Raw genomic sequence first — 57,671 nt, forward strand, 5'->3', positions numbered from 1 at the left:
ATTCCAGCTGGCCTTTAACTGAAACCAGTTCCCGATTGAAAAGATCAAACTGAATATAAGCATTGAAATCAGGCCATACTTATAATGAGAAAAACCATCCGTAACAACGGTTTTCGCTGGTGATTTTAAAATTGAGAACGCAAAACCGCAATACCTGTTGATGGCTGCCCATACAGACGCAAGCTTGTCTTTAACAGTTGATTCACCGCGTTCCTTATGCAGTTTCTGCTTTTGTTTTTTCTTCTGCTTGCTTTGCCTGCTCGCCTTTCTGGACATTCTCGATAGCGGCTCTTCATCTGCATCTATTCTTTCACTCTGGTTAACTTCTTCTTCATACATTTCTTTTCTTTCTTCCGTCATGTCAGCAACTCCTATAAATAAAATACAGCGGAATACCATTCAGCAAGAAAATAAAACACTTATATAAGGTACCGAAGCCTTCCTGAACAGTCAAGTTATTTCCTTTTACATCATGCATGGCGGCACATCTACATGACGGTATATCCTATGAAATGGTTTTACCCTTTGCAACAAAAAAACCAGCTGCATCAGCAGCTGGTTTCATTCCTTATTTTAAGAAGATAAAGTACAGGATAAACACCACAAACAGTCCGTACATGATCGGATGAACCTCTTTTGCTTTTCCTTTGCACACCATTGTAATTGGATAGAAAATAAATCCAATCGCAATCCCGGTCGCGATGCTGTATGTTAACGGCATCATGATCATGGTAAGGAAAGCGGGAACGGCCACCTCGAACTTATCCCAAGCGATTTTGCCAAGCGGCGCCACCATCAATGCACCGACAATAATCAGTGCCGGAGCTGTTACATTTGAGGTAACGACTGATAGAAGCGGTGAGAAAAACGTAGCCAGTAAAAAGAGAATGCCTGTTACAATTGCCGCAAATCCTGAACGGGCACCCGCAGCGACACCTGAGCTTGATTCCACGTAAGAAGTTGTGGTTGACGTACCGAGCATGGCGCCGATCACAATGGAAGATGAATCAGCCAAAAGCGCACGGCCCGCACGCGGCAATTTATTTCCCTTCATTAAACCTGCTTGAGTTGCCACGGCAACAAGTGTACCCGCCGTATCAAAAAATCCGACAAACAAGAATGTTAAAATGACGATCAGCATTTGCACGGAGAAAATATCCGGCAGGTGAATCCATGCTTGTCCGAAAGTCGGCTCAAGGCTCGGCACACTGCCGATGATTTGAGTCGGAACCGGAACCAAACCGAAAATCATGCCGGCAACTGCTGTTAACAGCATCCCGATAAACACGCCCGCGTTCACGCGAAGCACCATTAAAATAACCGTTACAATCACACCAAAAATCGTTAACAGCACAGGACCGCTGTGAATGTTTCCAATGGTGACGAGTGTAGAAGGGTTAGAAGTAATAATTCCGGAACCTTGTAACCCAACGAATGTAATAAACAATCCGATCCCCGCGCCGACAGCCAATTTCAGCTCCGGCGGAATCGCGTTGATGATTTTTTCACGAAAACCTGTTAACGAAAGAGCAACAAAGATAAGACCTGAAATGAAAACACCAGACAAAGCGGCCTGCCATGAAATGCCCATGCCGAGGACGACAGAAAACGCAAAAAACGCGTTCAGCCCCATACCTGGCGCGATGGCGATCGGATACCTCGCGATCAATCCCATTAAAATACAGCCTGCTGCAGACGCCAGCGCTGTCGCTGTAAAGACCGCGCCTTGATCAATTCTCAGCGCCTCCGGAAAATCTTTCACGCTCTCCAAAGCAAGCGTAATCGGATTGACGAACAGAATATATGCCATCGATAAAAAAGTCGTTAATCCGCCAATGATTTCATTGCGATAGCTGGTGCCCAGCTCATCAAACTGAAAATACGTTTTCAAGCTATTTGACTCCCTTCACTCTTTGCTATTTATCCTGCCCTGAAATCGCCAAATAAAAAACGCCCCAATGCATTTTGGGACGCTTGACTACAGACGGATTCCAGTTTGAATAAATAAACGTGTTTTATTTATATCAAACGAAAGAAATGTTTACGTAGTCAAGCCATTTACGGTAGCTTGGTAGAGACTTGCGAGCCATATCCCCGCGATTATACGAATTCATCTTATTTGATTTCTGTGTCTATTGTACCAATTGCGACATGAAATGACAATATAAATAACGAACATTACTTATTAAAAAAATTGGTTTATTCGTCTATTGACTTAATTGGTATAAATGATAAAAAAACCGTATGCATGACTGCATACGGCTTTTCAGCTTATGATGACTTTTTTTCACCAGGCTGCTTCACCTGATGCACTGGTACAGTAAATGAGAATGGCTTTAGTTGAATAAGATCATTTATAACACCTTTATCGATATACAGACCATACTTATCAAACTCGAAATGTTTTAAAGACAGCTTATCAAGATAGGCATCATCCAGTTCAAAAGTGGATACCATTTCGGCAGTGTTCATATTTTTCACTTTAGCTGTATTTGCTTTCAAATAATAACCTTCTTCATAATAAGCCAACGGATCAGCCCATGATTTCATTTTTTTCATATCACCAAGGCCAATCATTTCACCTATATTCACTAAATCATTTTCATTCATGCTTGAGGTATCAATTCCAGTGAAGCGGTATTGCACCAATACTTTTCTTCCTTCTTGTTTCATGTTATTGACTTCAATCCCTATGTTTTGATGGTTTGTTTTTGAAACATGAAACGGCATCTCAGCATTTAGCGGGACGATTTCACTGCCCTCTGCCTCGGATTTAATATATGCTCTTAATGTTAGCTTTTTCGCTTTTGGATTGATTGGTGATTCTAACTGTGTTTGTCCTTTTACTCTTACCGTTCTCTCGTTTATTTTTTTGCGGTCTCCAAGCACGATGTTTGACATTGTCATCTCATATATGTTTCCTAAATCATCCTTGACTTCATCAATTGCCACCGTATCATTTTTTGCTATGCCTTGGTAATCTATTGTAAATTGAAGGACAGATCCGAGCTTTCCATTCTCCACTTGAATATTGGAAAATTGATAACGATTATGATAAGCGGATACCACTTTTGAGTTTTCTAAATAATTTGCTTTCTTTTTGATAATTGGCAGTTTGAACCTCCAATTTCCCTGTATTTCGTTGATATGAGTAATCACAAAGGGTACGGTTTCCCCATTTTTTATTTGAATGCCATTTGTATAAATCCTTAATTGTCCTGCATATTGTTTATTATTTATTTTTTTAAGCATTAAGGAATCATAGTTAATTGAAAAATTGTTGTTATAACTCCATTCGTCCACATCATACATGAGCTCTTTTTCATCAGACTGGAGGTTATCAACAGTAAAGTTATAGACAAGCTGTCCGGCATCGTAATAGGAGCTGTTTACAGAAACGGTGATTCCTCTGGATTCAGCCTTTTCATTCAAAGCTGTGACCAAATTGCTTTTAAACAATGATAGACCAACTTTATCTTGAAAATCCTTATAAATTTGTCCGACAATGGGGATGCTTCCCATCGCTTTGTTTACAGAGGGAAGAAAAAGACCAGATGATAAATACAATATACATACCACAGCAGCAATAGCCATTCCATTTGTAATGGTTCGTCCCCATTTAAAACGGCGTCTGCTGTTCCTGTCATTTTCAGCGCGAACAACAGCTTGATGTATTGCCTTTTTGAGTGCTTTCTTTGGCACTGCTATATCATCATACATCTGCTTCACTTGGTGTTTGTCCATTTGTTTTGAACCTCCTTTTCCAACTCCTGCTTCAATGCTTTTCTCGCTCTATGTAAATGGGTTTTGATCGTGCCTTCTGCCATTCCCGTTTGTTCAGCTATCATTGAAATCGAATAATCTTGAAAATAATAGAGCTGAATCGTGAGCTGAACATGTTCATCAAGTGAATCAATCGCATTTCGCAAATCCATGTGTTCCTCAATATTGGCTTGATCAGTTCCAGTATCATGATGTTTTTCAAATGGAACCATTTCTCCTTTCTTTTTATTCATGGCGAAAATGGAATGAATCAATATTCGAGTAAGCCACGTCAAAAAGTACTTTGGCTCTTTTAGTTTTCCTATATTCATAAAAGCTTTATAAGCCGTTTCCTGTACAGCATCAAGTGCATCTTCTTTGTTTCTTAAATAGAGATAGGCTGTTTTATATAACGTATCCTGATGTGTCAGCATAAGCTTTTCAAAGGCTCGCGTATTTCCTTTTCTCGCCTTTGTAATCAATCTTTCTTCCTTCACCTTATCCACCTCCTATCTTGTTAGATATAAAAACCACAGAAACGGTTTCAAAAAGGTACAAAGAAACGCCCCTTTTTTTGTAAAAGGGACGTTTTTCTACTCGCTATTTACTTATTCCCACTCAATAGAGCGGATAGGGCTTATAAAGGCTGTTGTTATCGCATTGCTTGCTAAGGTGTCCCCAATACCTTGGAGACAGTTTTGGTGACAATTGTTTCACCGCTTGATTACCTACAAATGCAAATTGCTCGGGTTCTAATAGTTTCGTTATTCTTGCCATCTTACTCACCATCAAGAACGATTCCTGAAGAGAACTCTAAGGTTTCTTGAACTGTGGAGGAATCAGTTGCTTCCTGCACTTGGGTAATTTCTGCAAGTTGAGCCATAGTTTTTTGACCATCACCCTTAGTATAAAATTTCAGCCCGCTAATTCGAACGTTCTTTGAATCATCTTCAAATTCCATTTCTGCTTGATGGTCGGTCATGTATAATAGCAAGTCTTGTTTCCATAACTCACTGACAAACCTGTCACCGCTCATTCCTTTTGGTTCAATGAATATTTGAAAATAAAACTCGTTATCCTCAAGAAATAAAATAAAGTCGGGTTGAAAGCCTTGTAAGTGCATTTCTACTGTTTCTCCTGCACGATTGATCCGTGAGCCATATTGGTGCAGTTTAACTTTTTCACTTTTGGCTGACTCACGATGCATATTTTCATCCATACGGAACAAGTAGACAGCCTTGTTATACTTTTGTTTCAACTCATCTACATGGGCTTTAATGCGCTCTATCAACTCGAACTCAAGCTTATTGACAATTGCTTTTTCATATACGTAAAATTCATCATTCATTTCATAAGCAGCAACCTTTTGTGTTGTTTCGTTCAATAGGTTTGCGGTGTCATACTCTGGAACACGCTTGTTGTAATTCGTTAGGTATTCTCTAATCGGATAGCCGATAAATCTATTGGTCCCCCGTTGCTTGACGTAACCTGACTTGAATTTCACTTCATATTCTTTCAATATATCGATGGTTACTTTCAAAATCTCATCTGGAGAAATATCTGACGCTTTGTATTCTTTAGGAACAGTCAAGTAGAGCTTCAAATTCCCTCCATTTAACCATTTTTCTCCATAGATAAATTCTTTCATAGAAGTCAGGAGGGGAAGATACTTTTTCAAATTATCAAACTTGTAAAACTCCAAGCGTTGGATGGCTTTCTTAATGAAACGAATATCAAATTTTTCAATACCGATAGTTTTTGTTTCAATATTTTCAACAGTAGCTTTATAAGAAACTTCCCGACTACCATAGTTCAAACTTCGGGAAATATCTGACTTATGGTTAATGCCATATTTTTCAATAGAGTCGAACCATTCGTCTGATACATCCTCGGCCTCGTTATAATAGATTTTCCCTGTTTTATAGGTATCTGTTTTCTTGAAGGAAGGTTTAACTTTAATTTCAATAGGCGGATTTTTCTTATCTTGTCCCGTTGGTAAATCCATTTGTTCCAAAGAGCCCACTAGCTGTTTCAAATATTGAGGTTCATTCATTGTATGGTAGTGGAGGGTTTCTAAAAATAATTGCTTATTTGAAGAATCATTGTCATATCTCCGCTGATAGCTTTTCTCACCTTCAATTTCAAATGGATAATACCTTGCACCTCGTCCAATCAATTGAGCTTCAACCATTGTAGCGTTCTTATTCGTGCCTGCTTCTTTTTCGATACGAACAATATCATATAGATTGAGCACATCCCACCCCTCTGTAAGTTTTGCCACAGCAAAAACTACACGATAGAGATTATTAGAGTTTTCGAGCGTGTTCAAGGCTTCATACTGACCTTTTTCAAGCATATTGCCACTGGCATCGTTGGCATTCAAAACATTTCGTGGGTCAAAGTCCTGTTTAATCTCACGAACAATCTTTGCTAAATCATTTTCATTTTGCAGGTAGAAATTATAAGCCAACTTTAGTGCAGAGCTTTCATTACTATCCAATGCTTGCTGACGTTGGATGAATGATACTAGATCACTTACGTTTAGATTGGTAATGAGTTCATTAAAGACTTTTGTTGCTTCAAGTGAGATTGCAACTTTTGGTGATTTGAACATAATCACGGGCTTGAACGATCCCGTGACACCCTCAGCATAGGCACGATATTTTCGGAATTGTGAGAGTAACACCACGTTCAGCATTTTATCTTCATCACTTGCGGATGTTTCAATACGCTTAACCTGCTTAGAGTACCCATCAAACATAAGTTTGTTTAACGGATAACGGTAAACGACTTTATCACGATACTTGTTGTAAATTGCTTCCTTGTCAAAATCCACTGTTGCCGTGAACTCTAGCAATAGATTCTTTTTCTCCTTTTCATCCCTAGCCCTTAGAATCTTATTGATAGCAGATTCCCAAGTGTTCTCAGCTTCTTTTTCTGATTTTGTGCTTGCGGAATAGTGATGAGCTTCATCAGCCAAAACAACTACAGGGTGATTTTCATAATCAGATAAACCCATTGTATTCTCTTTTAACACAAACAAATCATCTGATACCTTTTGCACGGATGAAAGCTTGATATAAATGGTATTATTTTGGCGAACATGAGGAAAACGCTCAACTTGTCGAATATAAATTCGTTGTCCGTCAATCTCAATTTTTTCTTGAAAAAGATATTTCTCACTATTTTGATTTACCAAATTATCCTTCGTTTTCATAAGGACGGAATTTGTATTTACCGTAAACAAGAAATTCTGATACTTAAGTTCCTGATAAAGGTAGAGAATTAGACCCGCCATTAAATCCGTTTTCCCTGAACCAGTCGCCATATTAAACAGAACGTGTTGAGGACTGGGATTGATCTGGGTTTGCGTATAGTGATAGTTACGCATTGCTTCATCCTGATAATCACGTAACGTATGGAGTAAATTTTGATTGATATACTCTGGAATAACGTATCCTTGATGATGACTAAATAAGTTTTGTTCTGCTTTCTTAGCTTGCTCAATTAAAGGAAATTTACGAGCATTAGCAGGAGTTTTCTTTGCTCTTGCCATATTACTCACCACCTTCATAGAACGCTTTGTTAAAATCGTAGTCCTCGTCAGAAATTAAGTCACGGACATTCTTATCATCAATTTCCGAGTAGTTATAGTAAAGTCCATTCTTATCAAGCAATTTGATTAACAGACGTTTATTTTCATCAAAGCCTTCAGTCCAATCAATTTTTGATAAGTCAGCACGGAAGGTAATATCCGCAGGTTCATCTGTATCAGTACCTAATAGCATACGTTTGTAAACTGATTTGAGTTCGTCAACGGTCTTTGAGTGGATAATATCTTGGAGGTAACCCATATTTTTAGGGAATAGTTCTGCATAGACAAATGAACCACCACCTTGCCAGTTAACGTCTTTAGAAATACCACCTTGCTCACCTTCAATAACTTTTTGTAATCTTGGAACAGATACGGTATTGATATAGTCCATTTGTTCAATACCAATGAAACGACGATTCATTTTCATTGCTACAGCTTGTGTAGTAGCTGAACCCATATGAAAATCCAAAACTAAATCTTGTTCATCCGAACCTATTTTGATAATTTCGCTTAATAAGTTTTCTGGTTTCGGGAAACTAAAAATTTTCCCATTAAAAAGTTTCTGTAATTCTTCTGTTCCCCTGCGATTGGAAAACTTTGCATCCTGCCAAATTGTACGAGGAATCTGCTGTTTCGGTCTCATTTTCTGAGCAATTCTATAAGTGCCATCAGCTTTTATTTGTCCAACTAGTTCAGTCTTTCCTAATGCCTTGGATTTCTCTTTTCCCCAACGCCAAACAAATTGAGTTCCATCTGTTTTAGAGATTGGAGGATAAACCTCAACCGTATGCTGCTCATCTTTTTCTAAAGAAACTGTACTATATCCTTTCTCATCTATGTTTTCAGAGACATAGAATGGATAATATAGATTAGGACGATTTCCCTTATGAAACGCTGAGTTACTATTAAATAAAGGATGGAGATAGTACTTACTAAATTCATCTTCTTGTTTAAACTTAGTATCAGATACATCTAATGCAAAGGTTTTCGCTGATTCTAATTCCTTTGCATACGCATGGATGTATTCATGCGTCTGTGCAAAGGAGCCGTAATCACGTCCGTTTGGAGCTGATACATTGATTACCGTGCCTAGATAAGCTTTTTCAAAAACCTCATCCATTAATAGCTTTAACTCCGCAAACTCATTCCTATCAATGCTGACGAAAATAACACCATCATCCGTCAGTAATTCTCTTGCAATCTCCAATCGATTCTTCATGAAATAAGCCACGCTGATTGATTGAATTTATCGTTATATGAAAAGCTGTCATTTCCAGTATTGTAAGGTGGGTCAATATAAATCAGTTTCACCTGACCTGTATAGAATTCTTTTAATGTATGCAAAGCCAACAAATTATTTCCTTTGATAATCAGATTGTCTTTCTCCTTATCAAAAGAAACAACACCATTATCGACACTGACTGACGAATTATCCCCGAAACGTTTAACATTCGTCAATATTTTCATATCAAAAAGACGGTCAATCTCATCCTTTTCAATGACCTCGTTTAAAAAGGCATCATCATAGCCATCTTCGCTATTTTCCTTTGTCATGGAAGCAGTAAGCACACCATCTTTGAACGGAAAATCTAACACCACGTCTTGGCTGTCCTGTAAGAACTTCCCTTTTGAAGCTAACCCGACACGATTTTCATACTTGGTGTAACTTGTATCCCAGTAATCATTGTAGAGAATCGCTTCCTCAAGTTGTTCAATTTGAAATAACTTCTGTCCTGCAACTTCCTTGATAAAATGTTGCTTGATAAATTCCACTTCAAATAACTTGCTAAGAAGTGTTTCATCATAATTCCGTAAATCATCCGTGAGTTTTGAACGGTTCAATTCTTCCCCAACTAAGTATTTTCCGTCAAAAGAAGATAACGCCTTTTTTAGTTCATCAAAAATCTTTGGTTCAACCTTTGCCATTTCATTCATTCCCTTAACAATATTTATTTCTAATTATAACATTGAAACCAATCCCCATATAGGCAAACCACAGAAAGAAAAAACTCCCACCGACTATCATTCGGTGAGAGTTTTTTGGCTACAATCTTGGAGACATATCAAATGATTTTTCAACTCCAAAAGTCACTTGAGTTTTACCTAAATGGCATAAAACCAATGTTTTCGGTCGTATAAAGTGTCACTAGTTTATTCCCACTCAATCGTCGCAGGCGGCTTACTTGTAATATCGTACACCACGCGGTTAATGTGCTTCACTTCGTTTACGATACGTGTCGAAATGACTTCAAGCACATCCCACGGGATACGCGCCCAGTCAGATGTCATGCCGTCAATTGATGTAACGGCGCGGATTCCGATTGTGTAATCATATGTTCTTGCGTCACCCATAACACCAACGCTGCGGATGTCAGGAAGAACAGTGAAGTATTGCCAGATATCACGCTCTAACCCGTGATTCGCAACTTCTTCACGTAAAATCGCATCTGATTCACGAACGATTTCAAGCTTTTCTTCTGTTACTTCGCCAAGAACGCGGATTCCGAGGCCCGGTCCTGGGAAAGGCTGGCGCCAAACGATGTCATCGGGAATGCCGAGCTCTGTGCCAAGCGCGCGCACTTCGTCTTTGAAGAGCGTGTTTAACGGCTCGATCAGTTCAAACTGCATGTCTTCTGGAAGCCCGCCGACATTGTGGTGAGATTTGATCGTTTGCGCCGTTGCCGTACCGCTCTCGATGATATCAGTGTAAAGCGTTCCTTGTGCAAGGTAGTCGATGCCTTTGAGCTTGTCCGCTTCATCATCGAACACGTAAATGAATTCATTGCCGATGATTTTGCGTTTTTGCTCAGGATCAGAAACGCCTTTTAGTTTATTTAAGAATCTATCTTGTGCGTCTACTTTAATGACATTCATGTTAAAGCCTTCACTGAATGTTTTCATAACCCCTTCAGCCTCGCCTTTACGGAGAAGGCCATGGTCTACAAAGATACAAGTCAGCTGGTCGCCGATCGCTTTATGAATCAAAACAGCAACAACAGAGGAATCAACGCCGCCGCTTAGCGCGCAAAGAACCTGCTTGTCTCCGACCGTTTCACGGATTTTTTGCATTTCGATTTCGATAAAGTTCTCCATTGACCATTTGCCTTCACATTCGCAAACGCCGAATACAAAGTTTTTCAAGAGATCATTGCCATATTCAGAGTGGCGCACTTCCGGGTGAAACTGAACGCCGTACCATTTTTTGTCCGCTTTGCTCATCGCTGAGTTCGGGCAGTGATGGCTTGTCGCGTCAACAGTGAAGCCTTCAGGAACTTCCACAACCAAATCGCCGTGGCTCATCCAAACCACTTGTTCGTTCGGAAGATCTTTGAACAAATCAGGTGTGCCTTCGATGTGGATCTTTGCTTTTCCGTATTCACGCTGGCTTGCCGCTTCGACTTTACCGCCAAGGTAATGAGTCATCAGTTGCATGCCATAGCAAATGCCCAATACAGGAATATCAAGCTCGAAGATTTTCTCGTCACAGCGGAAAGAGTTTTCATCATACACACTGTTTGGACCGCCGGATAAAATAATTCCTTTTGGATTCATTTCTTTAATTTCTTCAGCCGTCAATGTATGGGGATGCAGCTCGCTGTATACACCGAATTCACGGATACGGCGTGTAATCAGCTGGTTATACTGACTGCCGAAATCAAGGACAAGAATCATTTCATTCACTAACTTTGTCATGGTTGTCACCTAATCTCCTCTAAGTTTTTTGACACAGAAAAAAACGAGGACAGATATGAAGCCGCTCCGCCCTCTTTGGCAAGGCCGTTTGCCGAAGTCCGGCAACTCGCTCCCAGACTCCGATAATATTCACTAATTCTAACAACACGTCGATAAGCGGTCAAGACCATCTTCTTTTAATTAAATTTTCCCATAACTTTCTGGATTCATTCCAAAGTGAAGCCGAATCTTCATTTCTGTAAAGCGCCCGTTCATAGCGTAGTGTCAGCTTTGACATGTCTTCCGAGCCATATTTTCCATCGATTCGTTTCGCATAATCACGCAGCGTTTCACTGTCTCTTTTCGGCAGTCCCCTTCTCTTCAGCTGTTTGAGCAGAGCGCCATACGCCTCGAAAAACACGATCTGATCGCTGCGGCGCTTCCACCTTCTCACAACGAAAATAGGAATCCATAACGAGCGGAAAACATACAGCAAAATCGCTGCCAAGAGCAGAGCTGCTAGAATCGCAATTGCCCCATACCAGCCCGCACCGGCATGTGCATGTGAAGCAGACGGTTTTTTAGACTCAAGGGTCTCGCGTTTTTCCTTTTGTTTTTCCGGCTGTTTTTTCTCTTCTTTCTGCTCCTCTTTTGTTTTCTCCGGTGAGCTGCTGCCTTCGCTGCCGCCGGAATCCTGTGTGTCAGAAGAAGTAAACACAGCCGGGTTTGTAAACCCTTTCGTCGGCTCAAATGTGACCCAGCCCTGTTCTGGGAAATACACCTCGACCCAGGAATGGGCATTGTTATTGGTCACTTCGTAGATGCTGCCGTTTTTGTTTCCTGCTTCTTTATATTCGCCTGATGTATACCCCTTTACCCAGCGGGCCGGAATGCCAGCCGAACGGAGGAGCACCACCATTGCGGAAGAAAAGTTATCACAGTAGCCCATCTTTGTTTCAAACAGAAATTGGTCGACATAATCCTCATGATCCTTAGGGATGGTCACGTTTTCGGTTTCATATGCGAACTGGTTTGAGCCTAAATAGTCCTCCACCGCTTTCACCTTATCAAACATATTATCGTGTTCCTGAGTCAGCTTGGCCGCAAGGGTTCTCACCCGCTCAGGCAGTGATTCTGGCAGCTGCATAAAGCGGTCGCTGAATGTGTATTCCTCACTGTTGTTTCTCACTTTTACCTTTCTCAGCTCATCCAGCTTGTAGACCGGGGAATTGTATGTGATGGTATACCTCCCCATATTTCTGATCTCACCGGCTTGCTCACTGATCGGAGAAATTTGTTCTGTGTTCCCGTTCATTTCAAGTGAGACAGCCTGCTTTGGCTTTATGGCCTTCGCACCGATCGGATACATGACATGGTTATACCCGTAGTGTTCATCGACTTTTACACGGACGGTGCTGCGCTCTGTCTCAACCTTGTGGTCAAACCATAGATTTTCAACTTGCCCTCCGCTTAGCTGATAGGACATGCCTGTATCCGTTTCAATCCAGCCTTTTCCGGTATACGTATCCTTCGTTTCCACACGAAAATACGTGCGCTCTTTTCCCTGCCAAGTAAAAACAGGTGTATCATCCTGCTGAAACGGGCCTCCGAGTGATTCATCATGGTTTCCGTATCCGATTTTGCTTTCACCAGCCGGCACACGTTCTTGATTGGTGATTTTTTTGAGAAAAGGCACCGGATCAGGCCAAGCCGGATCCGACTTTGGAGCCGAAAGTCCGAATCCCACCGCAGCCAAAATAAATACGGATAACGGCAGAAACCATTTGAGGACAGATGTTTTCGGCAACGCGATTCTTTCCATCAGCTTGATGCGTTCTAAGTATAAAAGGCCAAGCATAAAGAAGCCGATCAGCACGATACGGATGACGGCATAAGTGGCATCATATGGCGTAAAGGTATCAAGAATCGTAATATACGCTACTGTCATCATAAAGAAAAATAAGATTCTTCTCTGGTAAATCACCCAATAATGAAGGAGATAGACCAACAGCCACAGCAGCACAAAAAACAGCAGGGTCCGAAATGAAGGAATCATGTCATTCCATTGCCCTGATTGAATCAACGTGATATTCAAATAGACATCCTGTAAAAAAGAGCTGACCCAGCTCAAGTCAAATATGGAGCCTTGATAAAACAGGATGTGTACTGAGATCAACGTAAATAAGACACAAAAAGGAACAGTGACAAACCATCTCATCCTGAAAAAGGTCAGCAGAAACGTCAAGCCGATAAAGACAATAAAAAAGCCTGTATGTTTCGTATCTGTAAAACGGTCAAGCGGCCTGAGCCACTCCCAAAGCAATAAAAACGCCAGAAAATAAAATAACAGCAAGCTCAAACGGCTTCCCTTCTGATCATCGTGCGGCATGTGCACCCGTCACCTCTCTTTCTAAACAACACGCGAAACTCGTCCGCCTCTCATGACCTGAACTCTGATTTGTCGTTTCTTCATCTGCTCGATCATGACATTTTCAGCTTGAGACAGCTCAGCATCTTTCTCTTTTGCCAGGATGACTGTAACCCGGCCGCCCCCGGTTTCCGCGATGTGCAGCAAATCTTCCGTGAACTGTCCTGTGACGAGCACCTTATCAGCCTTGCGGACAGATGGCTTCCCCAGCTCCTCCCGTACATATCGGCTTACCGGGTCAGCCGCATCACAGTGAGTGACGGCTAAATGCCGAAGCATTCGCTTAAAATGCTGCTCTCCCTCTTGAATAGGAAAAAGCGTTTTTTCCTTTCCGACTGAGGCCAGTCCCGCCCCCGCGCCGCTTTGTAAAACAGAATGAAGAATCGAAGCTGACACTGAAACGACCTCTTCGAATGCTTCAGAGGAAGAACGGTCCATCAGAAGAAACAGGTTTTTGCTTCGAGATGGTTCAAATTCCTTCGTCATCAGCTGGCTCCGCCGCGCGGAGGCCTTCCAGTCTAATGCAGCAAACCGGTCTCCCGGCTGATAATTCCGCACACTTGCTGCGACTGTGGAATGGTGCTGATGAACCGGAGAAGAACCGCTTACCCCATCTTCCTGATGCCTTTCATTCACCTGATAAGAAAGACGCTGAAAGGCTGGATAAACAAACAGGGTATCATCAAGCTCATAAAAAGCTGTTTTTTCAATCAAGCCGAGAACATCCCCGGTTCGCACCCTGACAGCTTGAAAATGATGCTCTCCGCGCGGTATACGAGCTAATTCATACGACATCGTCATACTCCTTTTAAACCATGGAAAAACGAGCCGTTTGGCCGCGGCTTCATCTCGTTTCAATGGCTCGAGTCCTTCCGGCAGGCAATCTTCAATCACCATATACATCAGCGGAAACGGCAGCTTCCTTCTCAGCGTAACCGACACGCCCAGCCTGTCACCGGCATGCAATTGTGTTTTGGCCACTTCCCTTGAAGCCTGAAAAGAGCGAAGCGGATATAATGCCAGCAATCCGGCATACACGACAAAAGGAAGAAACGCATAAAACAAAAACCAGCTGACAAATCCGCCCTGAAACATTGCGTAAGAAAAAACAGCAGCCGTCAATAGCGTTAATGCAATCAGCTTCCACCCATATACCAACCATTGCATCTTCTTCATCAGCGGATCGACGGCCTTTGAACCGGCACCTTCACAACGGACATGATCTCCCGTACGATCGCGCCTGCCTCGATTCCTTCAAATTTCGCCTCTGACTGCAGCAGCATACGGTGCGGAAGCGTGAAAGGAGCCAAATATTGAATATCATCCGGAATGACATAGTCACGATGATGAAGCAGCGCATATGCTTGGGCCGCTTTCATGAGAGCGATTGATCCGCGCGGACTGACGCCTAATTGAACAGAGGCATGCTGTCTCGTTTTCTGAACGATTTCTACAATATATTCTTTGATGCTGTCATCGACGCGGACATTTTGCACTTCCCTCTGTAAACGGATGAAGTCTTCTCTTGTAATAACCGGCTCAAGCGTCTCTATTGGATGGCTTTTTTCCTGAAGAGATAAGACGTCCAGTTCCTCATGAAAGGAGGGATAACCCATGCGAAGTTTGAATAAAAAACGGTCAAGCTGGGCTTCCGGCAATGGGTACGTCCCTTCATATTCGAAGGGGTTTTGCGTTGCCATCACAAAAAACGGAGCGGCAAGCGGCATCGTATAGCCGTCTACTGTAACGCTTCCTTCTTCCATCGCTTCAAGCAAAGCAGACTGTGTCTTCGGAGAGGTACGGTTGATTTCATCGGCCAGCACGATATTTCCCATAATCGGGCCGGGACGGTATTCAAATTCCAACGTTTTCGCATTATAGATGGATACGCCTGTTACATCAGACGGCAGCAAATCCGGAGTGAATTGAATTCTTTTGAAATCGGCGCCGATTGACTTGGCCAGCGCGCGAACCATCATCGTTTTCCCAACTCCGGGTACATCCTCAAGCAGCACATGCCCTTTGGCTAGAATGGCTGCTAAGCTGAGTATGGCGATGTCTCGTTTTCCAACCATTACTCTATTAATATGTTCAACTGCTTTTCCCAGCAAAGGATGCAGGTCTTCTTGGTATGCCATTCTTTTCCTCCTAGTCATCTACAAAATTCTTCATATTGTAACCTAACTTTACCACAAAAAGCGATCTCTATAAAAAAACGATTCTAGCAAATTGTTTCCAATAAAGCAGGACAAATCATACAAAAAGAGCTTCCCGTGCCAGGAAGCAAAACCAAATCCCTTTTCAATCTAAAAAGATAGGTACAGAATGCTAGTAAGTAAGATTCTTTATATCGTTATTTTGACCGATGTTCCCTATTAAAAGAATTATGTATGATCAATTAAGAAAACGCTTTCAAAGAAAGGGGTATGCCAACATGTCTTATCGTATGAAACGAGTGTTATTGCTTCTTGTCACTGGATTGTTTTTGAGTTTGTCTGCATTCACATCTACTGCCTCGGCTCAAACAGGCGGATCGTTTTTTGACCCTTTTAACAGCTATAACCCCGGTTTTTGGCAAAAAGCAAATGGTTACTCGAATGGGGATATGTTCAACTGCACTTGGCGTGCAAATAACGTCTCCATGACGTCATTTGGTGAAATGCGTTTAGCGCTAACAAGTCCATCCTATAACAAGTTTGACTGCGGGGAAAACCGTTCTGTTCAAACATATGGCTATGGACTTTATGAAGTCAGAATGAAACCAGCTAAAAACACAGGTATCGTTTCATCGTTCTTCACGTACACAGGTCCAACGGATGGAACGCCTTGGGATGAGATTGATATCGAATTTTTAGGAAAAGACACAACAAAGGTTCAATTTAACTATTATACAAATGGGGCAGGAAACCATGAGAAGCTTGTGGATCTCGGATTTGATGCAGCCAATGCCTATCACACATATGCGTTCGATTGGCAGCCAAACTCTATTAAATGGTATGTCGATGGGCAATTAAAACACACTGCGACAAGCCAAATACCGACAACGCCAGGAAAGATTATGATGAACTTGTGGAATGGTACGGGTGTCGATGAATGGCTCGGTTCCTACAATGGTGTAACACCGCTATACGCTCATTACGACTGGGTGCGTTACACAAAAAAATAAAGTCAAATATGACAAGAGCCTGCTGCCTCAATATAGCCAGGCTCTTATGATTGTAGGGAAAAGTTGTTGGCATGAATGGGCGAATCTTATCGAGAGGATATCAGCCCCTCTTTCTCTTTCGAAATCGCCCGCTGCCGTCCACGCCGCAATCGTTATCCGGCAGTTCTTATTTAGCAGAAAGATAGATTCTCCGGCAAGGATGCAAGCGGTTCAGTTCAATAGTGATAATAGATCAATTTTCTTTTTATCCAAGCTTACCTGCTGAAAACTTCATAAATAAAAACCCACAAATTTGAAACAAACTGTCATATTTTCTCACACAGATTATCGGCAAAACGTTTATTTATGATAGAGTTTCAATTATCATAATATTCAGTATTCATTACATTCTTTAAGGAGGTAATCTATGAACCAGCAATCAGGATTAAAAAAAGACTTAAAAACACGCCATATGACCATGATTTCGATCGCGGGCGTGATCGGCGCAGGCCTATTTGTAGGCAGCGGTTCAGTCATTCACTCGACCGGCCCCGGTGCCATTGTTTCTTACGCGCTAGCCGGCTTACTGGTTATTTTCATCATGAGAATGCTCGGTGAAATGTCTTCCGTAAACCCGACGAGCGGATCGTTTTCTCAATACGCTCATGACGCCATCGGGCCATGGGCAGGATTTACAATCGGCTGGCTGTATTGGTTTTTCTGGGTCGTCGTCATCGCGATCGAAGCAATTGCTGGAGCCGGCATCCTTCAATACTGGTTCCACGATATTCCACTGTGGCTCACAAGCTTAGTTTTGACCGTATTGCTTACGCTGACGAATATTTACTCCGTTAAATCATTCGGGGAATTCGAATATTGGTTCTCCCTTATTAAGGTCGTTACGATCATTTTGTTCTTAATTGTTGGGTTCGCTTTCATTTTTGGATTCGCACCAGGCAGCAGTCCAGTGGGCTTCTCCAACTTGACGGGCCAAGGCGGATTTTTCCCGCAAGGCATCAGCTCCGTATTGCTTGGCATTGTCGTCGTTATTTTTTCCTTTATGGGAACGGAAATCGTTGCGATCGCTGCAGGAGAAACATCCAATCCATTAGAATCCGTGACAAAAGCGACGCGCTCCGTTGTGTGGCGCATCATCGTCTTTTACGTCGGCTCTATCGCCGTTGTCGTTGCGCTTTTGCCTTGGAATTCAGCCAATATTTTAGAAAGCCCGTTCGTCGCTGTGCTAGGGCATATCGGTGTTCCCGCAGCCGCGCAGATGATGAATTTCATTGTCCTCACCGCTGTACTCTCTTGCCTGAATTCAGGTTTGTACACCACATCCAGAATGCTGTATTCACTTGCGGAAAGAAACGAAGCACCGCGCCGCTTTATGACATTAAGCAAAAAAGGAGCCCCTGTACAGGCGATTGTTGCCGGTACATTTTTCTCATATATCGCGGTTGTGATGAATTACTTTTCTCCCGATACCGTCTTTTTATTTTTAGTCAATTCATCAGGCGCCATTGCACTGCTTGTCTATCTCGTCATCGCTGTTTCCCACTTAAGAATGCGTAAAAAACTTGAAAAAACGAACCCCGAAGCGCTGAAGATAAAAATGTGGCTCTTCCCGTACTTAACCTACGTGACCATTATCGCCATCTGCGGAATTTTAGTATCTATGGCATTTATTGATTCCATGAGAGACGAGCTGCTGCTGACAGGCGTCATCACAGGGGTTGTTCTCATTTCTTACCTTGTATTCAGAAAACGCAAGGTGGGCGAAAAAGCGGCATCCAAATCCATCACACAGCAGCAGCCCGACATCCTGCCTTAATCTAATCACTCTTATACGGACTGCCTTTAGGATTTTTATGATTATCTTTCTCTGGGAGGCGGCGGCACACAGATTTTCTTGTAACCATCACGTCCTTATCGACATTAACTATAGTACCAATTTGAAAAATTAGATAAGGACGATGAAAATGACACTTGAAAAATTTGTGGATGCTCTCCCAATCCCAGAAACACTAAAGCCAGTGCAGCAAACAAAAGAAAAGACATACTACGAAGTGACCATGGAGGAATGCGCTCATAAGCTTCACCGCGATCTCCCTCCGACCCGCTTGTGGGGTTACAACTGCCAGTTTCCCGGGCCTACCATTGAGGTCAATAGAAATGAAAACGTTTATGTAAAATGGATGAACCACCTTCCTTCAACACATTTCCTTCCGGTCGACCACACCATTCATCACAGTGACAGCCAGCATGAAGAACCCGAGGTCAAGACCGTCGTTCATTTACACGGAGGCGTCACGCCAGAGGATAGCGACGGGTATCCGGAGGCCTGGTTTACCAAAGACTTTGAACAAACAGGCCCTTATTTTAAACGAGAGATTTATCATTATCCGAATCAGCAGCGCGGTGCTATTTTGTGGTATCACGATCACGCCATGGCGCTCACCAGGCTGAATGTCTATGCCGGACTCATCGGCGCTTATCTCATTCACGATCCAAAGGAAAAACGATTAAAGCTCCCTTCCGGCGAATACGACGTGCCGCTTCTGATCACAGACCGCACGATCAACGGGGACGGTTCTTTGTTTTATCCAAACGGGCCGGAAAACCCTTCCCCGTCACTGCCTAACCCTTCAATCGTTCCGGCGTTTTGCGGAGAAACCATACTCGTCAACGGGAAGGCATGGCCATACTTGGAGGTCGAACCGAGAAAATACCGCTTTCGCGTCATCAACGCCTCCAACACAAGAACCTATAACCTGTCACTCGATAATGACGGGGAGTTTATTCAGATTGGTTCAGACGGAGGGCTCCTGCCGCGCTCTGTAAAACTGAACTCATTCAGTCTAGCTCCAGCTGAACGCTATGATATCATCATTGACTTCACAGCCTATGAAGGTCAGTCGATCATATTGGCAAACAGCGAGGGCTGCGGCGGTGACGCCAATCCCGAAACAGATGCGAATATCATGCAATTCAGAGTCACAAAACCATTGGCACAAAAAGACGAAAGCAGAAAACCAAAATACCTTGCCTCATACCCTTCCGTTCAGAATGAAAGAATACACAACATCAGAACACTGAAACTGGCAGGTACTCAGGACGAATACGGCAGACCCGTCCTTCTCCTCAATAACAAACGCTGGCACGACCCTGTCACAGAAACGCCAAAAGCAGGCACAACTGAAATCTGGTCCATTATCAACCCGACACGCGGAACACACCCGATCCACCTGCATCTGGTCTCCTTCCGTGTATTAGACCGGCGTCCGTTTGATATCGCGCGTTATCAAGAAAGAGGGGAATTGTCCTACACCGGCCCGGCTGTTCCGCCGCCGCCAAGTGAAAAGGGCTGGAAAGACACCATTCAGGCTCACGCCGGTGAAGTCTTGAGAATCGCGGCGACATTCGGGCCATATAGCGGACGATACGTATGGCACTGCCATATTCTTGAGCATGAAGACTATGACATGATGAGACCGATGGATATAACAGATCCCCATAAGTAACCAAACAAACTTGCCTATTACGGCAAGTTTTTTGTATATGAAACTTTCAGCTCAATAGATCGTATAACATAAAAATGGAAAAAAGGAGCCTTTTATGCGGACTTACAATCTCAATGACAAAACAAAGCAGTACATTTCCATTTATGACGAATTAAAATCAAAATTAAAATGGAAAGTTGCACACGATCAGATATTAATGCTCATTTCTTCTGCATATATTGTAAATAGAAGAGAGTTTGATTTTCAGCGTTTTTATGATTTGAGCAGCTATATCAAATCAAACATCGGCAGTTTCTCAACTCTCAATTCACATCACCGCTTTACGGTTGCTTCCATGCTGGACATTCATTTTCAGCATGAGGCAAAACAAACATTTCTCACTTTCATCGACGTATACGATGAAATGGTGACGCTTGGATATAAGCGGGATATATTCACATACTTTGCCGCTTTGATCCTGCTCACCGGCAATTCTGACACAACAAACCAAAGAGAACAGATGAACATGGGGCTTTCTGTTTATCAGCAGATGAAGAAAAATCATTACTTTCTCACTTCACCCCAGAATATTCCCCTCGCCGTATTGCTTGGTGAAAACAGAAACGGTTTACAGGCGCTAAACAAGGCGGAAACATGCTATCAGCTGCTGGCGGCCAACGGGTTTAAAAAAGGGCAGTACTTACATCAGGTCAGCCATATTCTGGCCTTACAAAGTGAAAAAGACCCTGAAACACTTGTTTCTCATTACAAACATACATATCAATCCATTACTGATTCTTTCAAAAAGCCTAAGGATTATCATTACCCGGACCTTGCGCTTCTGACATTCCTAGAAGAACCAGATACGAAAACCGTTTTGGCTATCGCTCATGAATTAAACCAAGAAAAAGCATTTAAATGGCAAAAAGATATGAATGTCAAAATTGCTGTCAGTTTATATCTCAGTGAGCATATGGAGACAAATCAGCTGATGGAATCAGGCCTGTACACCGCTATCGAAACAGTCATTCAGGCTCAGCAGGCAGCCGTGACAGCAGCTGTCATCAGCACAACAGCAAGCAGCCAGTCATTCTCATGACGGAAACGAAATCAGGAGGGGACACATGCCATACATCACATTAGAAGATCAGACGCGCTTATACTATGAAACGCACGGGACCGGTACACCGATCGTGTTTATACACGGGGTGCTGATGAGCGGACAGTTTTTCCACAAACAATTTTCATCACTCTCTGCCAATTATCAGTGTATTCGCCTCGACCTTAGAGGACATGGCGAATCCGACAAAGTGCTTCACGGCCACACCATTTCCCAATATGCCCGCGACATAAACGAATTTCTAGTAGCAATGGAGCTCGATCATGCCGTTCTCGTCGGCTGGTCAATGGGCGCTTTTGTCGTATGGGATTATCTCAATCAATTTGGGAATGATAACATACAAGCCGCTGTGATTATCGATCAATCCGCTTCCGACTATCAATGGGAGGGATGGGAGCACGGCCCGTTTGATTTTGACGGTTTAAAAACGGCGATGCACGCCATTCAGACTGACCCGCTGCCATTCTACGAGCGTTTCATCCTTAATATGTTCGCGGAACCGCCTGCTCAGACAGAAACAGAATGGATGCTGGCAGAAATCCTTAAACAGCCGGCCGCCATTTCAAGCACAATTTTATTTAACCAAACGGCTGCGGATTACCGCGGCGCCCTTCAAAACATTAATGTGCCGACATTGTTATGCTTCGGAGAAGACCGCAAATTTTTCTCGACAGCAGCTGGAGAACACTTGCGAAGCAATCTTCCAAACTCGACACTCGTCACCTTTTCTAAAAGCAGCCATTGCCCGTTTTTAGAAGAGCCCGGCGCTTTTAACAGTACACTCCTCTCCTTTTTAGACGAGCAGATTGGAAAGTCATAAAGAAAAAGGAATTAGGAGATTAGGGAAAAGTATGAGACAATAGAAATTGTGCAGTAAAATACATGAGGGAAGAAGTGACTTTATGTCTTACTATAACAAACGAAATCAAGAACCGCTGCCTAAAGAAGATGTAAGTACTTGGGAATGCACAAAAGAAGACTGCAACGGCTGGACCAGAAAAAACTTCGCAAGCAGTGACACGCCATTGTGCCCTTTGTGCGGAAGCAAAATGATCGACGGCATCCGTTCATTAGTGAATCTCCAAAACAACAGTCAAACGAAAACAAGCTAGCTCTTCCCTATAACAAATGCAGTCTTCCGCAAGCACACACTCCCCAAACGGAGACGCAAATTCTATATCCAGAGACTAAAAGCCTCATTTCAAAAGAGGCCTAAAACAAAGAAAGAAGCCCAAAACTGTAAACGTTGAGGGCTTCTTCTGTCTATTTTATGGTATAATATGGATATCGAAGGGGTGATAACATGATTGCAAACCAACAGCAAAAAGATCTGGAAAAAAGGGCTAGATTCAAAAACCTGAACCTTGCAATGAACGCTTATGTTGAACTTCTGTTTTTGTCAATACCTCTGATCCATCTCTTTAAATGGCTCGGATCATTAGCCTTGCATCTCGTCCATTAAAAAACCGCTCAGCCCATGCCGAGTGGTTTTTTCAGTTAATCACAGAAAAGCTGTTGATAATGCCGTTCGGATTTTCCCACACCTTTTTGAACGTCTTATTTTCAAGGTTATAGGAATAAATCGTCCTCACCTTCGCTTCACGTCCTGTTTCATCCTTCAGCTTTTTGGCCCCCTTGGCTTCGGCGAGAAAATAAATGCTCTTGCCATCCGCAGAGAACTGCGGCTGGGCGTCAATTAACAGCTTGAATGATTTTTGATTTGTAATGATGGTTTCATATTTTTTCGTATCCGCATTCAGCATCTGAACAGCAGCGGTTTGCTCCGTTCCTTTTTGTGTATAGGATGTAAACAAAATCTGTTTATCATCATCAGAAACAGCAATATCGCTGATAAACTGGTCAAGGCTCTTCAGCTCAGCGAAATTGTTTTGATGGCCGGCCGCAAAATGAATCGTTGCCGGTTCAGGATCGATCCCCTTTTCGTTCGCTTCATCTGTTTTCTTGTAATCTTCTTCTACAGAATAATGCAGCAAGGCAAATGAATCTGATTTCTTGTTATAAAAGAAGCCGCTGACGCTGTCATCCTGGTCATTCGCGGCAGGATAAAGGTTTTTGTATTTCTTCGTTTTCAGATCAAAGGATGCGATCCGGAAATTGCTTTCATCCGCTTTTCCTAAACGGAAATAGATGGTTGAACGGTCCTTTGACAAAAACAAACTGTCCGCACTCTCCGCACCTTTATAGAGGATTGTCTTTTTATTAGACTTTAGATCCAGCTTAAAAAGCCTCATTTCATTTTGATCATTATTGCCCGTATAATAGAGCACCTGCTGCTTTCGATCCAAAGCAAATGCCGGATAGCCGGTCAGCTTGTCCTCATGGATCACCTTGTCATTTTCATAATACTTCGTCTTTAGATCGGTATTCGTAATCGAAACAAGCAGCTGATCACCGCTTTCCGTATGTACTGAAACATCAGCAGCGCTCTCATGGCCTTTATCCTTGGCAGCATAAAACGCAAAACCCGCTGCAGCGGCTGCTATCACGACAGTTAATAATAGGATTCTTTTTTTCATCTTTTATCTCCACCAATAGAAAAAGCAAGAATGCGACTTCTTGCTTTACAGATTATATGTAGATTAATAGCTGTAATGTCCCGCTACTTTCCCTTTGCTTAATGGGTATCCAAGCGCTTTAAACGCTTTAGGGCTTACATCCAGAACTGCGTTAGGCATTCTGCCAACATCATTTTTGTACACCGTAATAACCTTTTTAGGCTTCGCTTTTGCATAAGCTCTGATTTTTGTCCCGTTCTTAGGAACATCAAATCCGATCTTGGTCGCACAATCCCAGTGTCCAAGCTTTTTGCCTGAAGAGCCTTTTTTCCCGACTCCATTATACCAAGTAATATTTCCGTTCACATGTTTCGCACTGGCATCTGATGAAAAACTGAAAACTCCCAAAGTACTTCCTGCTAAAATAAAAGCGGCTAAAATGATTTTCTTCAACATTTCGTCCCCCTGTTTGTTAACATCTAGAAAAATTATACACGATCAACCAGGGGATTTTTATTTCAATATCCTTACAGTAATGTTACAAACTCTAGGATAATTGACTCTGTTAAAATAAACCATGGAAGATTATCCTATTATAATTGCAATATAAGCGTTATAATTGTTGATAGAGTAGTCATCGCATTCAATATGAACGAATCATTACCGTATTGTTCAAACCAAATTCATAGTTATGTAAACGATTCATACTCTCATATAAAGAAAAAAGAGTGTGCGAGACTCTTTTTTCTTCAAAGTTTCTTTTTTCAAAAAAACGCAGATTATATTATATAAAAATTTCATTTCGTTTTTGGTTTTAAAAATGGCGATTTTGTGAACAGTTCATATTGATCGGTGCGGAATTACTCATATCAAAAGATATAGGAGTGGTAATCCATGAAGGCAGCAAGATGGCATAACCAAAAGGATATCCGTATTGAACATATTGATGAGCCAAAAACAGAGCCCGGAAAAGTAAAGATCAAAGTCAAATGGTGCGGCATCTGCGGCAGTGATTTACACGAGTATCTGGGCGGCCCGATCTTTATTCCGGTTGACAAACCGCATCCATTAACGAATGAAACAGCACCTGTCACTATGGGCCATGAATTCTCCGGTGAGGTTGTTGAAGTTGGAGAAGGCGTTGAAAACTATAAAGCAGGAGACCGCGTCGTAGTCGAACCGATTTTTGCAACGCATGGCCACCAAGGCGCCTACAATCTTGATGAACAAATGGGATTCCTCGGCTTAGCAGGCGGAGGCGGCGGTTTCTCCGAGTATGTATCCGTCGATGAAGAACTTCTGTTCAAACTCCCTGAGGAATTATCATATGAACAAGGCGCTCTCGTTGAGCCTTCTGCGGTCGCTTTATACGCTGTCCGTTCAAGCAAAATCAAAGCCGGTGACAAAGCGGCTGTATTCGGCTGCGGCCCGATCGGACTTCTTGTGATTGAAGCGCTGAAAGCTGCCGGCGCGACTGATATTTACGCTGTTGAGCTTTCACCTGAACGCCAACAAAAAGCTGAGGAGCTTGGAGCGATCATCGTTGATCCTTCTAAAACAGACGATGTAGTGGCTGAGATTGCAGAACGTACAGGAGGCGGTGTTGACGTCGCATTTGAAGTCACTGGCGTTCCAGTGGTGCTGCGTCAAGCGATCCAATCCACTACAATTGCCGGTGAAACAATTATCGTCAGCATTTGGGAAAAAGGCGCGGAAATCCATCCGAACGATATCGTCATCAAAGAACGCACAGTCAAAGGAATTATCGGATACCGCGACATCTTCCCGGCTGTATTATCATTAATGAAAGAAGGCTATTTCTCCGCTGACAAACTCGTAACGAAAAAAATCGTATTAGACGATTTAATCGAGGAAGGCTTCGGCGCTCTTATTAAAGAGAAAAACCAAGTCAAAATTCTTGTCAGACCTAACTAATGGAACAAAAAAGAATCCGCGCCCGTATGCGGATTCTTTTTTTATTTCATCCAACCACTTCAGAGCTGGAATCATTCTTCGCCTCGCCGCGGTCATAAGCGCGGAAATGGCCCTCGAGCTGCTCAAGCGAAAGCCCTTTCGTTTCCGGTAAAAACGTCTTCACAAACAGGACAGAGCAAATCCCTAGTACAACGAAGATAAAGAACGTTGTGGACAGCCCGATGGCGGCCAGCAATATCGGGAAAGTGAAACTGACTGCAAAATTCACCATCCACAGGCAGAACACCGTGACGCCCATTCCCAAACCGCGAAGGCGGAGCGGGAAAATCTCAGAAAGCATGAGCCACGTCACTGGGGAAATCGCCCCTTGCTGGAATGCAAGGAATGTCACTGTTAACGACAGAACCACATATGGAAGAGCCGATGATCCTTCGAGCACAAGGGAGAATATCCCGATCAGCAATAACGCCGTTGTCGTACCGATCAAACCTGTCATCAGCATCGGCCGGCGGCCTACTTTACCAAGAAGCCAGATTCCAACGAACGTTGCCAATACCGAAATCACGCCATTTGCGATATTTCCGATTAATGCGGCTTCCGTTTGAAAACCGGAATCTCTTAAAATTTCAGTCCCATAATACATAATTGAGTTTACACCTGTAATTTGCTGCACAACCGCAATCCCGATTCCAATGAACACAATCCGGCGCACCCATGGGACTGCAAGGTCTTTAAACGTCGCTTTTTCAAGCTTATCTTCTTTTTTGAAAGCGGATTCAATTTCTTCCAGCTCAGACACGGCCTGCTTGTCATTCCTGATTTTTTTCAATACCCGCAAAGCATCTTCTTTTCTTCCTTTCGAAACGAGCCAACGGGGGCTCTCAGGCATTCTAAGCATTCCGAAAAACAAGAATACCGCTGGGAGCGACGCAATGACGAGCATAAATCTCCACACATTGGAGCTGTCTCCCATTGTTGTCCCGAGGATCGCATTAAAAACAAAAGCCAAAAGCTGTCCGGATACAATCATCAATTCATTCTGCGTCACCATCCGCCCCCTGCTTTCCATAGGAGACATCTCCGCTAAATAGGCGGGAACCGTAACTGATGCGCCCCCGACCGCAATACCAAGCACAAAACGGGAAATAATCATAATCGTTACATTTGGCGCAAACGTACACCCGAGCGTTGAAAAGAAAAATATAACAGCGAGGAACAAAATATTTTTGCGGCGCCCGTTAAAATCAGACATCCTGCCGCCAAACACAGCACCCAGTGCGGCTCCAAAAAGAAGTGAACTGGTGACGAGCCCCTCTGTGAAGGCATTGAGATTTAGCTGGTCCGGCTCTCCCATATAAGGCAAAGCTCCGTTAAGCACACCCGTATCATAACCGAAGAGGAGACCGCCGAAAGTCGAGACTATAATAACCGTACGTAAAAATGACATTTGATTGCCTTGTTTATTCATACTGTTTCCCCCAGTCTTTTTCAGAATCGATCAATGCGTATTTCAAAAACTCATTCTAGGGCTGCTGCTTTTCTTACATTTGGTGAGCAGGCTTCAGAAAAAATTCGTTATGTTTATCCAATGGCCCCATTACCTTCCCTCCTGCTTAGCCTTTCTGTTCCCTTGGAAGCGATTTCATTTTCCATTAAAGAAACAGTGAGCACTTCTTTGTACAAACACTTGACAACTTGTTACTTTATAGTCACTTTATAGTTCTATTGTAGTAATATCATAGTGACATTTTTGTTACATCTGATATTATCATAATTATAAAAACGCTTTCAGTCAATATAAATTTCTGAAAATTTTTAACCTATCCACTGAAAAATCATCAATTCAAGGGGAAAATGAACTTTTTTCTATGTGAAAATGAGGCAATCTCGTAATAGTTCCTGTGAGTTTCTGTTTATCCGCTCTCAACGACAGGATGAGTAACTGTTGGGTAACTTCTTCTGTTTTTCTATTCTTCAATGACTTTCTTATCAAACATGGGAACAATTGTTTCAGACTGAAGGTAAAAGGAAATAGAAAAGAAAAGATGGCTGGTTAAGAGGAGGCAACAAAATTGAATGAGGTTTATGTCATTGCAGGCCTTTTGTTGTTAACAGCAGGGATGATTGATTTTTTATGGACCACATTATGGTTAGAGAGCGGCGCAGGCCCGATCACCAGATGTTTGTCAGCATGGCTGTGGAAAGGCTTTCGCAAAATCAGTGGAGACAACGCAAAGGTTCTCAGCACGGCAGGCCCTCTGCTGTTATGCCTGACGTTAGTGATATGGATCATTTTATTTTGGGGCGGGTGGTTTTTGATTTTCTCAAGTGCCCCCCACTCACTCATGGACACTCAATCGAAAGAACCGGCGTCCTGGTCAGACCGAATTTATTTTACCGGTTATGTCATGTTTACATTAGGGAATGGCGACCTCGCACCGAACGGAGACCTATGGAAGCTCATCACGGTCATAGAAACCGCTCATGGCCTGCTGACCATCACATTTTCTGTTACCTATTTGATTTCCGTATTAAGTGCCGTTAATCAGAAGCGCTCATTTGCCCAAAGTGTATTAAGCGTGGGGCGTGACGGAACTGAAATTGTACAGAATGCATGGAACGGCAAAGATTTTCACGACATTGATTTTCTTCTTGTCACGATCTCATCAGATCTGGGAAAGCTGACCGCTCAGCATTACGCCTTCCCTATCCTTCATTTTTACCATAGCACGCAGCGCCAGGAATCATCCATTATAGCTGTCACTGTATTGGATGAAGCATTAACCATTTTGAAATACGGCATTCCTGAACAATATCAGCCAAACCAGCTTCACATCAAAGAAACCCGCTCAAGCATTAAAAACTACTTGGATACCGTTCATAACGCCTATATCCATTCAGCGGAACAAGCGCCGCCGGAACCAGACATCACAAAGCTTCAACAAAAAGGCATAGCCACTTTATCAAAGCAAACATTCCAAACGGCTATCCAATCTTTACAGGAACGGCGTCAATTGCTGCTGGGCATTGTCCAAGCCGGTGCCCGAAAATGGCCTGTTCAGGGGCAGTCAATGGATCACACCTAAAAAAGTCCGGAGTATTAGATCACTCCGGACTTGATTCTTATACAAGTTTCTGGCCGCAATTCGGGCAAAAATTGGCTTCGCCGGTTTTTGTTCCGCAGTTCGGACAGAAATTCGGTTTATTCCCGTTGCCTGATGGCTGTGCCTGCTGGTTCTGATTCATTTGATTCATCATTTGATTGGCCATATTCATTCCCATCATCATTCCAGCCATATCGGAAGCCGCTCCGCCTCCGCTCATTTTTCCGGATGCCATTCCATCCGTCATTGATAGTTGCTGATATTTGTTCACATCCCCAACCATACCGTAGGAAGCGTTCTTCGTAATCATATCCTGAACCTCTTGAGGATAATTAAAGCTCATGATCTGAAAACCAGTGATCGTCATTCCGTCGCCGATTAGTTGCATATCTAAGTCTTCTTGAATTCCCTTCGCAATGTCAAAAGCGTTGGCTTGGAGATTAAACATATCCTTCCCTTCTCTTGTGATCCACTTCATGAGAAGCTGATCCAGAATAGAAGTGATCCGAATTTTAATATCCTCAACAAAATATTGATCCTTCACGCCAGCGATTTTATCAATCAGCCTGATATAGTCCTGCACCTTCACATGAAAAGTGCCGTTTGCGCGGATCGGCATCCCGCCAGGCATTCCCGCGGCCGGAATATGTATCGCCTGCTTTGTTCCCCATCTCACGGTAAATTCCTTCGTATTGACAAACAGCACCTCGGCGCGCATGCCGCTGTTAAACCCAAATGTAAAGCCCTTTAATGTTGAAAGGAATGGAATAATTTCTGATTCAATATCATAATCGCCATCATCTTGAAAAATCCCTTCAATCCTGCCATTGCTCAAAAAGACGGCATCCTGTCCAGGACGAATGATTAAACGGCTCCCTTTTTTGATTTCACGATTGTTCCATTTATAAAAAATCATATCATCTCTAAATTCTTCCCACTCTACTACATTCGCTAATTGATTTCTGAAAAACGACATTACGCCTCTCCCTTTCTCTAATTCTTACCTTTTAGAAACTGCCGCGGCTTCCGCTGTATGACGTGCCGCCTTTCGTAACACCGCCACCGCCACCGCCGCCGCTGTCTTTGTCTGATGGTTTTCTTTCTCTAGTTACAGTCGTTCTGATATAAGTGTCATATTGATCAATCACATCGGACGTACGATGATCCATATATGTATTCCCATTAACCGTTACTTTTCCACCCGCATGATAAAGCATGATGGAAACCGCGATGCCTCCGACTGCGATGGCAGCAATCAGCTGAAACCACCAAGCAAAGAACACGCTGTCGGGATTGATTCCCGGTTTTATGCCCATACCTTTATAGGAAAGCTGAATATATGTTTGAAAAGCGTTGAAATAATCTTCATTTGATAAATCAGATGAAATCGTATTTCTGATGCTGTTTAGTCTGCTGTTGTCCAGATACTTTTCAGCTTTTTGGTAGCCCGAGATGTATACTTCTCGATCCGCCATATCAACCGTTAAAATAGCTGTACTCCCTTTTCCGTAACGATCATAAAAATCGCCGGCATAATCGGCAATATCTTCACCGTTTGTGCTTTTTGTCGTAATAATGATGAAATCAGTGTCCCTCTTTGCACCCAGCTCCGCTGAGAGAGATTCAAGTTTTCCGATTTCTGCTTTTGTTAACAGATGGGCATGGTCATATACATGCTGCTGTGATTCAGAAGCTCTCACCGCTTCGAACCCGAGTAAAGGCATCACCACGAAGACAGCCAGCACAACAAAAATCGCTTTCCCTAAAAATCCCCGCATCAAAATCCGCCTCCCATCATCCATGAGACGAGCTTCAATGCAAAAAATGTCCCGCCTGCAATTCCGCTAAACCATGCCGCCACTTTTCCTGAACTGATCGGCGGCTTTCCGACAACCTTTCCCGTTTGCCCGTTCATCGCAAAGATGTGCTCTGCTCTTTCATAATCGTAGCTGACCATCCAAACGGGAAGCAAAACATAAAAGCTGTTCACATTCTTCGTTTGAATATGTTTGTCCCTTACATTAACTGACGTATATCCGGAAAAAGTAGAATGGATGTATGAATCAATAAAACTGCTGATTTTCTCTTTTGCCCTAGGAAAAAGCTCTTCATCGGTATAATTATATTTTTCAGCAATATAACCGGCCAAATATGCCGTTTGAAAGTCCTTCAGCTGATCGTATGAATAAGGCTCCAACTTGTCCATTAATTCATCATTCATTTTTTCAGAGGCATCGACAGGGATTTTCAAATAATCGAGATTAATATCACGAAACGCTTCAAAGTGCTCCGTTTCTGTGCGAATATAATCTCCTTCATCATACCGATGGACTCTGGTACAGTTCGCTTTCACCTGTACTTCACTATTTAAATCGAACATCCAAAACGGGATATACATGCCGGTGATGCTTTTAATGCGATCGGCTGACATGAAACCTTTTGGTGTCAAAAGGCCTTTTTTGCACCACTTTCGAAATGCCTGCTCCGCTTCTTGTTTGCTGATTGTAAATGGAATGACCTTCGCCGGCGCCAAATGGCCAGATAAACGATCAGCAAGTATAGCCGCACCTCCGCAAAAGCTGCACGTCGTTGCTGTCGTTTCAGCTTCCGTGATCAAAACAGCGCCGCAGTTTTCACATTGATATTCCTTTGCTTCATCATCAGAAAACCGCGCCGCAATGTTTTCTTTCGGAAGGCTTTCAATATTGTCCTGTCTTCCGCAGCTGCCGCAGGATAACGAACCGGATTCACTGTCAAATGCCATATCACTGCCGCAATTCGGACACTTATAAGATATTATCATTACTGTTCCCTCTCACATCTTATGTTGAAATGGTGCCGCAGCCGAAAGCTGCGGCCTCCTATGTATTATTTATCAAGCATCATTTTCGCTTTTAACGACGCAAGTTCATCATCTACCTGACTTGAACCGGCAGTTTCATACTTAGCAGTCAGATCAGCAATATCATCCTGCGGAGCGCTGTTCAATTCAGCCATCGCATTCGCCTGATCAAGCGCCTGATTTACTTTATCCTCCATTCGGCCGAATGCAGACACTGATTGGCTTGTATTCGAAACAGAAGCGCCAAGCTTGTTCATTCTTTCTTGCGTTTTCGCTACTGCCCACTTCGCCTTGATCATCTTTTTGCGTGCTTCCAGCTCTCCAATGTCAGAAACGAGTTTGTCATGCATCTTTCTCATTTGTGCGGCATTGGCTGCAGCCATTTGATTCGCCGTCTGCAGCTCAGAAAGCTTTGATTCCAAAGATGCTTTTCTTTCAAGGAATGTTCTCGCATCGCCCTCATTCCCCGCTTGCAGGGCCTTCATCGCATAGCTTTCCATCTTTTCCATGTCTGTCTGGCACTCATGACATTCTCTTTTTGTCCTTTTCTCCTCAGCCATAACAGCTGCAGTTTCCGCTTTTACCTTAGATAAATCACTGTTCATGTTTCTTAAATATTGGTCTGCCATTTTCTCTGGATTTTCAGCTTTGTCCAACAAAGCATTGATATTGGCCGACATAATATCTTTGAATCTTCCAATGATACTCATAATGTCGTTTCCTCCTAAATCTATCTAATAAATGAAACCCTTATAAATATACTATTTATTACCGTTAAAAGTTTCATTTTTTTAATAAAAAATGACATTTCAAAAGAAAAATACATAACTTTTTACCTGAAATGTAATGTTTCGGTGCAACATATAAAAAAGGATGCCTCCCAAAAGTCCAAAGACTTTCAAGAAACATCCTCAATATTTTATAGAGAACCTTCAAGCTCTTTCATGCTGGGCAACGCATCAATCGCTCCAATTTTCGTGCACACAAGAGCGCCCACCTTATTGGCAAACGATACAATGTCCCGCAGCTTCGCAAAATCAGCATCTACAGATTGAATCTGATCCGTGTTGGCCAATTGATATAAGACCGCGCCGACAAAAGCATCCCCTGCTCCTGTTGAGTCAATTGATGTAACCGGAATACTCGGAATGACTTCTTTCTCCTTCCCATTCGAAAGAAAAGTCCCGCTTTTCCCAAGTGTCACAGCAACCATTTTCGCTCCGATCTCATGAAGAATCGCCACGCCCTCTTCATGACCCTTCGCACCGCTGATGATCTCCAGCTCCTCGTCACTGACTTTCACAACATCACTTACAGCAATCGCCCTTTTTGCGACACTGACAAACTCCGACATTCTCCCCTTCCACAAATCCTCACGATAGTTAGGATCGAACGAAATAAACTGCCCATTGTCTTTCGCAATCGACATCAGCTGCAAATAGGCTGAGCAAAACGGATCTGATAACAATGCCGTCGCTGAGCCGAAATGAAGGATTTTCGCTTCGTTTACTTTATCCTGGTCAATATCCTCCAGCGTAAACAAAGCGTCCGCGCCTCTATTAAAAACAAAATCACGCTCCCCATTTTGCTTTAACGAAACAAACGCAAGCGTTGTAGGCGCTTTCTCATCCATGACCAGCATGGAAGTATCCACCTGTGCGGCGTCTAATGTTTGCTTCAGAAAATACCCAAACGGATCCATGCCTACTTTTCCGCTGAAAGCAGCGTCTCCGCCCAGCTTGGCAATGGCCGCCGACACATTCGCCGGTGCACCCCCGGCACTTTTCAAGAAATGGCGCCCTTCCATTAAATCAACATCCACATCGGTACAAAAGAAATCAATTAACAATTCCCCAATACAAACAACAGATTGACTACTCATATGATCACACTCATTTATATATGATAGATTACAGTTTCAGTATATTACTTTCTGCCATAAATACAAGCGTTTACATTGAATATTACAAATTTTATATATATGTAGCTTGCAGATCTTTGTTCCAGCTCAGAGATGATGATTTCATATCTTTTTTCCGTAATCCCTATATATCTAAGAGTTATTTCCGGGTATACATGGTTTAAAATCATTTGAAACTGAGCCTCTCCTAAACGAAAGCCCCGTCCTTTACCGAAGGGACTTTTTTTGACTTTTATAAACTTATTAATATAAAAAAGGTAGCATTACTTGGTATCTTTATTAAGAAATTCATTTCATTTAAGGTCTACAAATATACTGAACTAGTTTTTTCCTTATATATCTTTTCTCGTATAAAGGAAAGCGTATCACTTGCCAGCTTTTTACGACAAAGAACAATACCTGAATGACCACAATTGTAGACATATCTTGTGGGTTTCCCCCAGCTTTCCCATAAATAATCTGCATCTTTTAAGTCAATATACTGATCATGTTTAGCAGAAATCAGCAGAATGTTATCTTTATTCACTTTCGGCAAGGCTTGACTAGGATCTGTGATCTTCCAATATTTTATTAAATCTTCATAGATCACACCATTTTGTTCTAATTCTTCTCTTATGTATTTACCTGGGATCGTGTTCCATATCGAATAAGAAAGGCGATTGGCATAAAAGATGGATACCATTACATCAATTTGAGATTCTAGGGTAGCAATTAGATTAGTGACCCATCCTCCTAAGCTTACTCCCACTATGATAACAGGGCCTTTTTTATTTGCTTTTATCCAATGAATGAACGCTCGTAAATCTACAACGGCCTGTCTTGACGATTCAATTGTACGCTCAATATTTGCACTAATCATCAATTCTCCACTATACAGGGAATTTTCCGGTTCTCTTTCAAAATGGTATGGAAGAGAATGATAATACATGTTCCAGCCTAAATCGTTTAAAATACGATTATGAAATATTTTTTTGATCCTATTGTACGAATCCATGCGCCAGCCGTGTACAAAGATGACATTGGGTTGATCTATATCATCGTCGTTTACAAAAAACTCCCCTTCTAAAGTATCATTAACAGGATTTCCAGATTGAAGTAAGGATTCATAACTAAATGTTCCAACCCTATAATTTTTTTTAGATTCATTCAAATCAATTGAAACATCAGCTATATCTGCAGTGTAAAATTCCTCTCTATCATCTACATCGGCTTTAAAAGCAGCAGAAAAATGTTTATCTTTGCTTCTTTTTCTATGTAAATCATATAAAGCCAAACGATCTATCATTTTTGAGAAATGCACGATTAAGTCCTCCTTGATAATCATAAAAAAATTAATATCAGAGTTGATAATTGGGTTGTCTGTCTCCATAAAGTAGGAACTGATTTTATCATGATGTTGCTGAAAGAATCTAACTCCATCGATAAGGGATTTTTGGGGATCAGATGTCATTATTCTGTGGCTCTTTATATTTAACATAAAAAGACGATTTCCTTATTCAAGGAAAACATCGTCTTTTAGTAGCTATAAAAGCAAAACAAATAGACATTTTAACAGGATTTCTCTTTTACAGGACTTTCTTAGAGGAAACCGTATAAGAGTGTTGGTGGCACTATTTAGATAAACTGGGTCTTTTTTTGTCGTACGACAGTATACCAATATGGTCTCCTGTCTGCAATAAACAGAGAGGTAACAACAGTTTAAACAAATAATTTTCAAACCCTTTTATAAACATAACAGCAACGCAGTTTAATGAAGTTACAGTAAGCCGTTTGTCAAAGAAGACGTAAGCAGGAACCAGAATTTTGTATTTTGGTCAATTGAATAATCCATATGGGGGTTGCCTACCGTTTAACAAAACAATTGAAAATCGATATAGAACAGTGCTCAAAAAATCAAACCACAATAGACAGAAAAAAAAGCCTCTCACAAGTTCAATGAACTCATGAGAAGCCTCGAAAATCTATAAATGGCACCAAATGGGCATCAAAAATGACGTCCGTTGCCGACAAACCCTTGTTTAACAAGAGTTTTTTGTCGGTTTTACATCATGCCGCCCATACCGCCCATGCCGCCCATATCAGGCATACCAGCACCGCCGCCGGCATTCTCTTCTGGCTTGTCAGCGACAACGGCTTCAGTTGTTAACAACATAGCCGCTACAGACGCAGCGTTTTGCAGTGCAGAACGTGTCACTTTTGTTGGGTCAACGATACCTTTTTCAATCATGTTTACCCATTCGCCAGTTGCAGCGTTGAAGCCTACGCCGATTTCTTCGTTTTTCAGGCGCTCAACGATGACAGATCCTTCAAGACCTGCATTGTGCGCGATTTGACGAATTGGCTCTTCAAGCGCGCGAAGCACGATGTTGATACCTGTTTGAGCATCGCCTTCAGCTTCAACTGCAGCGACTTTGTTATATACGTTGACAAGCGCTGTACCACCACCGGATACGATGCCTTCTTCAACAGCTGCGCGAGTGGAGTTCAGGGCGTCTTCGATGCGAAGTTTACGCTCTTTCAGCTCAGTTTCAGTCGCAGCGCCCACTTTGATGACAGCTACGCCGCCAGCAAGTTTCGCAAGACGCTCTTGTAATTTTTCTCTGTCGAATTCAGAAGTTGTTTCTTCCACTTGAGCGCGGATTTGCGTCACGCGGGCAGAAATTTTGTCTGATTCGCCAGAGCCTTCAACGATTGTTGTGTTTTCTTTTGTAACTACAACTTTAGAAGCGCGTCCCAATTGTGTGATTTCAGTCGATTTCAGGTCAAGGCCAAGATCCTCTGTGATGACTTCTCCGCCAGTAAGGACAGCGATGTCTTCAAGCATTGCTTTACGGCGGTCACCGAAGCCAGGAGCTTTAACAGCAACTGCGTTGAATGTGCCGCGAAGTTTGTTCACAACAAGTGTTGCAAGCGCTTCGCCTTCAACATCCTCAGCGATCAGAAGCAATGGTTTGCCTTGCTGAACAACCTGCTCAAGCACAGGAAGGATTTCTTGAATGTTTGTGATTTTTTTGTCTGTGATTAAGATGTAAGGATTGTCTAGAACCGCTTCCATCTTATCAGAGTCAGTTACCATGTAAGGAGACGCATACCCGCGGTCGAATTGCATACCTTCCACAACTTCAAGCTCAGTTGTGAAGCCTTTTGACTCTTCGATTGTGATAACGCCGTCGTTTCCTACGCGCTCCATTGCTTCAGCGATAAGGCTTCCAACTTCCTCATCAGCAGCAGAGATCGCAGCAACCTGAGCGATAGACTCTTTGCCTTCGATCGGTTTAGAGATTTCTTTCAGGTTTTCGATCGCAACGTTTACAGCTTGTTCCATACCTTTACGCACGCCTACAGGGTTAGCGCCCGCTGTTACGTTTTTAAGGCCTTCACGGATCATTGCTTGCGCAAGAACTGTTGCAGTTGTTGTACCGTCACCGGCAACGTCGTTTGTTTTGCTGGCTACTTCAGCAACAAGCTTAGCACCCATGTTTTCAAACGCGTCTTCAAGCTCGATTTCTTTTGCGATTGTTACACCGTCATTTGTGATTAACGGAGAACCGAATTTTTTCTCTAGAACCACGTTGCGTCCTTTTGGTCCTAAAGTTACTTTTACAGCATCAGCAAGTGCATCGACACCACGAAGCATTGCGCGGCGAGCTTCTTCACTAAACTTAATATCTTTTGCCATGTTTACAAGACCTCCTCGAATTTTTAAGTAGTTGTTTATTTAAGAATTAGCCGATAACAGCTAAAATGTCGCTTTCACGTAAGATTAAGTATTCAGTACCTTCGTATTTCACTTCAGTACCTGCGTATTTTGAGAAGATAATGCGGTCGCCCTCTTTTACTTCTAAAGCAACGCGCTCTCCGCTTTCTAACACGCGACCTGAACCAGCTGCCACGATTTTGCCTTCTTGCGGTTTTTCTTTTGCAGAATCCGGCAACACAATTCCGCTGGCAGTTTTTTCTTCAGATTCTACGAGTTCAATGACAACGCGATCACCTAATGGCTTTAACAATGTAATAACCTCCTCAATAGTATGAATATGTAATTTTAGCACTCAGCTCTAAAGAGTGCTAACACAGTTATTATAATAAAGAATCTCACTTCCAATTTCAAGTGATAAGATAAAAAATTTTCACGCTTTCATGATTCTTTTCGAGCCCCTCATCCCTTAGCTTTTTCACCCTCCGTTCCGATTATGTTACAATAGCTGTAGATGAATGAAACCCATTTAACAAAGGAGTACATACCATTTGAGAAAACAGTATTGGTTTATTATTTTGACATACATCGTCATGCAGTTTTCCGCATTAATCGGGATTCCATTGTTATATAAATTCGGTTATGCCGGAGGACAGCCTACCAAGGAGAATATGTTGCACGCACAAGGATTATGGTCCGTCATCAGCTTTATCGCCTGTCTCGTTGTCGTTCTGCTCATTCTGAGAACGGCTCCAAAAACAACACTGCGAAACGGCCGGAAAGACTCCGTCGGGCTTTCTATCCTGTGGGCGATAGCCGGTTTTTTCATTGCCCTTTTCTCTCAAGGAATAGCAGGCTCTATAGAATATTATGTATTCGGCATTGGAAGAGAATCAGAAAATACTCAAGCCATTCTGAAAGTCATTCAGGCAGTTCCGCTCATGATGATCGTTTCTTCTATCGTCGGGCCAATATTAGAAGAAATTATCTTCAGAAAAATCATTTTCGGCGCGCTTTATGAAAAAACGAATTTCTTTTTTGCAGGACTGCTCAGCTCGATTATTTTCGGTATTGTTCACGCTGATTTGAAACACCTTCTTCTTTATACAGCAATGGGCTTTACCTTTGCCTTCTTGTATGCCAGAACAAAACGGATATGGGTGCCGATTTTCGCCCATGTCATGATGAATACGTTTGTCGTTATCATGCAGCTTGAGCCTGTTCAGAAGTATCTTGAACAGCAGAGCACACAAATGCAATTGATTATTGGAGGATTATTTTCATGAGAAACCCGGTCGTTTGGGGAATGATCTATTTTGCCGTAGGGTGCATCTTTACTTATCTTGCCGCAAGCTCGCCAGGCAGCATGTGGTCATTCTACTCCATCCTGCTGATGGTGTTCGCCGCCTACAACATCAGCATTTCATTTAAGATGTTCGCCTTTTCATTTAAAATCAAAAAGAACCAGAAATAAAGAAAACCCATTTCTCGGAGAGAAATGGATTCGAAATTAAATCCTAAAACGGTTTTCGTTTTAGGATTTTGTCATTTTTCAGCGTGATTGAGAACCCTTGAAGCCTAGGAAAAGCGAGCATTGGAGCGGAGCGAATGTTTTAATTCGTGAGCACCAACGCACAGGCTTGACAACGAATGCGAGGGTTTGTCAACACGCTGAATCCATTTCTCACATGAGAAATGGATTTTTATGATTGCCCGGAAGACACGTCCTGATCGGAAGCGCTGCTTTTCTGCGCTTTCCGATAAGCGGCCCTCGATATCAAAATACTGATTTCATATAAGATCAAAAGCGGAACAGTGACCATCATATGAGACAAAAGCTCAGGAGGCGTAATCAAGGCAGCGATCACAAGCAGCACAAAATACGCATACTTTCTGACCTTCGCTAAGAACATCGGAGTCACAATTCCAAGCCTGGTCAAAAACATGAGGATGACCGGCATTTGAAACAATAAGCCGAACGGAATTGTCAGCTGCAGGAGAAAGTGAAAATACTCATTAATTCCGATCACCTGATTGACATTCAAGTCTTGAGAGATTCGCTTCATAAAATCAACCACAAAAGGAAATAAAATATAATATGAAAAGGATAAGCCCGCTAAAAACAGCAAAACAGAGATTGGAATGTAGCTGAGCGTCACTTTTCGCTCTTTCTCATAAAGGCCCGGGCTCACAAAAGCCCAAAGCTGATACAGAATCACCGGCGAGGTCAGGACAATTCCGATGATAAACGCGAATTGCATAAACACAAAAAGCGGGTCTGTCAGGTTAAACGCGTTAAGCGTCAGCTCTTTCGCCTCATCTGTTTCTTGCAGATATACAATAATCGGCTTCGCTAAAAAAAACCCTGCGATAAAGAAAACGACAAAGGCCAACGCCACAACCAGCAATCGTTTTCGAAGCTCAGCAATATGCTCCAGCAGCGACATTTGATTCACTTTCATTCTTGTCATCCTTACTTACTGATCTTCTTTCTTTTTTTCCTCTTCATCACTCGTTAATCCTTTAGTAGCGTTTTTGAATTCACGAAGTGTGTCTCCAGCTGCTTTCCCCAGTTCAGGCAGCTTTTTGGGACCGAAGATAATCAAAGCAATGATTGCGATAACAGCAAGGCTTCCAGGACCGATCGGCATATGTGGGCTCCTCCTTTCCCTCTATTCGATTTCCTCCAAAACTGAATAATGCTTTAAGAAATAGACAAGTGACTGAAGCTCTACAGCTAAATCTATATGGTGAATTCGAATGTGGTCCGGCACATTCAAACGGGCCGGCGTAAAATTAAGAATACCCTTTATCCCTAACGCGACTAATCTGTCTGTAATGGGCTGAGCGGCAACTGCTGGCACTGTTAGAATGGCAACTGATTCATCTTTTACATACTGTTCAAGGTCATTAAGATTATAGACGGGCACACCGCCTACCTCAGTTCCTATTTTACTCTCATTTATATCAAAAGCCATAGAAATTTTTGTGTTATTATTTTTTGTGAAATTATAGTGAAGAAATGCCGTTCCCAAGTTCCCGACACCAATCAAGATGACATCTGTCATTTCATCCTGATCAAGCGTTTTGCGGAAAAAAGACAGCAAATAATCCACGTTATATCCATATCCTTTTTTGCCAAGAGCTCCAAAATAGGAAAAATCCCTGCGAATCGTGGCGGAATCAACCTTTACGGCATCACTGAGTTCAGCGGAAGATACACGCTGTTTTCCTGACGCATGCAGGTTCTTTAAAAAGCGATAGTAGAGCGGCAGCCGTTTTGCCGTCGCCTGCGGAATTTTTGATTGATCCTTATTCATTTTTGGTCCTCCACATTATACTCGGATAGTTCTCTTTTAAAGTCACCGTTTTTCCCGCCTGTCTTTTCAAGCAAGAAAGTAGGGCCGATGACCATCCCTTTATCAAGAGCCTTGCACATATCGTAAACAGTAAGAGCGCACACCGATGCAGAAGTGAGCGCTTCCATTTCCACACCTGTACTCCCTTTCGTTTTGACCTGTGCTTTTATATGAAGTATAACTTCTGTTTCTTTTATTTTCCAGTCAAACGATATGTCTACCCCGCTCAGTGATAGCGGATGGCACATCGGAATGATATTGGACGTTTGCTTTGCGGCCATAATGCCTGCCACCTGCGAAACAGCCAATACATCTCCTTTACCGATATCGTGACTTTGTATTTTCTCGTACACTTCATGCTTCATGTGTACGCTTGAAACAGCCGCCGCAGTACGGACAGTCGAAGATTTTTCGCTGATATCCACCATCTGGGCTCGTCCCTGTTCATTAAAATGAGAAAATCCATTCATATTCAAACTCTCCTTAAAAAGATCATACACTATTTTCTTCTCTATGTCTTATTCGGCCAATGTATTGTTTGCTGACTTCTGATTGATAAGCTACACTTAACTTATTATAGCAGAGGTGAAATAATATGATGATCTTACAAGTTAATCAGCTGTCCAAATCATTTGGTGCTGATACTATTTTAAACAATATAAAGCTGGAAGTCAGAAATCGTGATCGCATTGCCATTGTTGGTCGAAATGGCGCGGGTAAATCCACGCTGCTTAAAATTATCGCAGGCCAGCTATCGTATGAAAAGGGCGAAATCATTAAACCGAAAGATATGACAATGGGATATCTCGCCCAGCATACGGGCTTGGATTCTAAGCTTACCATAAAAGAAGAGCTGCTGACTGTTTTTGACCACTTGAAAGCAATGGAAAAAGAAATGCGGACGATGGAAGAAAAAATGGCGGCAGCTGATCCGGATGAATTGGAAAGCATTATGAAAACCTATGACCGGCTTCAGCAGGAATTCAAAGATAAAGGCGGCTATCAATATGAAGCGGATGTCAGATCTGTGCTGCACGGCCTTGGTTTCAGCCATTTTGACGATTCTACACAGGTCCAAAGCCTGAGCGGAGGCCAGAAAACAAGGCTGGCCCTAGGTAAGCTTCTATTAACACAGCCCGATTTGCTCATTCTCGATGAGCCGACAAACCATCTGGATATTGACACACTAACCTGGCTTGAACATTATTTGCAAGGCTATTCAGGCGCCATTATGATCGTTTCGCATGACCGTTACTTTTTAGACAAAGTGGTAAACCAAGTGTACGAGGTATCAAGAGCTGAAAGCAAAAAATATCACGGCAACTACAGCGCTTATCTCGACCAAAAAGCCGCGCAATATGAAAAAGATCTGAAAGTATATGAAAAGCAGCAGGACGAAATCGCTAAGCTCCAAGACTTCGTAGACCGAAATCTGGCGAGAGCCTCTACCACAAAACGAGCGCAAAGCCGCAGAAAGCAGCTTGAGCGAATGGACGTCATGTCAAAACCGCTCGGCGATGAAAAATCCGCAAGCTTTCATTTTGATATTACAAAACAGAGCGGAAACGAAGTCTTGCGTGTTCAGGATCTCACAATCAGCTATGAAAACCAGCCTCCGCTTTTAACGGAAGTGTCGTTCATGCTCACAAGAGGAGAAAGCGCTGCGCTTGTCGGCCCTAACGGAATCGGTAAGTCGACATTGCTGAAAACATTAATGGACACCCTGAAGCCAGATCAAGGAACGATCTCATATGGGTCGAATGTCAGTGTCGGCTACTATGACCAGGAGCAGGCTGAGCTGACTTCCGCTAAACGTGTCCTTGATGAACTGTGGGATGAGTATCCGGGGCTTCCGGAGAAAGAAATCAGAACTTGTCTCGGAAACTTCTTATTTTCCGGAGATGATGTATTGAAACCCGTGCATTCATTAAGCGGGGGCGAAAAAGCAAGATTGGCCCTTGCTAAGCTGATGCTTCAAAAAGCGAATTTTCTCATTCTTGATGAACCGACAAACCATCTGGACTTAGATAGCAAAGAAGTCCTCGAAAACGCGCTGATTGATTATCCGGGCACACTGTTATTTGTCTCACATGACAGATATTTTATTAACAGAATCGCCACAAGAGTGTTTGAGCTTTCCTCAAACCATATAGAAGAGTATCTGGGAGATTACGATTATTATACGGAGAAAAAAACAGAACAGCTTGAACTGGAAAAAATGAATCAGCAAGAAGAAGCCGAAAAAACGCCTGCTTCGATAAAGTCTGACTCCAAACGTTCCTACGAAGAAGAAAAAGAATGGAAAAAGAAAGAACGACAACGGCTGCGGCGAATTGAAGAAATTGAAATCGCTGTTCAAACCATTGAAGAAAACATCAGCCGCAATGATGAATTGCTATGTGATCCGGAAGTCTATCAAGACCATGAAAAGGTACAAGCCATCCATGCTGACAACGAAAAGCTCAATCAGGAGCTGGAAACTCTTTTATCCGAATGGGAAGAACTATCCACAGAAGAAGATTAAAAAAAGTCAAGCACCTCTTTTTAGAGGTGCTTTTTATCCACAGAAAATAACCCTATAAAACAAATAAGTAAGCGTTTTATACACATTATCCACAAAATTTTCTGAATTCATCCACTTTATTAACAATGTCCTCAACCCTTTATCCATCGATACCTTCATAATTACTAACAGATATGTGGATAAATTGAGAATTATCTGTTAATAACAAATAAAAAGCCTCACTCCATTATGTCGTGAGACTTTGATAAGAAGTCAATTCAAGGCCAGGCTGGCCATTCATATCATATGCACCGCGAATTCCCTTCTCAAATGCAATAGTGCCAGCCGCAGCAATCATCGCAGCATTGTCCGTACACAATGCCAACGGAGGAATGACAAGCGCAATCCCTTCATGCTGGGCAAATTCCTTTTCTAGTGCAGCTCTGAGTCCTCTGTTTGCAGCTACTCCACCGGCTAAAAGGACCTGTTTCACATCATATTCCTTTGCCGCACGCGCCGTTTTCGTCACTAAGACATCAATCACGCTATTTTGGAAACTGGCAGACAAATCTTCCGGAGCAATCTCCTGCCCTTTTTGGGACGCATTATGAAGCGTATTGATCACCGCGGACTTCAACCCACTGAAGCTGAAATTGTATGAGCCTTCTTCGAGCCATGCGCGAGGAAGCGGAATATTGTCATTTCCTTTTTCGGCAAGCTTGTCAATTTGCGGTCCGCCCGGATATGGCAGTCCCATCGTTCGCGCCACTTTGTCATAAGCTTCTCCTGCTGCATCATCGAGCGTTTCCCCAATGACGTCAAATGATCCGTGTTCCTTCATATAAACCAATTCTGTATGGCCTCCTGAAACGACTAAAGCCAGTGCTGGAAATACAATGTCTTCTACAAGGCGATTCGCGTATATATGACCGGCTATATGATGGACGCCAATTAACGGAATGTTATGCGCAAAGCTCAATGCTTTAGCAGCGTTTACTCCGATAAGAAGCGCTCCCACAAGTCCCGGACCTTCAGTAACTGCAATCGCGTCAATTTCACTATACGTCATGTCAGCTTTACGAAAAGCCTCTTCTATGACCAAAGTAATTTGCTCAACATGATGTCTTGACGCAATTTCCGGAACAACGCCTCCAAAGCGCTTATGGCTATCAATTTGAGAAGCCACTACGTTCGAAATGATTTCTTTTCCGTTTTTTACGATAGCTGCCGCCGTTTCATCACAGCTTGTTTCAATTCCTAATACGTACGTCTCTTTTTGCTCACTCATTTATCGTCACCCACATAATTAACGCATCTTCCCCGTTATCAGTATAATAGTTCTTTCTTATTCCGCCGGGCTGCATCCCGAACTTTTTATATAAGCCTTGAGCAGGATGATTCGAAACCCTCACTTCAAGCGAAAGCCTCCTTGCATCTTTTTCTTTGCACAGTTCCACCGCTGAGCGAAAAAGCGTTTCTCCTAAAGACTGGCCTCGATACTCCGGCTTGATCGCGATATTTGTAATTTGGGCATCGTCCATCACAATCCAAATTCCGCAATACCCAGCAACATGGCCGTCCTTTTCAATCACGAAATAATGAGCATACGGATTTTCCAGCAGCTCATGATAAAAAGAATCCTTCGTCCAAGGAGACGTAAACGAGGATGTTTCGATTTCGTATACGTGATCAATATCATCAGGCCGCATGATTCTGACGGCTGCTTTTGTTTTCATCCTATCACCCTACTTTTGACTTTCAATCCATTTCGCTTCCGCTTCTGCCAGCCGCAAGTAATCCGGGACAAGCCGGTGAACGTCCTCTGCTTCCTTTTCCGCACCTAGAAAAGCCAATTCTGAAGGACGCGGATTTTGTTGAGCCGCAGCGCCAATGACCGCTTTAGTTCCAAGCACATCCTCTATCATCTGCTTATGAATAGAAGTATCATGACCTAAAAACAAAACAGGGCGATCCTTTTCTTTTAGCATCTCCAGCCATTCGGCCAGCATCACATTTTGATCTGGAACCACTTGCTCCAAAAGCCCGTTTTTATATTCATACAGTCCTGTATACACCTGTCCACGTCTGGCATCAAAGATAGGGCTGATCAAACCGTCAAAATGCCGTCCATTTGCCGCGAGCGTCTCAAGGCTTGATACAGCAGCAATCGGTATGTGTAAAGACCAGGCAAGGGTTTTGGCGAGCGTCACACCAATTCTGACTCCTGTGTATGAACCAGGGCCTTTTGCAACAACAATTTTAGAAAGATCCTGCGGTGTCATATCACAATCATTCAGTAATGAATGAACAGCAGGCATTGCTCTGACAGAGTGGTTCTTTTTCAAATATGTCATGTGTTCTGCTATGACGGTGTCTTCTCGAAGCAGCGCAATGCCCAACGTATAATTTGATGTGTCAATTGCTAATATTGTCATGTCTACTTATCTCCTCACAAAGCATTTCATACCGATCCCCGACAGCAGTAAAGGTTATTTCCCGCTCTTCATCACCAGCTCTTTTGATGACAATTTGCAGTCGCTCCTGCGGCAGCTGTTCTTCAATTAAATGAGCCCATTCAACGAGACAGACACCTTGTCCGTGAAAATATTCATCAAGTCCCAAATCTTCACTTTCATCTTCCATTCTATACACATCCATATGATAAAGAGGAAGTGTGCCATCGTTATATTCTTTTATAATTGTAAAAGTCGGACTGTTTACAACACGTGTAATTCTAAGTCCTTTTGCAAAACCTTTCGTAAAAGTTGTTTTTCCGGCTCCTAAATCGCCCTCTAATGTCAGGACGTCTCCCGGTTTAGCAAACGATGCCGTCAGCTTGGCAATCGCTTTTGTTTCTTCAGGATTTACAGTTCTCCACTTTAATTGCTTCACACGAGTCACCCATCTTATTTAAAATGATTATATCCTTTTTTTTCTAAGATCACTGATGTTTTATCTGTTTTTAGGATCACATTGGATTCAGTTTTTTCTATGACATGACCAATCTTTGTAATGGGCAGTTGACGTGTTTCACACTCTTGCTTCAACAATTCCCATTCCCCCTTTGAAACCGTTCCTGTCAGCTCAAAATCCTCCCCGCCAAATAAAGCCCATTCTTTCCAGTGAGGATGGAGCTTAGGCAAGTCAGAATGGACTGGAAGCATACGTTCATCAATTTCAATTGAAACACAGCTGGCTTCCGCAATCTCATGTAATTCGCTAGCTAATCCGTCACTGATATCATTTAAAGCCGCACGCTGAACATTCGAGCATAATCTGCCGATGTTTACTCTCGGCTGAGGCCGTTTATGCCTGTTGATAAAGTAACTGGCTTCAATCACTGCGTTTTGGGGATCAGTCTCTTCTGACAACAAAGAAAGTCCCGCTGCAGAAGAACCGATTTCACCGGTTACAAACACAACATCGTTGGGTCTTGCCAAGCTACGCAAACATGCCTGTCCCTTTTCAACTTCCCCGATTACAGTGACTGTAACAACTAATTTGTCAGAGGTAGAGACTGTATCGCCGCCAATCAGATCCATATGATATAGTTTCGCCAGTTCATTCATTCCTTCATACATTGCCTTGATTTCAGATTCCGTCCATTTTGAAGGTACCGCAAGTGATACCAAATAAAATTTAGGAATGCCTCCCATCGCGGCAATATCACTTATATTAACGGCTAATGCCTTATACCCGATATCTTCAGGTGAGGAATAGTGTAATTTGAAATGCACGCCTTCTACCATAGTATCAACACAAACAATTTCCTGAACGCCATGTTTCGCAGTGTAGAGCGCTGCATCATCACCAATTCCTACATCAACGGAAGAGTGGTGAGTGGTCCGCGGAGTAATGCTATGTATTAAATCAAATTCATCCATGAACCAAAACCCCCTTTCAACCTGCTTATGCCTATATGTACTCTTCTTAGTGTATCGAATTTTGCTGTAATATCCAAGATGTTGCCGATATAAAAGAAAGCTTGGCTATGACACCAAGCAGAAGCTACCGTAAAAGAAAACACAAAAAAAACGAAAGCATGATCGTTTCGTTTACAAAAAATGGCGGTCCGGACGGGACTCGAACCCGCGACCTCCTGCGTGACAGGCAGGCATTCTAACCAACTGAACTACCGGACCATATTAAAATGAATTATTTTAGTTGCACCCTTCGGGCATTCCTTATTTCATTCATATATTTTGGTTGCGGGGGCAGGATTTGAACCTGCGACCTTCGGGTTATGAGCCCGACGAGCTACCGAACTGCTCCACCCCGCGATGATAATAATTTATGATACAAGCTTGGCGGCGTCCTACTCTCACAGGGGGAAACCCCCGACTACCATCGGCGCTGAAGAGCTTAACTTCCGTGTTCGGCATGGGAACGGGTGTGACCTCTTCGCTATCGCCACCAAACAAATGCCTTCAGGATGAAGGTACTGGACGTTTCTCACAGGATGTGAGAGCCCTTAGCGGAGTTTCTTTCCGCCTTTTAGAGAGATATTCTCTCAAAACTAGATAACAGATATGACATCAATCAAAATGTGGTTAAGTCCTCGATCGATTAGTATCTGTCAGCTCCATGTGTCGCCACACTTCCACCTCAGACCTATCAACCTGATCATCTTTCAGGGATCTTACTTCCTTGCGGAATGGGAAATCTCATCTTGAGGGGGGCTTCATGCTTAGATGCTTTCAGCACTTATCCCGTCCGCACATAGCTACCCAGCGATGCCCTTGGCAGAACAACTGGTACACCAGCGGTGCGTCCATCCCGGTCCTCTCGTACTAAGGACAGCTCCTCTCAAATTTCCTGCGCCCGCGACGGATAGGGACCGAACTGTCTCACGACGTTCTGAACCCAGCTCGCGTACCGCTTTAATGGGCGAACAGCCCAACCCTTGGGACCGACTACAGCCCCAGGATGCGATGAGCCGACATCGAGGTGCCAAACCTCCCCGTCGATGTGGACTCTTGGGGGAGATAAGCCTGTTATCCCCGGGGTAGCTTTTATCCGTTGAGCGATGGCCCTTCCATGCGGAACCACCGGATCACTAAGCCCGACTTTCGTCCCTGCTCGACTTGTAGGTCTCGCAGTCAAGCTCCCTTGTGCCTTTACACTCTGCGAATGATTTCCAACCATTCTGAGGGAACCTTTGGGCGCCTCCGTTACCTTTTAGGAGGCGACCGCCCCAGTCAAACTGCCCACCTGACACTGTCTCCCCGCCCGATAAGGGCGGCGGGTTAGAAGGTCAATACAGCCAGGGTAGTATCCCACCGATGCCTCCACCGAAGCTGGCGCTCCGGTTTCCAAGGCTCCTACCTATCCTGTACAAGCTGTACCAACATTCAATATCAGGCTGCAGTAAAGCTCCACGGGGTCTTTCCGTCCTGTCGCGGGTAACCTGCATCTTCACAGGTACTATAATTTCACCGAGTCTCTCGTTGAGACAGTGCCCAGATCGTTGCGCCTTTCGTGCGGGTCGGAACTTACCCGACAAGGAATTTCGCTACCTTAGGACCGTTATAGTTACGGCCGCCGTTTACTGGGGCTTCAATTCGCACCTTCGCTTACGCTAAGCGCTCCTCTTAACCTTCCAGCACCGGGCAGGCGTCAGCCCCTATACTTCGCCTTACGGCTTCGCAGAGACCTGTGTTTTTGCTAAACAGTCGCCTGGGCCTATTAACTGCGGCTCTCTCGGGCTTGCACCCTAACAGAGCACCCCTTCTCCCGAAGTTACGGGGTCATTTTGCCGAGTTCCTTAACGAGAGTTCTCTCGATCACCTTAGGATTCTCTCCTCGCCTACCTGTGTCGGTTTGCGGTACGGGCACCTCTCACCTCGCTAGAGGCTTTTCTTGGCAGTGTGGAATCAGGAACTTCGCTACTATATTTCGCTCGCCATCACAGCTCAGCCTTATGGGAAACGGATTTGCCTATTTCCCAGCCTAACTGCTTGGACGCGGATATCCAATACCGCGCTTACCCTATCCTCCTGCGTCCCCCCATTGCTCAAATGGTGAGGAGGTGGTACAGGAATATCAACCTGTTGTCCATCGCCTACGCCTTTCGGCCTCGGCTTAGGTCCCGACTAACCCTGAGCGGACGAGCCTTCCTCAGGAAACCTTAGGCATTCGGTGGAGGGGATTCTCACCCCTCTTTCGCTACTCATACCGGCATTCTCACTTCTAAGCGCTCCACCAGTCCTTCCGGTCTGGCTTCACAGCCCTTAGAACGCTCTCCTACCACTGTTCGAAGAACAGTCCGCAGCTTCGGTGATACGTTTAGCCCCGGTACATTTTCGGCGCAGAGTCACTCGACCAGTGAGCTATTACGCACTCTTTAAATGGTGGCTGCTTCTAAGCCAACATCCTGGTTGTCTAAGCAACTCCACATCCTTTTCCACTTAACGTATACTTTGGGACCTTAGCTGGCGGTCTGGGCTGTTTCCCTTTCGACTACGGATCTTATCACTCGCAGTCTGACTCCCAAGGATAAGTCATTGGCATTCGGAGTTTGACTGAATTCGGTAACCCGGTAGGGGCCCCTAGTCCAATCAGTGCTCTACCTCCAAGACTCTTACCTTGAGGCTAGCCCTAAAGCTATTTCGGAGAGAACCAGCTATCTCCAGGTTCGATTGGCATTTCACCCCTACCCACACCTCATCCCCGCACTTTTCAACGTGCGTGGGTTCGGGCCTCCATTCAGTGTTACCTGAACTTCACCCTGGACATGGGTAGATCACCTGGTTTCGGGTCTACGACCACGTACTCATGCGCCCTATTCAGACTCGCTTTCGCTGCGGCTCCGCATCTTCTGCTTAACCTTGCACGGGATCGTAACTCGCCGGTTCATTCTACAAAAGGCACGCCATCACCCGTTAACGGGCTCTGACTACTTGTAGGCACACGGTTTCAGGATCTCTTTCACTCCCCTTCCGGGGTGCTTTTCACCTTTCCCTCACGGTACTGGTTCACTATCGGTCACTAGGGAGTATTTAGCCTTGGGAGATGGTCCTCCCGGATTCCGACGGAATTTCACGTGTTCCGCCGTACTCAGGATCCACTCAGGAGAGAACGAAGTTTTGACTACAGGGCTGTTACCTCCTATGGCGGGCCTTTCCAGACCTCTTCATCTACCTCGTTCCTTTGTAACTCCGTACAGAGTGTCCTACAACCCCAAGAGGCAAGCCTCTTGGTTTGGGCTAATCCCGTTTCGCTCGCCGCTACTCAGGGAATCGCATTTGCTTTCTCTTCCTCCGGGTACTTAGATGTTTCAGTTCCCCGGGTCTGCCTTCTCATATCCTATGAATTCAGATATGGATACCACTCCATTACGAGTGGTGGGTTTCCCCATTCGGAAATCTCCGGATCAAAGCTTGCTTACAGCTCCCCGAAGCATATCGGTGTTCGTCCCGTCCTTCATCGGCTCCTAGTGCCAAGGCATCCACCGTGCGCCCTTTCTAACTTAACCGTTAAAAAGAATCACTATGTGATATCTTGTCTTACTAATTGAATGTGATGTCTACTGTTATCTAGTTTTCAAAGAACAACGCATAGGACATGCTAACACATGCGTTGCCACACGATGTGGCGCATTTAGCAGGTGCTCCTATGTCTGAAGGAATGATCCTTCAAAACTAAACAAGACAGGGAACGTTCTGTTTATAAGACCCAAGGTCTTATATTCCGTAATATATCCTTAGAAAGGAGGTGATCCAGCCGCACCTTCCGATACGGCTACCTTGTTACGACTTCACCCCAATCATCTGTCCCACCTTCGGCGGCTGGCTCCTAAAAGGTTACCTCACCGACTTCGGGTGTTACAAACTCTCGTGGTGTGACGGGCGGTGTGTACAAGGCCCGGGAACGTATTCACCGCGGCATGCTGATCCGCGATTACTAGCGATTCCAGCTTCACGCAGTCGAGTTGCAGACTGCGATCCGAACTGAGAACAGATTTGTGGGATTGGCTTAACCTCGCGGTTTCGCTGCCCTTTGTTCTGTCCATTGTAGCACGTGTGTAGCCCAGGTCATAAGGGGCATGATGATTTGACGTCATCCCCACCTTCCTCCGGTTTGTCACCGGCAGTCACCTTAGAGTGCCCAACTGAATGCTGGCAACTAAGATCAAGGGTTGCGCTCGTTGCGGGACTTAACCCAACATCTCACGACACGAGCTGACGACAACCATGCACCACCTGTCACTCTGCCCCCGAAGGGGACGTCCTATCTCTAGGATTGTCAGAGGATGTCAAGACCTGGTAAGGTTCTTCGCGTTGCTTCGAATTAAACCACATGCTCCACCGCTTGTGCGGGCCCCCGTCAATTCCTTTGAGTTTCAGTCTTGCGACCGTACTCCCCAGGCGGAGTGCTTAATGCGTTAGCTGCAGCACTAAGGGGCGGAAACCCCCTAACACTTAGCACTCATCGTTTACGGCGTGGACTACCAGGGTATCTAATCCTGTTCGCTCCCCACGCTTTCGCTCCTCAGCGTCAGTTACAGACCAGAGAGTCGCCTTCGCCACTGGTGTTCCTCCACATCTCTACGCATTTCACCGCTACACGTGGAATTCCACTCTCCTCTTCTGCACTCAAGTTCCCCAGTTTCCAATGACCCTCCCCGGTTGAGCCGGGGGCTTTCACATCAGACTTAAGAAACCGCCTGCGAGCCCTTTACGCCCAATAATTCCGGACAACGCTTGCCACCTACGTATTACCGCGGCTGCTGGCACGTAGTTAGCCGTGGCTTTCTGGTTAGGTACCGTCAAGGTGCCGCCCTATTTGAACGGCACTTGTTCTTCCCTAACAACAGAGCTTTACGATCCGAAAACCTTCATCACTCACGCGGCGTTGCTCCGTCAGACTTTCGTCCATTGCGGAAGATTCCCTACTGCTGCCTCCCGTAGGAGTCTGGGCCGTGTCTCAGTCCCAGTGTGGCCGATCACCCTCTCAGGTCGGCTACGCATCGTTGCCTTGGTGAGCCATTACCTCACCAACTAGCTAATGCGCCGCGGGTCCATCTGTAAGTGGTAGCCGAAGCCACCTTTTATGTTTGAACCATGCGGTTCAAACAAGCATCCGGTATTAGCCCCGGTTTCCCGGAGTTATCCCAGTCTTACAGGCAGGTTACCCACGTGTTACTCACCCGTCCGCCGCTAACATCAGGGAGCAAGCTCCCATCTGTCCGCTCGACTTGCATGTATTAGGCACGCCGCCAGCGTTCGTCCTGAGCCAGGATCAAACTCTCCATAAAGTAATGGAGCGCAGATTAAGTTCGTCACATTCTGTGACAACATCTGCATGACCTGCATCATGCAGGCCCCTGACTACGCACATCGCTGTGCGATTTATAAAAATGAATTAACAGGTACGTTTTGTCTTGTTTAGTTTTCAAAGATCATTCAATAATGGAGCGGGTGATGAGAATCGAACTCACGACATCAGCTTGGAAGGCTGAGGTTTTACCACTAAACTACACCCGCGTGGTATTTTATAATGGCGCGCCCGAGAGGAGTCGAACCCCTAACCTTTTGATCCGTAGTCAAACGCTCTATCCAATTGAGCTACGGGCGCTTATCAAGCGACTTAACTATCATACTATCAATCGATGTTGAAGTCAAGAAGTTTTTTAAAACGTTTTTTTCGACAATCGAACCTTTTCTCAATTCGACTTCTCTTATTATACACGTTTTCGAAAACTTGTAAACACCTTTGAAAAACTTTTTTGTTTTTCGTGTTGTTGTGTGCTGTTCATCAGCGACGTTTAATAATATACCATGTGTATTTTATTAGGTCAACAACTTTTGTATATTTTTTTATTTTATTCTCTCACGTTTTTTCAATGTATACTTTATCGCATCGTACACATACCATTAAACATAAACGAGTAGCGATATGATTGCCTGATCGGGGTATGAAGATGCCCATGAAATTCATGAGCACCTTCTTAATGTGCACTTCCTATTCATTCAACAATAGGCGTTAAAGAATCATCGCTCCATATCTCTCCCTTATTAAGTGTCCAGCTGTCGTTATATAAAGCTGAAGCGCCCTTGTTTACACTCGGGCTCCACTCATCATTCCAAGCCAGAAAGTAAATGGTTTTAGGATATTTTTGTTTTATTGCATTGATCAACAAGCTGTAATCAAAGCTGCCGTTTGCAATTTGCGGGCCGACTTCAGTAAAGGCAAATGGTTTATTAAGCGCTATTAGCTGGTCGTATCCGTTAATCGAATAGGCATCTTGGAAATATGCATCTAACCCGACAATATCTACATAAGACGCACCCGGGTAGAAATCGGTTTTAAAATCCCGGTTGGCGTCGGGAGAGTAAACCCAAAACAAATGATCAAGACCTCTTGTCTCGGTCATATAATGATAGATTTTTTTATAGAGCTGTTTATAGAGGGAAACTCTTTCTTGATCCTTTTGATTATATGATGTAAGTCCCCACCAAAACCATTCACCGTTCATTTCATGCAGCGGCCTGAACAGAACAGGCACGCCTTCATTCTCCAGTTCTTGAAGTCCGTCAGCAATTTTGCTGAGCATGACATTCAGCCGCTTCCCTTCCGCTGTTGAAGAATCTAATATGTTTTTGTACTGATCGTTTGTAATCGGTGTTTTAAAATGCCCTGACTGAAAAGCAGGATTCGCCAGATGCAAACTGATTTGCGGGATTCCTCCGCTTTTCCAATATGATAGCAGCTCGCTGTTACAGCTGACATCAATCGAATCTTCAATCGTTGCTGTTTCAAGCCATCCTCTTGCATAATCACAGCCATAAATAGCAGGTGATTGTCCTGCTGCACTTCGGATTCTATCAGCCTCAGCCATAGAAAATGTGTCATGGCTATAGCCCCCAAACGCTCCGGAAAGGACTCTGTTTTCTGTTCGATTAGGCAGATGAGCAAGCCAATTCATCACTGCTTTTGTGGTCTGCTGTGCATGAGGGTTCACAGGATACACAGTATGCGCTTCAATTGGTCTTGCCAGAACAGCAGACGCAAGTAAAACGATCATGAGCAGACAGATCGTATGTTTCTTAAACAATTGCAACTCCTCCATTCATTAAGGATGAGATATTATCATTTCACATGTTCCTTCTATTGAAAACTCGCCAAAATGCGCTGGCAAAATAAAGTGTGCGCCTGTATTACACTCGTACTGAATATCATTCATGACAATTCGTCCTGATCCCTTCAGGACACTCCCCAGCAAATAAGCTTGATAAGAAGGAAAAACAGCTCGGCCTTTAATCCTCCATTTGTATACGGAGAAATCATCCGTTTGTACATAAACGGTGATTTGGGCATTACCGACTTCTTCGACTGCCGGTGTATGGATTGTATCGGTATGCGGTATCGTTATGACTTCCATGGCTTTTTCTATATGAAGCGTTCTTTTTTGGCCTTTATCATCGCAGCGGTCATAATCGTAAACGCGATACGTTGTATCAGAGTTTTGCTGAATTTCAAGGACAAGTGTTCCCTCACATAAAGCGTGGAGCGTACCGCTTGGGACATAAAAGAAATCTCCCGGCTTTATTTTGAGGCGCCTCAACAGTCCGTTCCAATCGCCGCTTTCCATTCTCCGTTTAAACTCTTCCTTTGTACTTGCGTGGTGGCCCAAAATCAGTTCGGCGTCATCTTTGCAATCAATAATATACCAGCACTCCGTTTTCCCAAGATCACCGTTTTCATGCATTATTGCATAATCATCGTCAGGATGGACTTGCACGGAAAGATCCATATTGGCGTCCAGCAGCTTTACAAGCAGCGGAAACACCTTTCCATCTGAAAAACCGAAAATCTCCGGATGATCCTGCCACACTTGGTCAAGTGTCTTTCCTGCCAGCGGGCCGTTTTTAACAGCCGATGAGCCATTGGCATGTGCAGAAACGGCCCAGCACTCACCTGTTTTTTCCGAGGGGATCGCGTAGCCGAAAACGTCACGAAGCTTTGTTCCTCCCCATAATCTTTCTTTAAAGACAGGCTCCAAAAATAAAGGGTGCTTCATGATTGCACCTCCCCGGCTGAAAATGCTTCCTGTAAGGCCTGAGCCGCTAAAACAAACGTGCCGATGATCCCGGCGTTACTGCCCAAATATGGAGGTGCAATATATCCGCTTACACTTTCAGATAATTCAGAAAAATAAAAGTATCCGTTCATGATTTTCGGCACATATTCATAAATATAAGGAAACATTTGCTGCTGGTTCATGACCCCGCCGCCAAGAATGATTTTTTCAGGCGCAAGGATCAAAATATATTGAACCAGCGCTTGGGCAATATAGTATCCTTCCAGTTCCCAGACTTGGGGTATATCTGATAAATCAGCAGCTTTTTTCCCCCAGCGCGCTTCAATGGCGGGACCGGATGCCAAGCCTTCAAAGCAATCCTTATGATACGGGCAAATCCCTTGGTATACATCATCCGGGTGCCTCCGGATATAAATATGGCCCATCTCTGGGTGTGACAGCCCCTGAAGGAGCCGGCCCTCTACAATTGCGCCCGCCCCAATGCCAGTGCCAATCGTTATATACAGGCAGCTGTTGAGACCCCTAGCTTCACCAAAAAGGAATTCACCCAGCGCCGCAGCATTGACATCCGTACTAAAACCGACTGGGATGTTCATTTCATTCTTAACGGTTTGCAAAAAGGGGTAGTGTCTCCAGCCGTCTTTCGGCGTGGCCCTAATGGTTCCGTATGTTTCACTGGTTTTATTGGTATCAACGGGACCAAAGGAGCCGATGCCGATGGCCTGTAATGAGAATGGGCGAAAATATTGAAACACTTTCTCTAATGTTTCATCCGGCATCGTTGTCGGAATCTCTACTCGGTCAATGATCGTTCCATCTTCTTTGCCGACGGCACAAACAAATTTTGTGCCGCCTGCTTCAATACCGCCAAGCATACAGATGGCCTCCTTGTTGTCTTTGCGATCAGCGCCGTATGTTTACCGAAGTGACGACAAACTTGTCATGCCGATGACGCGAAAAGGAATACTCAAATGGAATGCCGTTATCTAAGAAGCCCACATGTTCGACTTCGAGAATTGGATCATCTTGTTTACAGCCCAGATGCTCCTGGTCAATATGATCAGATTTACAGGCCCTGATTTTCCGATGCGATCCGGCGATTTTCAGCTGCAGCCCGTTTGTGATGTGGTTGTAGACCGAATCATGAAGGACATCATCATTAATGCCCGGTATTAAATGAGTCGGCATATATGTTTTTTCCAATACATAGGGCTCTCCCTCTACTATCCGCAGCCGTACGACATAATAAACCGGGGTTTTCTGATCAATGGACAAATGAGCGGCCACTTCCTCTGTGGGAAATTGCACTTCGAACTGAATGACCTTGCTTTTAATTTCCTTATCTTTCAGCAAGTTGGTCAATCCAAGGATTTCATTGCTGACCACATGGACATGGTCATCCTGTATCGCTGATTGAATAATAAACGTGCCATGGCCTCGTTTTCTGAACAGAAGCCCTTCAGCAACCAAATTATCCAAGGCTCTTTTCATCGTCATGCGGCTTGAGTTGAACTCTTTTGCAAGAGATACTTCATCGGGAATCGGCTGATCGATCGGATAGACGTTATTTTTGATTCTATTTCTCATTTCATTTGCGATGATTTCGTATTTATTCATTGGTATCCTCCGGCAGCTATTAGAGTTTGATATCACATAAGCTATTACGGATATCATAAGTTCTTTTCCCTGTTTCATCAATGTTGCGGCTTTGCTGTGAACTCTCATCATCATGATGATTGCCGGAAGATCTGTAAATCTAGAAACCGTTTTGCTCAGCAATCTTTTTGAACCATTTTCCGCTCTTTTTGACGGTCCTTTCTCCGTCTTTCTCGAGATTGACTGATACAAATCCATATCTGTTTTTATAGGCATTTGTCCAAGACCAGTTGTCCATGAACGTCCATAAGTGATAGCCTTTTACGTTTGATCCTTCCTGTATGGCACGGTGAATCCATTTGAGGTGCTCTTTTATAAACTCGATCCGGTAATCATCTTGAATGATGCCTTGTTCGTCTCTGAAGCGTTCCTCACCTTCGACTCCCATGCCGTTTTCCGATATAAAGCACTCAATGTTTCCGTAGTTTTCTTTTAAATTGATCAAAATATCATAAACGCCTTTTTCGTAAATCTCCCATCCGCGATGAGGATTCATTTTGCGCCCCGGCATGACGTAAGGATCAAAATACCTGTCAGGCAAGAAAGGCGCATCGGGATTCGGAAGATGTTCTTTTGCTTTTACCCGTCTCGGCTGGTAATAATTCACGCCCAACAGATCAATCGTATTGTGTTTGATAACCTCAAGATCTTCTATCTTATAGTCGGGCACAAAGCCTTCGCTCTTCAAAATCTCAACCAGGCCTTTTGGGAATTCCCCTTTGACAGAAGGGTCTAAAAAGGATCTGTTAAAAAATGCGTCCGCTATTTCCCCCGCTTTGACGTCGGCCGGATGGCTGCTTCTAGGGTATGAAGGGGTCAAATTTAAGATAATCCCAATTTTTCCGTCCTGCTTCATTTCCCTGTAAGCCT

General features: G+C 43.6%; 45 protein-coding genes, 4 tRNA genes, 3 rRNA genes, 3 pseudogenes and 1 riboswitch (2 of these 56 running past the window's edge). Of the genes and pseudogenes, 12 read left to right on the top strand and 43 right to left on the bottom strand.

Features of this window, described 5'->3' with window-relative positions:
• From BV11031_RS15020 to BV11031_RS15065, 10 genes and pseudogenes are all read right to left on the bottom strand, one after another.
• Positions 1–360 carry the start of a DUF6574 domain-containing protein gene (locus tag BV11031_RS15020; protein ID WP_010329067.1) on the bottom strand. The gene continues 444 nt to the left of window position 1, outside the view, so 360 of the gene's 804 nt are visible here — the first part of the coding sequence; it begins with the start codon at positions 358–360; its stop codon lies off the left edge, out of view.
• A 208-nt stretch (positions 361–568) separates the two neighbouring features.
• The gene (gene pbuG / locus BV11031_RS15025) at positions 569–1,891 is read right to left on the bottom strand and encodes a hypoxanthine/guanine permease PbuG (RefSeq protein ID WP_010329066.1); all 1,323 of its coding nucleotides are present in this window, start codon (positions 1,889–1,891) and stop codon (positions 569–571) included.
• A gap of 135 nt (positions 1,892–2,026) precedes the next feature.
• Positions 2,027–2,128: riboswitch (purine riboswitch) on the bottom strand.
• A gap of 143 nt (positions 2,129–2,271) precedes the next feature.
• Positions 2,272–3,744 carry a DUF4179 domain-containing protein gene (locus BV11031_RS15030; protein ID WP_010329065.1) on the bottom strand — a complete coding sequence of 491 codons (1,473 nt, stop codon included), beginning with the start codon at positions 3,742–3,744 and terminating at the stop codon, positions 2,272–2,274.
• The gene (locus tag BV11031_RS15035) at positions 3,726–4,259 is read right to left on the bottom strand and encodes a sigma-70 family RNA polymerase sigma factor (protein WP_010329064.1); all 534 of its coding nucleotides are present in this window, start codon (positions 4,257–4,259) and stop codon (positions 3,726–3,728) included. Before BV11031_RS15035 ends, BV11031_RS15030 begins: the two co-directional genes overlap by 19 nt.
• 281 nt (positions 4,260–4,540) lie before the next feature.
• The gene (locus BV11031_RS15040; protein WP_010329063.1) at positions 4,541–7,318 is read right to left on the bottom strand and encodes a DEAD/DEAH box helicase family protein; all 2,778 of its coding nucleotides are present in this window, start codon (positions 7,316–7,318) and stop codon (positions 4,541–4,543) included.
• A gap of 1 nt (position 7,319) precedes the next feature.
• A pseudogene (locus BV11031_RS23395) lies at positions 7,320–9,283 on the bottom strand (DNA methyltransferase).
• Positions 9,284–9,508: 225 nt separating this feature from the next.
• Complete coding sequence (gene guaA / locus BV11031_RS15050; RefSeq protein WP_010329062.1) at positions 9,509–11,050, bottom strand: glutamine-hydrolyzing GMP synthase; 1,542 nt, start codon at positions 11,048–11,050, stop codon at positions 9,509–9,511.
• Between the two features lie 160 nt (positions 11,051–11,210).
• Positions 11,211–13,418, bottom strand: a complete 2,208-nt coding sequence (locus BV11031_RS15055; RefSeq protein ID WP_010329061.1) for a DUF4129 domain-containing transglutaminase family protein — start codon at positions 13,416–13,418, stop codon at positions 11,211–11,213.
• 21 nt (positions 13,419–13,439) lie between these two features.
• Positions 13,440–14,636, bottom strand: a complete 1,197-nt coding sequence (locus BV11031_RS15060; protein ID WP_026014465.1) for a DUF58 domain-containing protein — start codon at positions 14,634–14,636, stop codon at positions 13,440–13,442.
• Entirely contained in the window at positions 14,633–15,595 is a 963-nt protein-coding gene (locus BV11031_RS15065; protein WP_010329059.1) for an AAA family ATPase, read from the bottom strand. The genes BV11031_RS15060 and BV11031_RS15065 overlap by 4 nt, the downstream gene beginning before the upstream one ends.
• A gap of 296 nt (positions 15,596–15,891) precedes the next feature.
• On the opposite strand from BV11031_RS15065, the gene bglS reads away from it, so the two are divergent.
• The 7 genes and pseudogenes from bglS (at position 15,892) to BV11031_RS15100 (ending at position 22,687) form a co-directional block, all read left to right on the top strand.
• On the top strand, positions 15,892–16,623 hold the full coding sequence (gene bglS, locus BV11031_RS15070; protein ID WP_010329058.1) for a beta-glucanase: 732 nt from the start codon (positions 15,892–15,894) through the stop codon (positions 16,621–16,623).
• 406 nt (positions 16,624–17,029) lie between these two features.
• Entirely contained in the window at positions 17,030–18,436 is a 1,407-nt protein-coding gene (gene gabP, locus BV11031_RS15075) for a GABA permease (RefSeq protein WP_010329057.1), read from the top strand.
• 148 nt (positions 18,437–18,584) lie between these two features.
• Positions 18,585–20,126, top strand: coding sequence for an outer spore coat copper-dependent laccase CotA (gene cotA / locus BV11031_RS15080; RefSeq protein ID WP_129550785.1), 1,542 nt, complete (start codon positions 18,585–18,587; stop codon positions 20,124–20,126).
• 94 nt (positions 20,127–20,220) lie between these two features.
• A pseudogene (locus BV11031_RS15085) lies at positions 20,221–21,211 on the top strand (DUF4003 family protein); the annotation flags it as partial.
• An 18-nt stretch (positions 21,212–21,229) separates the two neighbouring features.
• Positions 21,230–22,045: an alpha/beta fold hydrolase gene (locus BV11031_RS15090; RefSeq protein WP_010329054.1), complete on the top strand. Its 816-nt coding sequence runs from the start codon at positions 21,230–21,232 to the stop codon at positions 22,043–22,045.
• 82 nt (positions 22,046–22,127) lie between these two features.
• The gene (locus BV11031_RS15095) at positions 22,128–22,337 is read left to right on the top strand and encodes a cold-shock protein (protein ID WP_010329053.1); all 210 of its coding nucleotides are present in this window, start codon (positions 22,128–22,130) and stop codon (positions 22,335–22,337) included.
• A gap of 191 nt (positions 22,338–22,528) precedes the next feature.
• Complete coding sequence (locus BV11031_RS15100; RefSeq protein WP_010329052.1) at positions 22,529–22,687, top strand: hypothetical protein; 159 nt, start codon at positions 22,529–22,531, stop codon at positions 22,685–22,687.
• 31 nt (positions 22,688–22,718) lie between these two features.
• Here BV11031_RS15100 and BV11031_RS15105 read toward each other — a convergent pair whose 3' ends face one another.
• Complete coding sequence (locus BV11031_RS15105) at positions 22,719–23,762, bottom strand: TolB-like translocation protein (RefSeq protein WP_010329051.1); 1,044 nt, start codon at positions 23,760–23,762, stop codon at positions 22,719–22,721.
• Between the two features lie 63 nt (positions 23,763–23,825).
• Positions 23,826–24,197 (bottom strand): cell wall metabolism protein WalM, encoded by a 372-nt coding sequence (gene walM / locus BV11031_RS15110; protein ID WP_041952549.1) that lies wholly within the window; start codon positions 24,195–24,197, stop codon positions 23,826–23,828.
• A 438-nt stretch (positions 24,198–24,635) separates the two neighbouring features.
• On the opposite strand from walM, the gene bdhA reads away from it, so the two are divergent.
• A complete protein-coding gene (bdhA, locus tag BV11031_RS15115; protein WP_010329049.1) occupies positions 24,636–25,676 on the top strand; it encodes a (R,R)-butanediol dehydrogenase in 1,041 nt (346 codons plus the stop codon).
• Between the two features lie 46 nt (positions 25,677–25,722).
• On the opposite strand, the gene BV11031_RS15120 is transcribed toward bdhA, so the two are convergent.
• Complete coding sequence (locus BV11031_RS15120; protein ID WP_010329048.1) at positions 25,723–27,144, bottom strand: sugar porter family MFS transporter; 1,422 nt, start codon at positions 27,142–27,144, stop codon at positions 25,723–25,725.
• Positions 27,145–27,748: 604 nt separating this feature from the next.
• On the opposite strand from BV11031_RS15120, the gene BV11031_RS15125 reads away from it, so the two are divergent.
• The gene (locus BV11031_RS15125; RefSeq protein ID WP_129550786.1) at positions 27,749–28,762 is read left to right on the top strand and encodes a potassium channel family protein; all 1,014 of its coding nucleotides are present in this window, start codon (positions 27,749–27,751) and stop codon (positions 28,760–28,762) included.
• A 37-nt stretch (positions 28,763–28,799) separates the two neighbouring features.
• Here the strand turns inward: BV11031_RS15125 and BV11031_RS15130 are convergent, their stop codons facing one another.
• From BV11031_RS15130 to groES, 9 genes and pseudogenes are all read right to left on the bottom strand, one after another.
• Positions 28,800–29,756: an SPFH domain-containing protein gene (locus BV11031_RS15130; protein ID WP_010327775.1), complete on the bottom strand. Its 957-nt coding sequence runs from the start codon at positions 29,754–29,756 to the stop codon at positions 28,800–28,802.
• Between the two features lie 31 nt (positions 29,757–29,787).
• A complete protein-coding gene (locus tag BV11031_RS15135; RefSeq protein ID WP_010327776.1) occupies positions 29,788–30,558 on the bottom strand; it encodes a TPM domain-containing protein in 771 nt (256 codons plus the stop codon).
• A complete protein-coding gene (locus tag BV11031_RS15140; RefSeq protein WP_010327777.1) occupies positions 30,558–31,583 on the bottom strand; it encodes a TFIIB-type zinc ribbon-containing protein in 1,026 nt (341 codons plus the stop codon). The genes BV11031_RS15135 and BV11031_RS15140 overlap by 1 nt, the downstream gene beginning before the upstream one ends.
• A gap of 65 nt (positions 31,584–31,648) precedes the next feature.
• The gene (locus BV11031_RS15145; RefSeq protein WP_010327778.1) at positions 31,649–32,332 is read right to left on the bottom strand and encodes a PspA/IM30 family protein; all 684 of its coding nucleotides are present in this window, start codon (positions 32,330–32,332) and stop codon (positions 31,649–31,651) included.
• Positions 32,333–32,541: 209 nt separating this feature from the next.
• Positions 32,542–33,504, bottom strand: coding sequence for a carbohydrate kinase family protein (locus BV11031_RS15150; RefSeq protein WP_026014413.1), 963 nt, complete (start codon positions 33,502–33,504; stop codon positions 32,542–32,544).
• A gap of 343 nt (positions 33,505–33,847) precedes the next feature.
• Positions 33,848–34,537 (bottom strand): alpha/beta hydrolase, encoded by a 690-nt coding sequence (locus BV11031_RS22965; protein ID WP_121643711.1) that lies wholly within the window; start codon positions 34,535–34,537, stop codon positions 33,848–33,850.
• A 144-nt stretch (positions 34,538–34,681) separates the two neighbouring features.
• Positions 34,682–35,020 (bottom strand): annotated as a pseudogene (locus BV11031_RS22970) (abhydrolase domain-containing 18); the annotation flags it as partial.
• A gap of 564 nt (positions 35,021–35,584) precedes the next feature.
• A complete protein-coding gene (groL, locus tag BV11031_RS15165; RefSeq protein ID WP_010327782.1) occupies positions 35,585–37,222 on the bottom strand; it encodes a chaperonin GroEL in 1,638 nt (545 codons plus the stop codon).
• 46 nt (positions 37,223–37,268) lie between these two features.
• Positions 37,269–37,553 (bottom strand): co-chaperone GroES, encoded by a 285-nt coding sequence (groES, locus tag BV11031_RS15170; protein WP_003155970.1) that lies wholly within the window; start codon positions 37,551–37,553, stop codon positions 37,269–37,271.
• Between the two features lie 238 nt (positions 37,554–37,791).
• Between groES and BV11031_RS15175 the strand changes: the two genes are divergently transcribed.
• Together BV11031_RS15175 and BV11031_RS15180 are read left to right on the top strand one after the other, a co-directional pair.
• Entirely contained in the window at positions 37,792–38,526 is a 735-nt protein-coding gene (locus BV11031_RS15175) for a CPBP family intramembrane glutamic endopeptidase (RefSeq protein WP_010327783.1), read from the top strand.
• Positions 38,523–38,714 carry a YdiK family protein gene (locus tag BV11031_RS15180; protein ID WP_003225680.1) on the top strand — a complete coding sequence of 64 codons (192 nt, stop codon included), beginning with the start codon at positions 38,523–38,525 and terminating at the stop codon, positions 38,712–38,714. The genes BV11031_RS15175 and BV11031_RS15180 overlap by 4 nt, the downstream gene beginning before the upstream one ends.
• A gap of 229 nt (positions 38,715–38,943) precedes the next feature.
• Here the strand turns inward: BV11031_RS15180 and tatC are convergent, their stop codons facing one another.
• Genes tatC through moaC form a run of 4 tightly spaced genes read right to left on the bottom strand, consistent with a single transcriptional unit; the run spans position 38,944 to position 41,069 of the window.
• Entirely contained in the window at positions 38,944–39,711 is a 768-nt protein-coding gene (gene tatC / locus BV11031_RS15190) for a twin-arginine translocase subunit TatC (RefSeq protein WP_082246269.1), read from the bottom strand.
• A gap of 6 nt (positions 39,712–39,717) precedes the next feature.
• A complete protein-coding gene (gene tatAY, locus BV11031_RS15195; RefSeq protein WP_010327785.1) occupies positions 39,718–39,891 on the bottom strand; it encodes a sec-independent protein translocase protein TatAY in 174 nt (57 codons plus the stop codon).
• A 21-nt stretch (positions 39,892–39,912) separates the two neighbouring features.
• Entirely contained in the window at positions 39,913–40,560 is a 648-nt protein-coding gene (locus BV11031_RS15200; protein WP_010327786.1) for a redox-sensing transcriptional repressor Rex, read from the bottom strand.
• Positions 40,557–41,069: a cyclic pyranopterin monophosphate synthase MoaC gene (moaC, locus tag BV11031_RS15205; protein WP_010327787.1), complete on the bottom strand. Its 513-nt coding sequence runs from the start codon at positions 41,067–41,069 to the stop codon at positions 40,557–40,559. The genes BV11031_RS15200 and moaC overlap by 4 nt, the downstream gene beginning before the upstream one ends.
• 125 nt (positions 41,070–41,194) lie before the next feature.
• Between moaC and BV11031_RS15210 the strand changes: the two genes are divergently transcribed.
• On the top strand, positions 41,195–43,123 hold the full coding sequence (locus tag BV11031_RS15210) for an ABC-F family ATP-binding cassette domain-containing protein (RefSeq protein WP_010327788.1): 1,929 nt from the start codon (positions 41,195–41,197) through the stop codon (positions 43,121–43,123).
• A gap of 226 nt (positions 43,124–43,349) precedes the next feature.
• Here BV11031_RS15210 and tsaD read toward each other — a convergent pair whose 3' ends face one another.
• The 17 genes from tsaD to BV11031_RS15295 form a co-directional block, all read right to left on the bottom strand.
• Positions 43,350–44,390 carry a tRNA (adenosine(37)-N6)-threonylcarbamoyltransferase complex transferase subunit TsaD gene (tsaD, locus tag BV11031_RS15215; protein WP_010327789.1) on the bottom strand — a complete coding sequence of 347 codons (1,041 nt, stop codon included), beginning with the start codon at positions 44,388–44,390 and terminating at the stop codon, positions 43,350–43,352.
• Positions 44,383–44,838 carry a ribosomal protein S18-alanine N-acetyltransferase gene (rimI, locus tag BV11031_RS15220; RefSeq protein WP_010327790.1) on the bottom strand — a complete coding sequence of 152 codons (456 nt, stop codon included), beginning with the start codon at positions 44,836–44,838 and terminating at the stop codon, positions 44,383–44,385. The genes tsaD and rimI overlap by 8 nt, the downstream gene beginning before the upstream one ends.
• Before the next feature lie 9 nt (positions 44,839–44,847).
• Complete coding sequence (gene tsaB, locus BV11031_RS15225; RefSeq protein WP_010327791.1) at positions 44,848–45,537, bottom strand: tRNA (adenosine(37)-N6)-threonylcarbamoyltransferase complex dimerization subunit type 1 TsaB; 690 nt, start codon at positions 45,535–45,537, stop codon at positions 44,848–44,850.
• Positions 45,518–45,994 carry a tRNA (adenosine(37)-N6)-threonylcarbamoyltransferase complex ATPase subunit type 1 TsaE gene (tsaE, locus tag BV11031_RS15230; protein ID WP_010327792.1) on the bottom strand — a complete coding sequence of 159 codons (477 nt, stop codon included), beginning with the start codon at positions 45,992–45,994 and terminating at the stop codon, positions 45,518–45,520. The genes tsaB and tsaE overlap by 20 nt, the downstream gene beginning before the upstream one ends.
• 14 nt (positions 45,995–46,008) lie before the next feature.
• Entirely contained in the window at positions 46,009–46,986 is a 978-nt protein-coding gene (gene thiL, locus BV11031_RS15235; protein ID WP_010327793.1) for a thiamine-phosphate kinase, read from the bottom strand.
• 181 nt (positions 46,987–47,167) lie between these two features.
• Positions 47,168–47,244: transfer RNA gene (locus tag BV11031_RS15240), tRNA-Asp, on the bottom strand.
• 61 nt (positions 47,245–47,305) lie between these two features.
• Positions 47,306–47,382, bottom strand: a tRNA-Met gene (locus tag BV11031_RS15245).
• A gap of 22 nt (positions 47,383–47,404) precedes the next feature.
• A 5S ribosomal RNA gene (gene rrf, locus BV11031_RS15250) occupies positions 47,405–47,520 on the bottom strand.
• A 128-nt stretch (positions 47,521–47,648) separates the two neighbouring features.
• Positions 47,649–50,576: ribosomal RNA gene (locus tag BV11031_RS15255) — 23S ribosomal RNA — on the bottom strand.
• Positions 50,577–50,808: 232 nt separating this feature from the next.
• Positions 50,809–52,358, bottom strand: a 16S ribosomal RNA gene (locus tag BV11031_RS15260).
• The 16S, 23S and 5S rRNA genes sit together here with 4 tRNA genes alongside, the layout of an rRNA operon.
• A gap of 155 nt (positions 52,359–52,513) precedes the next feature.
• Positions 52,514–52,587, bottom strand: a tRNA-Gly gene (locus tag BV11031_RS15265).
• Positions 52,588–52,601: 14 nt separating this feature from the next.
• Positions 52,602–52,678, bottom strand: a tRNA-Arg gene (locus tag BV11031_RS15270).
• Between the two features lie 391 nt (positions 52,679–53,069).
• Positions 53,070–54,158 carry a mannan endo-1,4-beta-mannosidase gene (locus BV11031_RS15275; RefSeq protein ID WP_129550787.1) on the bottom strand — a complete coding sequence of 363 codons (1,089 nt, stop codon included), beginning with the start codon at positions 54,156–54,158 and terminating at the stop codon, positions 53,070–53,072.
• 18 nt (positions 54,159–54,176) lie between these two features.
• Positions 54,177–55,124 carry a mannose-6-phosphate isomerase, class I gene (gene manA, locus BV11031_RS15280; RefSeq protein WP_010331120.1) on the bottom strand — a complete coding sequence of 316 codons (948 nt, stop codon included), beginning with the start codon at positions 55,122–55,124 and terminating at the stop codon, positions 54,177–54,179.
• Complete coding sequence (locus BV11031_RS15285; RefSeq protein ID WP_010331121.1) at positions 55,121–56,020, bottom strand: ROK family protein; 900 nt, start codon at positions 56,018–56,020, stop codon at positions 55,121–55,123. The genes manA and BV11031_RS15285 overlap by 4 nt, the downstream gene beginning before the upstream one ends.
• A 28-nt stretch (positions 56,021–56,048) precedes the next feature.
• The gene (gene gmuR, locus BV11031_RS15290; RefSeq protein ID WP_010331122.1) at positions 56,049–56,762 is read right to left on the bottom strand and encodes a transcriptional regulator GmuR; all 714 of its coding nucleotides are present in this window, start codon (positions 56,760–56,762) and stop codon (positions 56,049–56,051) included.
• A 139-nt stretch (positions 56,763–56,901) separates the two neighbouring features.
• Positions 56,902–57,671, bottom strand: partial view of a glycoside hydrolase family 1 protein gene (locus BV11031_RS15295; RefSeq protein WP_010331123.1) — the 3' portion only. The gene runs 628 nt beyond the window's last position; 770 of the gene's 1,398 nt are visible here — the last part of the coding sequence; the start codon falls outside the window, past its right edge; its stop codon occupies positions 56,902–56,904.

The organism is Bacillus vallismortis (genome assembly GCF_004116955.1).
GTDB lineage: Bacteria > Bacillota > Bacilli > Bacillales > Bacillaceae > Bacillus > Bacillus vallismortis.

What these genes read in the sequence shown, in the direction of transcription:
- BV11031_RS15030 (WP_010329065.1), bottom strand. Translation starts at nt 3,744, where the DNA reads ATGGACAAACACCAAGTGAAGCAGATGTATGATGATATAGCAGTGCCA.
- BV11031_RS15040 (WP_010329063.1), bottom strand. Translation starts at nt 7,318, where the DNA reads ATGGCAAGAGCAAAGAAAACTCCTGCTAATGCTCGTAAATTTCCTTTA.
- guaA (WP_010329062.1), bottom strand. Translation starts at nt 11,050, where the DNA reads ATGACAAAGTTAGTGAATGAAATGATTCTTGTCCTTGATTTCGGCAGT.
- BV11031_RS15055 (WP_010329061.1), bottom strand. Translation starts at nt 13,418, where the DNA reads ATGCCGCACGATGATCAGAAGGGAAGCCGTTTGAGCTTGCTGTTATTT.
- BV11031_RS15065 (WP_010329059.1), bottom strand. Translation starts at nt 15,595, where the DNA reads ATGGCATACCAAGAAGACCTGCATCCTTTGCTGGGAAAAGCAGTTGAA.
- bglS (WP_010329058.1), top strand. Translation starts at nt 15,892, where the DNA reads ATGTCTTATCGTATGAAACGAGTGTTATTGCTTCTTGTCACTGGATTG.
- gabP (WP_010329057.1), top strand. Translation starts at nt 17,030, where the DNA reads ATGAACCAGCAATCAGGATTAAAAAAAGACTTAAAAACACGCCATATG.
- cotA (WP_129550785.1), top strand. Translation starts at nt 18,585, where the DNA reads ATGACACTTGAAAAATTTGTGGATGCTCTCCCAATCCCAGAAACACTA.
- BV11031_RS15090 (WP_010329054.1), top strand. Translation starts at nt 21,230, where the DNA reads ATGCCATACATCACATTAGAAGATCAGACGCGCTTATACTATGAAACG.
- BV11031_RS15095 (WP_010329053.1), top strand. Translation starts at nt 22,128, where the DNA reads ATGTCTTACTATAACAAACGAAATCAAGAACCGCTGCCTAAAGAAGAT.
- BV11031_RS15100 (WP_010329052.1), top strand. Translation starts at nt 22,529, where the DNA reads ATGATTGCAAACCAACAGCAAAAAGATCTGGAAAAAAGGGCTAGATTC.
- BV11031_RS15105 (WP_010329051.1), bottom strand. Translation starts at nt 23,762, where the DNA reads ATGAAAAAAAGAATCCTATTATTAACTGTCGTGATAGCAGCCGCTGCA.
- walM (WP_041952549.1), bottom strand. Translation starts at nt 24,197, where the DNA reads ATGTTGAAGAAAATCATTTTAGCCGCTTTTATTTTAGCAGGAAGTACT.
- bdhA (WP_010329049.1), top strand. Translation starts at nt 24,636, where the DNA reads ATGAAGGCAGCAAGATGGCATAACCAAAAGGATATCCGTATTGAACAT.
- BV11031_RS15120 (WP_010329048.1), bottom strand. Translation starts at nt 27,144, where the DNA reads ATGAATAAACAAGGCAATCAAATGTCATTTTTACGTACGGTTATTATA.
- BV11031_RS15130 (WP_010327775.1), bottom strand. Translation starts at nt 29,756, where the DNA reads ATGTCGTTTTTCAGAAATCAATTAGCGAATGTAGTAGAGTGGGAAGAA.
- BV11031_RS15135 (WP_010327776.1), bottom strand. Translation starts at nt 30,558, where the DNA reads ATGCGGGGATTTTTAGGGAAAGCGATTTTTGTTGTGCTGGCTGTCTTC.
- BV11031_RS15140 (WP_010327777.1), bottom strand. Translation starts at nt 31,583, where the DNA reads ATGATAATATCTTATAAGTGTCCGAATTGCGGCAGTGATATGGCATTT.
- BV11031_RS15145 (WP_010327778.1), bottom strand. Translation starts at nt 32,332, where the DNA reads ATGAGTATCATTGGAAGATTCAAAGATATTATGTCGGCCAATATCAAT.
- BV11031_RS15150 (WP_026014413.1), bottom strand. Translation starts at nt 33,504, where the DNA reads ATGAGTAGTCAATCTGTTGTTTGTATTGGGGAATTGTTAATTGATTTC.
- BV11031_RS22965 (WP_121643711.1), bottom strand. Translation starts at nt 34,537, where the DNA reads ATGGATTCGTACAATAGGATCAAAAAAATATTTCATAATCGTATTTTA.
- groL (WP_010327782.1), bottom strand. Translation starts at nt 37,222, where the DNA reads ATGGCAAAAGATATTAAGTTTAGTGAAGAAGCTCGCCGCGCAATGCTT.
- BV11031_RS15180 (WP_003225680.1), top strand. Translation starts at nt 38,523, where the DNA reads ATGAGAAACCCGGTCGTTTGGGGAATGATCTATTTTGCCGTAGGGTGC.
- tatC (WP_082246269.1), bottom strand. Translation starts at nt 39,711, where the DNA reads ATGACAAGAATGAAAGTGAATCAAATGTCGCTGCTGGAGCATATTGCT.
- tatAY (WP_010327785.1), bottom strand. Translation starts at nt 39,891, where the DNA reads ATGCCGATCGGTCCTGGAAGCCTTGCTGTTATCGCAATCATTGCTTTG.
- BV11031_RS15200 (WP_010327786.1), bottom strand. Translation starts at nt 40,560, where the DNA reads ATGAATAAGGATCAATCAAAAATTCCGCAGGCGACGGCAAAACGGCTG.
- moaC (WP_010327787.1), bottom strand. Translation starts at nt 41,069, where the DNA reads ATGAATGGATTTTCTCATTTTAATGAACAGGGACGAGCCCAGATGGTG.
- BV11031_RS15210 (WP_010327788.1), top strand. Translation starts at nt 41,195, where the DNA reads ATGATGATCTTACAAGTTAATCAGCTGTCCAAATCATTTGGTGCTGAT.
- tsaD (WP_010327789.1), bottom strand. Translation starts at nt 44,390, where the DNA reads ATGAGTGAGCAAAAAGAGACGTACGTATTAGGAATTGAAACAAGCTGT.
- rimI (WP_010327790.1), bottom strand. Translation starts at nt 44,838, where the DNA reads ATGAAAACAAAAGCAGCCGTCAGAATCATGCGGCCTGATGATATTGAT.
- tsaB (WP_010327791.1), bottom strand. Translation starts at nt 45,537, where the DNA reads ATGACAATATTAGCAATTGACACATCAAATTATACGTTGGGCATTGCG.
- thiL (WP_010327793.1), bottom strand. Translation starts at nt 46,986, where the DNA reads ATGGATGAATTTGATTTAATACATAGCATTACTCCGCGGACCACTCAC.
- manA (WP_010331120.1), bottom strand. Translation starts at nt 55,124, where the DNA reads ATGAAGCACCCTTTATTTTTGGAGCCTGTCTTTAAAGAAAGATTATGG.
- BV11031_RS15285 (WP_010331121.1), bottom strand. Translation starts at nt 56,020, where the DNA reads ATGCTTGGCGGTATTGAAGCAGGCGGCACAAAATTTGTTTGTGCCGTC.
- gmuR (WP_010331122.1), bottom strand. Translation starts at nt 56,762, where the DNA reads ATGAATAAATACGAAATCATCGCAAATGAAATGAGAAATAGAATCAAA.